Origin of the sequence: Myxococcus sp. RHSTA-1-4, assembly GCF_020037125.1 — a bacterium.
Taxonomy (GTDB): domain Bacteria; phylum Myxococcota; class Myxococcia; order Myxococcales; family Myxococcaceae; genus Myxococcus.
Window position 1 is genome coordinate 227088 of record NZ_JAIQDG010000002.1, and the last position, 55581, is coordinate 282668.

Consider the following 55581-nt stretch of genomic DNA (forward strand, 5'->3'; position numbering starts at 1 on the left):
TGTGGCCCATGTAGCTCTTGAGCGAGGAGATGGGCATCCGCTCGCCGAAGACGAGATTCGTCGCCGTGGTCTCCGCGATGTCCCCGTGCTCCGTCGCCGTGCCGTGGGCATTCACGTACCCGACGGCCGAGGGCGCCACCCCCGCGTCCTCCAGGGCCAGCCGCATGGCCTGGGCCATGGTCTCCGCGTGGGGCTGGGTGATGTGGCGCCCGTCGCTGTTCGTCCCGTAGCCGATGAGCTCGGCGTGAATCCTCGCGCCGCGAGCCCGGGCGTGCTCCAGCTCCTCCAGCACCAGGGTGCAGGCGCCTTCCCCCAGCACCAGTCCGTCCCGCTGCGCGTGGAAGGGCTTCGGCGTCAGCTCCGGCGTCTCGTTGTGCTTCGTGCTGGTGGCGAACAGGGTGTCGAACACGGCGGCCCCGGTGGCGTCGAGCTCCTCGGCGCCTCCCGCGAGCATGGCCACCTGCCGCCCCAGCTTGATGGCCTCGTAGGCGTAGCCGATGCCCTGGCTCCCCGAGGTGCACGCGCTGGAGGTGGTGATGATGCGCCCCGTGACACCGAAGAAGACGCCGATGTTCACCGCGGCCGTGTGGGACATCATCCGCACGTAGGTCGTGGCGGTGATGCCCTCGGTGGTCTTCTCGGTAATCATCCGGCCGAAGTCGCCCATGTTGGCCGGCGTGCCCGCGGACGAGCCGTAGGAGATTCCCATCCTCCCGCTCTTCACCAGCGGGTCGCCCAGGAGCCCGGCGTCGCTGAGCGCGAGCTCGCTGGCGCGCGTCGCCAGCAGGGCCACCCGGCCCATGCCCCGCATCGTCTTGCGGGAGTACGTCTGGGGCGGCAGCTCGAAGGGCGCCGCGGGAGCACCCACCTGGGTATTCAGCCCGTCGTACTGCTTCCACTCCTCCATTACCTGCACGGCATTGCGGCGCGACTTCAGCCGCGCCTCCACCGTCGGCCAGTCATGGCCAAGCGGGCTGAGGGCTCCCATGCCGGTCACCACCACACGCCTCATCCGAACAACCCTCCATTCACCGAGATGACCTGCCGGGTGATGTAGCCGGCGTCCTCGCTCATCAGGAAGCTGACCGCGGCGGCCACCTCCTCGGGCTTGCCCATGCGCTTCGCCGGAATCAGCTTCAGCGCCTCCTCCGCGACTTCTGGCTCCACCATCTCCGTGTCGATGAGCCCGGGGGCCACGCAGTTGACGGTAATGCCCCGGCTGGCCAGCTCCACCGCCAGTGCCTTGGTCGCGCCGATGATGCCGGCCTTCGCCGCGCTGTAGTTCACCTGTCCCCGGTTCCCGGTGATGCCGGACACCGAGGAGAGCGTGACGATGCGCCCCGGCTTGCGCCGCCGGACCAGCGGCATGCAGAGCGGATTGAGCACGTTGTAGAAGGCGTCGAGGTTGGTGTGGATGACCGCGTCCCAATCCTCGGGCGGCATGGCGGGGAAGGCGTTGTCCCGGGCAATGCCCGCGTTGCACACCACGCCGTAATAGCAGCCGTGCGCCTCGACGTCGGCGAGCAGCGCCTGCTCCGTCGCGGCGCGGTCCGCCACGTCGAACCGCAGCACGCGGGCGCTCCGTCCCAGCTCGCGAATCCGTGCGGCCACGGCCTCCGCCTGCTCCACCTGGCCACGGCAGTGCACCACGACGTCGAAGCCGTCGCGCGCCAGGCGCAGCGCGATGGCGCGGCCGATGCCACGGCTCGAGCCCGTCACCAGTACCGTCTTCTCACTCATCCGTGCTCACCTTCATCTCTTCGCCTGGGACTGGCGGCTCGAACACCGTCAGCGCGGCCGTGGCCACCGTGTCGCCGCCAATCCCGATGGTGCAGTCGAACTGGCTCATCCCGGTGTCCGACCAGAACTGCCGATGGACCTCGACGCGCAGCAGTTCTCCGGCCTTGAACGTGGGCCGGCTGCACTCGTATCGGCGGGTGCCGAGCAGGTAGCCCACCTTCAGCGGCTGTCCACGAAGCCGCTGCTGCCAGCCGGCCCAGGCGCCGATGGCCTGCGCCATGAACTCGATTCCCACCCAGCCGCCGACGCCGTCCGTCTCGTGGAAGAGGCAGTCCTCGCGGATGGTTACTTCGGCCACCAGTCCCTCCATGTCGCCCTCCACCGCCCGGTCGAGCAGGCGCATGCGGTCGGTGTGCGGGAGGAGGTCGGCGATGTCGAAGGTGATGGGCGTGCGCATCAGGCGCTCCCCAGGATGAGGGCGGCATTGCTGCCGCCGAAGGCGAACGAATTGCTCAGGACATGGCGGAGGGGACGCCCCAGGGACTGGCCCGGCTTCACCAGCGACAGCGCCGGGAGGGAGGGGTCCGGCTCACCATCCCACCAGTGCGGAGGCAGTACGCCTCGCGGGTTGTCCGTCAGGGTGAGCCAGCAGAGCGCGGCCTCGAGGGCCCCCGCGGCGCCCAGCGTGTGGCCGGTGAGCGGCTTGGTCGAGCTGCACGGCACGCCTTCTCCCAGCAGCGCCTGCACGGCCCGGCTCTCCATGGCGTCATTGTGGGGCGTCGCGGTGCCGTGCAGGTTGACGTAGTCCACGTCGGAGGGGGCAAGGCCCGCGCGCTCCAGCGCGGCCTTCATGGCGGCCAGCGCTCCCCGGCCGCCGGGCTCGGGGGCGGAGAGGTGGTGGGCGTCCGAGGACTCGCCCCAGCCCTCCAGCCGCACCGGCCCCGGCTCCCGTGTCATCAGGAACAGGGCCGCGGCCTCGCCGATGTTGATGCCGCGGCGATTCACGCTCATCGGGTTGCAGCGTGCCTCGCTCACCGAGTCGAGCGAGGTGAAGCCGGCCACGGTGAAGCGGCACAGCGAGTCGGCGCCGCCGGTGATGACCGCGTCGGCCACGCCCGCCCGCAGCAGCCGCGCGGCGCTGGCCAGGGCCTTGGCGCTGGAGGAGCACGCGGTGGAGATGACGTGTGACGGGCCCGACACGCCCAGCACGTGATTCAGCGCCAGGGCCGGTGAGCCCAGCTCCTGCTGCCGGACGTCGAAGTGCGCGGGGAGCTGCCCCGTCGCCACGTGCGCGGCGATGGCGTCCTGGCTCTCACCGATGCCCGACGTGCTGGTGCCCAGGACGATGGCCACGCGCTCCGGGCCGTAGCGCTGGAGGGCGGCGTCGACGGCGGGGCGGAGCTCCTCCAGCGCGGTGAGCAGGAGCGCGTTGTTCCGGCTGCGCAGCGGCACGGGGAGCCCGGACGTGTCGGCGAGCGGCGCGGTGACGTGTCCCACGTGCAGCGTCCGCTCGGCGAAGTCCACGCTCGGGGCCACGCCCGTGGGCCTGTCGCCGAAGAGGGCCTGGGTCACCTCTCGCTTGCCGGTGCCCATGGCGCAGACGAGGCCGAGCTGGTTCAGGAAGACGGGCGGAGTCATGGATGCGCTCACTCCTCGGTGGGCTGCGACTCGATGGTCAGCCGGTAGTGCTCCGCGAGGTTGACCAGCTCCGCGCGCCCCACCCAGCGGGGCTCGCCACCATAACGCACCGACAGCCACTCCCGGCCCGCTTGAAGCAGGGCGCGGCGGCCGGGCTCCTCCTCCAGCGTCCAGCCCGGGGGAAGCGCGGCGCGGACCGCCCCGGCCGGCCAGTAGACGAGCTGGATGTCCCGGAGGACCTGCCGCGACTGGAACTGCGCGGGCAGCCGCGCGTCGCGCTGCTCGTCCAGCGTCGTCCCGTCCCACTGCATCGTGAAGACCCGTTGCCCCAGCGCGAAGCCCGCCAGGCGCAGCGCCGACGCGTCGACCTCCAGCAGGGCCTCCAGGGAGCGGGGCCCGCCCGGGTCGGCCTCGTGGGCGAAGCTCAGGCGCTGCGACAGGCCCACCGAGGCCCCCAGGGCCGCCGGTGGCAGTCCGAGCGGGGGCAGGGACACCTCCGGCGCCGCCGGGCGCGGACGCGCGGCGGCACAGGCGGTGAGCCAGAGCAGGGCGAGGGTGGGAATCAGGCGGCGCACAGTTTCTCGAGCACTCCGAGCCGGCGCTTGCTGTCGGCCACGTAGGGGTTGTTCGTGTCCCAGGCGTAGCCCGCGAGGATGGAGGAAATCATCCGGCGGACCTCCGGGGACGCGTTCGGGTGGAAGATGACGTCCTGGAAGCCGCCGGCATACCAGGACTCGACGAAGGTGCGGAACGTGTCCACGCCGGCCTTGAGCGGCACCGCGTATTCGCGCTCCCAGTCCACGGCCTGGCCGGCGAAGGCGCGGCCGATGCAGGACGCGGCGAGGCTCGCCGACTTGACGGCGATGGTGACGCCCGAGGAGAAGACCGGGTCCAGGAACTCGCCGGCATTGCCCAGCAGCGCGAAGCCCGGGCCCCACAGCGACTTCACGTTCGCGGAGTAGCCGAGGATGGAGCGCGCCGGCGTGTCCCAGACCGCGTCCTTCAGCAGGGTGGACAGCGTCGGGTCCTCCGCGACGATGGCCCGCAGGCGCTCGGTCTCCGTTCCCTGGTACTGCTCGAGGAACTCGGTCTTCGCCACCACGCCCAGCGAGCAGCGGCCGTTGGAGAACGGGATGGTCCAGTACCACACGTGCACGTGCTTGGGGTGCACGGTGACGCGAATCTTCTGGCGGTCGAAGCCGCTGCCTGGCGGAATCCGGTCCTCCACGTGGGTGAAGAGGGCGCCGCGCACCGGGAAGTCGGACGGCGTCTCGAGCTGGAGCAGCCGGGGCAGGACGCGGCCGAAGCCGCTGGCATCCAGCAGGAAGCGGGCGCGGACGCGGTACGTCTCGCCTTCGGGCGAGCGCACCGTCACCTCCGGCTGCGCGCCCGTGGTGTCGACCGCCTCCACCACGTGGCGGTAGCGCACGGTGGCGCCCATGCGCTCCGCGGCGCGGGCCAGCACGTGGTCGAAGTGGGCGCGCTGCACCTGGTAGGTGGTGCCCCAGCCCGGCGAGAACTTCTCCCGGAAGTCGAAGTCCGTGTACTGGTCGCCGCGCCCGAAGGCCGCGCCGTTCTTGAACTGGAAGCCGGCCTCGACGACGTCGCGGAGCATGCCGGCCTCCTCGATGTACTCCATGCTCTGCGGCAGCAGGCTCTCGCCGATGGAGAAGCGGGGGAACTGCTCGCGCTCGAGAATCAACACGTCCCGGCCCTGCTTGCGCAGGAGCCCCGCCGCCACGGAGCCCGAGGGGCCCGCGCCGATGATGAGGATTTCCGTCTGCTCGACTTTCACGACACCACGTCCTTGCCCGGAGGCAGTCTGAAGCAGGGGGTGAGGAGCCAGATGACCACCTCGCCCACCAGCATGGTGAGTCCGAAGGAGCGCAGGGCCGGCGTGGCCGAGAGCCCCAGGAGCCCGAAGGAGAGGAGGGTGCTCACGCCGGCCAGGGCCACCGCGAGCCATGCGGAGCCCTCTCCCGGGTGCTCCAACATGAAGATTCCGTAGTCCACGCCCATCCCCAGCAGGAGCACCAGGCCCAGCACGCTGAAGAGCTGCAGCGGCTCGCCCGTCCAGCCGAAGACGGCCAGGGTGATGAGCGTCCCCAGCACGGAGGGCACCCAGGCCCGCCAGGCCTCGCGCCGGAAACGGGCCACCAGCGTCAGCAGCACCGCGAGGTAGCCCAGGCCCAGCAGTCCACCCATCAGCCGCCGGTAGCGCTCCAGCAGCCGCGAGATTTCCTGTGTCTTGTCCACCCAGCGCACCCCCTCCAGCCCGCGCGCGGCGTCCGCGAGCCGTGGGAGCACCGACGGGTCATTCAGCCCCCGCAGCATGACGACGCTGTAGTGCTTCGTTCCGAGCTGCCCCAGCCACTGCTGCCGGATGGCCTGCGCCGCGGGGCTGGAGAGGAATCGCGCGGGGGTGAGCACGTCCGTGGCGAAGCGGGCCCGGGCGGGCGCCTCTCCGGTGGCGGCGGCGACGGCGGCCACGGCCCGGGCCTCCGCGCGGGCGCTCAGCTCCGCGTCCGCGAGCTGCTGTGCCGCCGTGGGCAGCCAGTCCGACATGGCGCGGTAGCCGGTGAAGACCTTGTCCGCGACGAGCGGCTCCAGCCGGGCCTTCAGCTCCACCTCCCGCGCGAGGACCTGCTCCTCGCTCTCGCCTCCGACGAGGAAGAACTGGGCCGGGCTGGGCAGGCCCAGCAGCCGTCCCAGCTCGCGCTGGTCCGCGATGAGGTTCGCGGGGGCCCCCTGGAGCTGGCGCACGTCATCGCGTGACTGAAGACGCCAGAGTCCTCCCGCGACGGCCACGGCGAGCACCGCCGCCGCCAGCCACCACCGCTTCGTGGAGGAGAAGCGGGGCCAGCGGAGGAGCGACGCGGAGACGCGCGTGGCGAACGCCGTCACCGGCAGGGCGCCGGTGTCCAGGCGGGGGAACCAGCAGACCACCGTGAGGAAGGCGCCCAGGAGCCCCGCGGCGGAGAACACCGCCATCTGCCGGAGCCCCGGGAAGGGCGCCATCCCCAGCGCGAGGTACGCCACCACGCTGGTGAGGAGCGCCAGCGCCATGCCCGGCAGCAGGCCCCGCATCAGCGGCCCTCGCTCCTCGGGAGGCTTCCCCTGGCGAGCGGCGAAGTAGTGGAAGCCATAGTCCTCGGCCACGCCGACGAGGCTCGAGCCGAACACCAGGGTGAGCAGGTGGACGCGCTCGAAGAGCAGGGCCGTGACGCTCAACGCCACGGCGCAGCCGAGCACCAGCGAGACGCCCACCAGCGCGATGGGCCTCAGTGAGCGGAAGGTGAGCCAGACGAGCAGCAGCACGGCCAGGAGGGAGCCGAGCCCGATGGTGGACATCTCCTGGCTGGCCTGCGCGGCGGCGGCCTCCGCGTACAGCGGTACGCCCGCGGCCACCATGCGGCCACCGGGCACCGCCGCCGTCACGGCGGCCCGGGCACGCTCCACGGCGGAGGTGATGCGCGCGTCGGCGCCCAGGGCGAAGGCGGAGACCTGGCTGTGCCAGGTCAACAGCACCCACTCGCGCCCCTCGCCGGACAGCCAGAGCCGCCCGTCATGAGGCCGCGCCTGGCTCTCGGCGGCCCGGGCCGCCCACCAGTCGGGCCACAGGCCCAGCGGGTCCGCGTCCCAGTCGGTCAGCCTGGGGCCGGCGGGCTGGTACAGCTTCATCAGGGCGGTGCCCCCCAGCTCGTCGGCGCTCGCCCGCGAGAGCCAGTCGCGCTGGGCCGGCGTCAGCAGCCTGTCCCGATAGGGGCGGTAGAATTCAACCGCCTTCTCCAGCGCGGAGGCATCCACGACGGAGGGGGCCAGGAGGGCGGTGTCCCTCGACAGCTCCGCCGTGACGACGTCCGCCGCGCGCTGGGCCGACGCCCAGTCCGGAGCGCCCACCAGCATCACCAGCTCCCGCCCCGCGCCATCCGTGAGCCTGCGCGTGGCGGCGTCCACCTCGGGGGCCTGCTCGTCCTCGGGCAGCAGCGCCAGGACGTCCGTGTCCAGGCGCGCCGAGCGCCAGAACAGGACCTGGTGCACGCCCACGGCGAGCACCACCAACGTCCAGAGGATGGCCAGCCTACTTCGCAAGGCGCTTCGCTTCCGTGTCGCTGAGCGGTGGGGCCTTCGCCAGCTTGTCGAACTGAATCACGCTCGAGTCCCCCCGGGTCTCCTCGAGCCGCACGCTGCGCACGAACCGGTCGCCTTCCAGCCGGATGCTCCGGAAGACGCGCGCGAGCCCCGCGTCCGTCGGTGTGAGCGCCAGCTTCCAGCCGTCCGCGCCCACCAGCTCGCCCTCGACGCGGAAGCGCGTGGAGAGCGTGGCCACGTCACCGGAGAGCAGCGCGAACAGCAGCGCGTTCATCGCGGCCAGGGCCGGCTCGCGGCTCGCATCCAGGTGGTAGGCCGCGCCGCCCGCCCCCTGCTCCGCGCTCAGCGACGTGCGGGTCAGCGTGAGCGTGGACGCGAAGGGCACCCGGGTGTCCCAGAGGACGCCCTTCTCCCGGGACAGGACGAAGCCGCCGCGGGAGACGAGCGGCTTCTTGAAGCCGGCCACGGTCTTCTTCTGCTCGAACTCGCCGCGGAGGAGCGGGGCATCCTCCAGCCGGGCGCGGACCCCCGCCACCAGGTCGCTGGCGCCGGCCGTCATTCCCAACAGCATGCCCACGAGGAGGACCAGGCGCTTCATTCGGGCCTCACTCCCAGCCGCTCCCAGAGCACCGGAGGGCAGACGAACTGCAGCTCCCGGGTGGCCAGCGACACGGCGACCTGGATGGTATGGGCCTGATTCAGCCGGTTGCCGGTGGCGGCGTCGCGGATGAGGTAGTCGATGCGCAGGCGGTTCTCCCACTCGGTGATTTCCGCGCGCACCTTCACCTTCTGGCCGAAGACCACCGGCTGCACGTACTTCAGCCGCATGTCCACCACGGGCCACGCGTAGCCGGACGCCCGCATCTGCGGGTAGTCGTAGTCGAACCGCGACAGCAGCGCGCAGCGGGCCAGCTCCAGGTACTTCACGTAGTGGCCATGCCAGACGACCTCCATCAGGTCGAGGTCATGGAAGGCCGGGGTCAGCTCGATTTCATGGCTGAGGTCAGGCTTCATAGAGCTTCCAGTCACGCCCGCGGATGGCCACGAGCAGGCCGTGCAGCTCGCGGTCCAGCGCGCGGTCCTCCTCCACCAGGGGGATTCGCTTCTCGAGGTCCGCCTGCATCGACGCGAGCGTGGGCGCCAGATTCAAGCCTTCGTTGACGCGGCGGCGCAGGGAGATTCCCTGGCGCGCCGCGATGAGCATGGCCGCCACCACCTGCTCGGACAGCTCCAGCACCCGCAGGCAGTCGCGCGCCGCGATGGTGCCCATGCTCACCTTGTCCTGGTTGTGGCACTCCGTGGAGCGGGAGAACACGGACGCCGGCATCGTCTGCTTGAGCGCCTCGGCGGTCCACGCGGAGACGCTGATTTGCAGCGCCTTGAGGCCGTGGTTGATGGCCGCGCGCGGGCCCGTCGCACCGGAGAGGTTGGCCGGCAGCCCATGGTTGAAGCGGGTGTCGACGAGCAACGCCAGCTGCCGGTCCAGCAGGTCCGCCACGTTGGCCACGGCGTTCTTCAGGCCATCCATCGCGAAGGCGATGTGCCCGCCGTAGAAGTGCCCGCCGTGCAGCACGCGCTCGCTGTCGGGGTCGATGAGCGGGTTGTCGTTGGCGCTGTTCAGCTCGTTTTCAATCAGCGTGCGGAAGAAGGGGAGCGCGTCCTCGAGCACGCCAATCACGTGGGGCGCGCAGCGCAGCGAGTAGCGGTCCTGCAGCCGCTGGTCGTTGCGGCTGGGCCGGTCCGCCGAGAGGTCCACCCGCAGGCGCGCCGCCACGCGCTGCTGGCCCACGTGGGGCTTCACCGCGAACAGCGCCTCGTCGAAGTGGTGCGCGTTGCCGGCGCTGGCCACCACGTTGAAGGCGGTGAGCCGCGTGGCCAGACGGCACAGGTACTCGGCGCGCTCCCACGCGAGGCAGGCCAGGGCGGTCATCACGGCCGTCCCGTTCATGATGGCCAGCCCCTCCTTGGGACGCAGGCGCAGGGGCTTGATTCCGAGCTGTGCCAGGACCTCCGCCGCGGCGCGCCGCTCGCCGCGGTACCAGACCTCGCGCTCGCCGCAGAGCACCGCCGCCACGTAGGACAGCGGAGTCAGGTCGCCGCTGGCCCCCACCGAGCCCTCGGCGGGGATGAGCGGAAGGACGTCGTGCCGGAGCAGGAGCTCCAGCTGCGTGAGCAGCCCCAGCCCCACGCCCGAAACGCCCTGGGCCAGCGAGGCCAGCCGCGTCGCCAGCACCGCGCGCGTCTCCTCGGGCGTGAGGAACCGGCCCGCTCCGCAGCCATGGTACGTGTAGAGGTGGTGCGGCAGCTCGGGGATGAGCTCGGGGGGAATCGTGACGGTGCACGAGTCTCCGTAGCCGGTGGTCACCCCATAGATGACGCCATCCTCGGCGAGCAGCCGGTCGAGGAACTCCGCGCCCCGGGTGATTCGCTGTCGGAAGTCCGCGGACGCACCCAGCTCGGCGCCGCGCTCGCGGCGCGCCAGGGCGCCTACGTCCTCGATGGTGAGCCGGCTTCCGTCGAAGCAGACCGCACGCTCACTCTTGATGCCCGGCGGAGACATTTGCCTGTGCCTGATCCCAGAAGGGGAAGAAGTTGAACCAGTCGAACGGCGAGCGCCTCAGCAGCGCGGTCAGCCGGTCGGCATACTGACGGGCGTACCCGGTCAGGGCCGCCACGCGCTTCCCCCGCGGAAGCTCGACGCGCTCGGCCAGACACTCGAAGTGGATGGTGTAGCCGGGGCCCTCGTGGATGCACCCCAGCAGGAACAGCGGACACTTGAACAGCCCCGCCAGCACGTACGGGCCCACGGGGAAGGGGGCGGCGTGGCCCAGGAAGTCCACGCTCACCGTCTGGCTGGAGTGCACGGGGACGCGGTCCCCGGCAATCACCACGAACTCTCCGGCGGAGACGCGCTCCTGCAACGCCACCGCCGTCGCCGGCCCCATGTCCGTGACTTCCAGCAGCCGGAAGTCGCTGTCCGGGTTGAGCCGCTTGAGCAGGCGGTTGAACTGCTCGGCGTGCCGGGTGTGCACGAGGATGGTGAGCTTCACCTCCCCGCGCCGCTCGGCCATGGCGCGGCACAGCTCCAGGCAGCCCAGGTGCGCGGTGACGATGATGCCGCCCCTGCCGGACTTCGCCGCCTCGTAGAACTGCTCCCGTCCCTCGGTGCGGACCTGCTCGAAGCGGTAGCGCCCGCTGACGGCCAGGAGCTTGTCGAGCATCGTCTCCGCGAACGTCATCATGTGGCGCAGGCTGTCGCGCCGTCCCGGGCGCCGGCCCAGCACCCCGGTGGTCTGCTCCACCCGTGCCAGGTACTGGAGCGAGGCGTCACGGACCAGCGGGCGGGCCAGCCAGTGCACGAAGACGACGGGGTACAGGCAGAGACGGAACGGCCAGCGGCCCAGCAGCCGGTGAATCCAGTAGAGCAGCCAGATGCCGAGGACGAAGGTGCTCTCGCCCACCTCCGCCCAGTGCCGCGCCTTCATGCCGCCACCTTGCGCCAGAGCAGCAGCGGCAGCCGCGCCAGCATCCCGAAGAAGAGGCGGGCGTGCATGCCGGAGATGCGCACGTTGTCCCAGAGCACGTCGAAGTGGGAGACGCCGTCGGTGGGGTAGCGCACCCGGGTGGGCTGGTTGACGATGCCCATCCCCCGCCAGAACAGGCGCACCACCACCTCCACGTCGAAGTCCATCCGCTTGCCAATCCGCACCGAGTCGATGAGCGCGAGGGTGGGCGCGAGCGGATAGACGCGGAAGCCGCACATCGAGTCGCGGATGGCGAAGGACAGCGTGTTGATCCACACCCAGATGTGCGTCGCGTAGCGGCCGTACAGCCGGCCCTTGGGCACCGACTCGTCGTAGATGGGGGTGCCGCAGATGAGCTTCTCGGGAGCCCCGGCCGCCAGCTCCAGGAACCGGGGGATGTCGCCGGTGTCGTGCTGTCCGTCGGCGTCAATCTGCAGCGCGTGGCTGAAGCCCGCCGCCCGCGCCGCGCGGAAGCCGGCCATCATCGCGCCGCCCTTGCCCTCGTTCTGGGGGAGGCGGACGAGCTGGATGCCGGCGCTGTCCTTCGCGGCCAGCGCGTCCAGCACCCCGGCGCAGCCCGGCTCGCTGCCGTCATCCACCAGCACGCAGGGCAGCCCGTGGGAGCGCACGGCGTTCACCACCGCGCCCACGGCCTCGCCGTGGTTGTAGACCGGAATCACCGCGCAGACCTTCATCCGTGGACCCCGCCGAACACGATGCGGCCGCTCGCGTGGGCGCCGGCCTCGGAGGTGAGCTTGAATTGGAGGCTCGCCTTCGCCTCCGTCCAGGTGAGCTCCAGCGTCAGGTGCGTGTCGGGCAGGATGAGCTGCTGGAACTTCACCGCCTCCATCCGGAGGAAGTCGGGCGGCAGGGGGAAGAGCTCGCGGCCGAGCCGGATGACCCACTCCAGCTGCGTCACCCCGGGCAGGATGGGCCTTCCAGGGAAGTGGCCCTTGAAGTAGGGCGAGCTCGCGGGGGCCTCCAGGGCCAGCAGGGCGCGCTCGGTGGTGCGCTCGAGCACGCGCAGCGGCGGCCTGCGGGAGTCGAAGAGGGTGGCCAGCGCTGCTTCGGTCGTCTTGCCTTGGCTGTTGACGGGCATCGCCTCCAGATACCGGAACCGGCGCGGGAGCACACCCGGTTCGAACCGCCGGGAGAGCTGCTCGCGGAGGGCCTGATTCAGGGCGCGCTTTCCCCCGCCGGCGAGCAGCGCCTGGCCGGCGTCCTCCGGCACGGCCACCACCGCCAGCGTCAGCCGTGGGCCGTCCGCGAGCGGCAGCACCCGGGCCTCGCGAAGCAGCCCGCCCTCGAGCAGCGTCCGCTCCATGGCGCTCAGGGACACGCGCTTCTCCTCGAGCTTCAGGAGGCGGTCCTTCCGCCCCAGCAGCTCGAAGCCCTCCGGCAGGAGCCGGACGCGGTCCTCGGTCTGGAACCAGCCGCCCTCGGGCAGCCCCACATGTGGTGAGCGGACGGCCAGCGCCTCGTCCTCGGTGCGCACCTCGACGCCGGGCATCACCCGCCAGGCCAGCGCGTCGTCCTGCGTGCGCTGGCGCCAGGCGACCCCGCCGGTCTCCGAGCTGCCGTACACTTCGACGGGCGCCTGGCCGAGCAGGGCGCGGCAGTCGTGCAGCGCCTCGGTGGACAACGGCCCTCCCGACGAGAACACCGCGCGCAGGTTGCCGCGGACGCCCGCCCAGTCCAGGGACTCCGGAAGACGCTTGAGGTGGGCGGGGCTGGCAATCAGCGCGGCGGGTCCCTCCTTCAGCGCGGCCTGGATGTCCTCCGGGTAGGGCAGGCTCCTCGCCAGGAACGGCCGGCCCGCCGTCAGCGGCCAGAGCACCCGGAACAGCAGCCCGTAGATGTGCTGGTGCGACACGGTGGCGATGACGCGGGCGTCGCCGAGCCGCGTGTCGAAGAGGCCGGCCAGCGTCGCGGCCTCGCGGGTCATCTGCGCCAGTTGCTTGGGAATGGCGGTGGGCTCGCCGCTGGAGCCCGAGGTGTAGACCACCAGCGCCCGCGCCTCCGATTCGAGCGGCCGCCATCCGCCCCTGGCGCCTTCCCCGGGCGACAGCGGCGCGTACTGCGCGGGGACCTTCCCGGCGAAACCATCCACCTCGCCGCGCAGCCGCTCCAGCGTCGCGGGCTGGGCGTCGGAGGACAGATAGACGCACCGGCCCGCGTGCCACGCGCCGAGCAGCGCGGCGGCGAACTCGAAGGTGTCCTCCAGGAAGAGGGCCTGGCGCAGGCCCGGCTGACGCTCGAAGGCCGCGCGCCAGCCGGCGGCCCGCGCCTCGAAGGCGGCGAAGTCCAGGGACTGGCCGTCCCGCACCGCCACCGGATGCGCGGCGGGCCTTCCCCGCGTCAGGAGCTGCTCGAGTCCGATGCGCTCAACCATGGGCGTGGCTCGCCCTCACACGTCGACGCACCACCCACTCCCCCGCGAAGAGCAGGCCCATCAACCCGTAGGAGAGGAGCCCGTTGTACAGCGCCCACGTGGCGTCGCTGGCCCACAGCGCCGTGGCCAGGGCCATGCCGCCGTTGAACACGAAGAACCCACACCACACCTGTGTCACCCGGCGCGTGTAGGCCACCCCCGACGGGGGCAGCTCCGGCTCGCGCAGCCGTGCCAGGCGCTCGATGACGCTGGGCGGCCAGGCGAGGCTGGTGGCGAAGACCGTGAGCAACATCGTGTTCACCAGGACGGGGTAGAGCTTCAGCGGCAGGGCGTGGTTGCCGAGCATGCTGGCCGCCGCGAGGACGAGCGCGCCGGCGGCGGCGGCCAGCCAGACCCGCTCGCGCGTGGCCACGGCCCGCACCACGGCCATGCCCGCCAGGGGCAGTGCCATCCAGCGGGGCTCGAACCGGCCCAGCCCGTAGTAGACCAGCAGCGGGTAGGCGAGGCTCAGCAGGCCGAGCAGCGCCGGACGCAGCCGCTTCACGCCGCCACGGAGTCGTCGAGGAGACCGTGCAGGGCGTCGACGACGTCCTGGATGGTGCGGACGGACTTGAAGACCTCGGGCGGCAGGCGCTTGCCCGTCACCGGCTTCAGCTTCACGAGCAGGTCGACGGCGTCGATGCTGTCGATGTCGAGGTCGTCACGGAGCCGGGCCTCGGGGGTGATTCGCGAGGGCTCGATGTCGAAGGTCTCCTGCAGGAGCTTGCTCAGGTTCTCGAATAGCTGGTTCTTGGTCATGTTCATTCCCCCTCGGGTGGATGGTGTTCAGGACTTGCGGTGGGCGCTCACGAAGCCCGCGAGGGCACGCACGCTGGCGAAATGGCGGCGGTTCTCCTTCGAATCGCTCGCGAGGACGACGCCGTAGGTCTTCTGCAGCGCCAGGCCCAGCTCCAGGGCGTCGATGGAGTCGAGCCCGAGCCCCTCGACGAACAGCGGGGCGGCCGGGTCGATGTCGTCCGGTTGGATGTCCTCGAGGTTCAGCGTCTCGATGACCAGCTTCTTGATTTCCTGCTCAAGCGCCTGCATGGCGTTGCGTCTCCGTGGAAAAGTAGTCGTGCAAATGCGTGGTGAGCTGACGGGCGGCGAGCGCCTCGGTGCCGGCTTCGCGCAGCAGCGGCGCCACGGGGATGTCGTCGCGGACCACGATGGTGAAGTTCATGGGCGCTGGCGGCACCCGCCACCAGGGCGTCCCCTTGGTGAGGCCGATCGGCTCGCAGCGGATGGTGACAGGGGTGATGTCGCACGGCCCGCGCACCGCGATGTTGGCGGCGCCGCGCTGCAGCTTCATCGGGCCGTTCACCGGCGTGCGGGTGCCCTCGGGGAAGATGATGAGGTTGTTGCCCGCCTTCACCGAGCGGATGCAGTCCTGGACGAGCCCTGGACCGGAGTCGTTGCAGAGGTAGCCGGTGGCCTCGATGGGGCCGCGGGTGAAGGGGTTGTTGGCCAGACTCGCCTTGACCACGCAGTCGGCGTTGGGCACCAGCGAGATGAGGAAGACGACGTCGATCAACGTCGGGTGGTTGGCGAGGATGAGCAGCCCGGGCCGGGCCAGCTTCTCCACGCCCTCGACGCGGTACGTCAGCACGCCGAGGATGCGCATCCACTCGACGAAGACGCGGAACGTGTGGTGCACCGCGAGGCGCGCCAGCCGCGTGCGCCGGGCCCTGTCCCTGACGAAGAGCTGCAGCAGGGGGAAGTAGAGCAGCCGGAGCCCGAGCCCGCCCAGCCCGAACGTAGAGAAGGCAATCCCGGTGGCCAGTATCCGCCACCCGCGCTCGAGCTTCCTAAGCATGGTGCTGCCACCGCCAGAGCCGGGGACCGACGTGGTGCTCGAAGCGCTCCGCGCCGCTGACGAGGAAGCGCAGCACGGCGAATTCCTCGGGCAGCGCGTCCTCCGCCGGGGTGTCCGGCGCGCCCGTCGAGGCATGACACGTGAGGCTGTAGCCGGAAGCGCCGTCGGAGGCCCTGAGGCGGCAGGCCCAGGCGTGAGGCACCGTTGCCGGCGCGGGGAAGTGCTGGAAGGGCGGGGGGAGGGGCTCGTCGTAGACGACCACCATCACCTCCGGTGCCCCCTCCGACAGCAGACCGCACGCCTCGACGAAGGCGGCCTCGACCGTCTCCGCGCCCGCCGCCACGGCGCTGTAGGCCGAGGTGTCGCCCCGGGCGATGGAGTACAGCGCGCCGATGGCGTTGTGCACGGACATGCTGAAGGACGTGGGGGACAGCGGCGTGGACCGGGCCAGCTGGTCCAACAGGTCCACCGAGCGGCCGACGTCCCCGTAGCGCGAGGCGAAAACGACAGGGCACGGCGGAGCACTCCCCTGGCACCGGTATGCCGCCTGCAGCGCGATCCGCCCCAGGCGGTCCACGCGGCGGCGCATCATCGCCGGCATCTCGGTCAGGGGCGGGGTGCCCTCGGCCGGAAGCGGATGGGGTCGCGAGAGCCAGGCCTTCCAGGCGTCTGGCCCGTCAAGCCCGGGAGCCCACGCGGCCCAGTGGTGGACAGAAAAAACCATCGTGATGTCGAGGGAATGCGGACGATGCCAGCGGTCCCTCTACCAAAGCATCCTATACGAGACAATTGGCTCCCCATGCGGAGTCGCAGGGTGTGCGCCTGGGCGGGCGCCCCTGGGGAGCGAGGCCGCGCTTTCGCCGGGCGCGGATGGCCGGTGGAGAGGTCTGTCGGGGAGATCCGGTAGCGCGGGTTCTGCGGGGAGGTGGACAGGGGTGAGTGCCGCCCCCTCCCCGGACGTGGGCCGTCCCGCGGCGGGGGCGGGGTCCGGCCGGGCGGACGTGGCGCTCCCAGGATGTCAGGGGGCTTGTTCTTCTCGCAATGCCCCGAGTCCCTTCGGCCCCGTGGGAGAGGGAGGCAGGCGGCCCTGGGGGAGAGGTGAGGGGCCGCGTGTTGCTCGGCTGAGGAGGGGGCGGGGGAGCGGGCGGAGGCGCACCCCCACCATCGCCATGGGGGGCACCCCTGTCTCCGGCCCCGCCTCGCGCGCGCCTTGCTCCAGGCCTCGGCACGTCTTCATGTCGAGCCCAGCAACTGCCCTTGGTAGAACCCGTGGTGCGCGTCGCGCGCGTAGCCGTCTCGAAGCACTTCGAAGGTCGCGCGCTCGGCCTCCAGCTCCTGGTGGCCCCAGTGCAGGACGCCATTTACCAGCAGGTATCCTTCGCCCAGGACCTCGAGCGCCCCATTCACACCCAGCGTGATGGGCGCGAAGCCGTACGAGAGCGACCAGACGTGGGTGGCATCGCGTGCCAGGTCTTGCCCGGAGAGAATCTCGAACGTCTCCACATCAGCACCGCCGAGGCGGTTCATGCCGTGGTAGACCGCTTCGCCGTCGGTGGCGCACCCTCCGCCCAGCGTTCGAAAGGCGGCGGGGGCGATGGCGGCAAGCGTCTGGCTGAAGAAGAAGACACGTTGCGCGTCGCGCGCGTACCCATCCGAGAGCACCTCGAAGGTGCGAACGTCGGCGTCTCGCAGCGGATGACGGCCGGAGTAGACGCGCTGCGCGTCCCTCGCGAACCCCTGGCCCAGGGGCTCGAAGCTGGGCGCGTCGGCCTCCAGCACATGACAGTCGCTGAAATAAAGCACCTGGCTGCCGTCCGTGCCGAAGTGCGCGCCGAGCGCCCGGAGCCGGGCCGGGGAGAGCGCGTTCAAGCGCTGCCGTTGTTCGTCGGAGACGTATCCCCGTGGCTGCTGGAAGGATGACGCGCCCAGGTAGAGGCGGAGACGGTCCTTGCCGTACCCGCCATGCGGTTGCTTGGAGGAGTGTTCGTAGCGATCGACGTAGTCACCCGGCAGGACCTCGAAGCTGACGACGTCAACGCCGGTGATGAGCTGGTTCCGGCAGAACAGCCGGGTGCCATCGGTTGCGTACACGTCGCTCAGGACGCGCACGTCCTCGGCGCTCAGGCCCTCGAGGTCCAGCCCCTGTCAGAAGACGCGCCGCCCATCGGTGGCGTGAAAGCGGCCGATGGCGCGAAAGCGCGCGGCGTCGGCTTCGGGCAGTGCGCCACCCCGGGGTTCATACGAAGGCATCTTGAGACTCTCGGTGGCCAGTTCGTAGAAGTATGCGCGTTTCGCATCGCGGGCGAAGCCGTGGCCGAGTGACTGAAATGACGCGGGGTCGGCGCCTGCGATGACCTTGCCGTGGAAGTACACCAACACTTCGTCGGCGGCGTACCCATGCCCCAAGCTGCGCAAGGCACCCAAGGGCCGCACTTCGGCCCTGGCATATCCGCCCCCGAGGAGTGCGAACGTCGACGGCACCACGCCGTGCAACTCACCGTGGAACCAGATGCGCCGGTCATCGGTGAACGCCCCGTCACCGAGAGATCTGAATCGTGCGCTATCCACTCCTGGCAGCGCAGCGCCGCCGAGGAACACGGTCCTCGCGTCGCGCGAGAATGCCGCGGAGAACGCCGTGAACGACGCGGGGTCGGCCCCCGGCAGCACTTCGTACCTCGACCAGTCGGATCGGCGCCTTCGACAGGCTGCGAGCAATAAAAGACGGTGTGCCCATCGTGGCCGTAGCGCCCATCGAGGGCCACGAAATCTCCAACCCTCCCGGTTTCGAGGACGTTGGGCTCGCCTTGAATGAACCAGAACACCCGGTCCCGGTCGCGCGCGAAGTAGGGCTCCAGGGCTCCGGGGGAGGGCGTGAGCACCCGGAAGGTCGCGGCGTCGATGTCGTCGAGGCGGGTGGTGCCAGCGTAGATGTACCGGCCGTCGGTGACCAACCCCGGCGCGAGCAGACGGGCCTGCTTGACGTCGAATCCCTCGACGCCCTCTCCCTCGAAGAGCAGTTCGTCGCCGCGCACCGCGTACTGCTTGTCGAGGAGTTGAAACCGCGAGACCTGGGTGCAGATGACCTGGAGCTCTGGGCGAGACACGTACACGAGGTCGCCGTCGGTGGAGTAGGGACCGGCGAGCACGCGGAAGCGCTCCACGTTCGCGGGCTGCACCGGGAGGGGCTCGGTCCGGTGATAGAGCCGCCTCGCATCGCGCGAGAGGCCCGTGGCCGGGTCGACGACGACGAAGGTCGTGGCATCGGCGCCTTCAATGCGGTTCTGGCCGAAGAACGACCCCCGGGCATCACGGCCGTAGGCGGCACCGAAAAGCCTGTCGCTCCCAGCCAGGAAGACAAATGACGAGGCATCGGCACCGACGATGGGGGCGGTCCTCAGATACACATGCCTGCCGTCGCTGGCATACGGGCCCCAAGTGCCTTGAAGTCCGCGGCATCGGCCAGAAGGGCGGTGCACCGATAGAAGATGCGCGTGGTGGAGTTCATGGTCGATTGCGGCCTCCGGAGCAGGCTGGCTCCTTTCACAGGGCCTGCGCCAGTACCCCTGTACATGGTCATCCGCTGGGGAGGCATCCGATGCTGCGGTCGGCCGACTTGTTTCAACACCCTCTCAGGCCCGCAGGCTGACGGACCTGCTCCATCGTTTCAAGACACCTTGGAAGGGAATGTCAGGCTGATTGCTCTAAAAAGGGGGCGGTGCCGCCCCAGTACCGTGCGCTGGCCCGGCTGCTGGAGCCGTACCTCCCTGAGGAGGGTGGCGACTGGCCGCCCATGACCCGCGCATACATGCACGGCTGGCTTCGCCGGCTCTGCGAGTGAGCATGGCCTGACTGGGGTTGTCCTCTGATTCCTCCCGCGTCGCTCGCGGGCCGCGGGGAAAGAGGCCATCGACGTGCCGGGCCGCCCCGTCCCGCTCATTCATGACGCAGCAGGGAGTCGCCCAAGGCAAGTCGCTGCCCGGCGGTGCCTGGGCCATGGCGGTCCATCGAAAAAGGCGCGGCCGGGGCGGCCCTCGATGAAGGCCATCGCGTTGCACGTACCCTGAGGGACGTCCCGCCGCGTTGAAAGCCGCCCGCGAGCCAGGGCGCTCGCCCCTCGCAGTCCTCCATCGAGGACCCGGGCACCTGCCTCTCTGAGGCCAGACGACGCGACGGCCCGGTGACACGGCCAGGCGCTCGCGCTGCCGCGACGCGCATGGAGGCGCGACGCGCGTTGAGAGGGCGCCCCTTTCTCGAGGTGCATGCCCCGGCACCATTCCATGGGAGACGAGTGTATCGGGCGATGCAGCACCGGTGACCAACGCGGGTCCGCCAGTCCTCTCGGCCTCGACGTGCGCCGCCGCGGGAGTGGACGTGCCGGTGCCTTCAGGCTCGGAGTCCTCCGTCCTCGCCGCCCCAGAAGGAGGCGTGTCGGAGCCTCGGGAGGGTGAGTCCTCCTCCGCCGCCAACGCCCTCCAGAGGGCCCGGCCCGCGGCGTTGACGTCCTCTTCGACCAGCGACGCCTCCTCGCCACGGGCCAGCGCGCGAACCAGCTCCGCCAGCGCTCCCCAGATGAGGCCCTCGCCCACCCGGACGCTGCCCGGCGCCAGCGCCCCCTCGCGCTCACCGAGGGCCAGCACCTCGCGCACCAGCGCCCGCGCCTCGCTCCCGAAGGACTGCGGCTCGAGCGAGTCCTCGTGCCAGTGCATGAAGGCGAAGTGGAAGCACTCCGGCCTCCTCGTCGCGAACCAGGCCAGCTGCTGCCAGAAGTCCTCGAAGTCCTCGCGGAAGCCCCTGCCCTCCCGCGAGCTCGGCTCCACCTCGAAGACGATGCGCGCGATGCGGCACAGCTCGCTATCGGCCCACTGGCGCACCCGGTGGGCGAAGGCGCCCTTGCTACCGTAGCGCCGGTAGAAGCTGCCCACCGACAGGTTCGCGGCCCTCGCCATCTCCTCGGCCCGCACGTTGCCGTAGCCCCGCCGCGCCATCACCGCCGCCGAGTCCCGCATGCTCATGAGGTACAACTGCTCCGCCGTCCACATACCCCTACCCCTCCCTCCCCTGGGGCGACGCTCCGCTGAAAGGAGCGCTCCTCCCGCAGCATGATGTCTACCCCAGGGGTCAGACATGGCAGGGAGGCTGGAGCCTGCCATCGGCGAGGGCCTGGCGGGTCACGCGGAACGGAGGCTCCATTCCACGCATGGCGGTCCAGGGCAGGGGACAAGGCGGTGAGGCCGGGCCCATGGGGAGTGAGTGTCTGGTGGGCCTCGTGGAACGGGCGCTCCATTCCGCGCATGGGCGGCCCGGGGCAGTTGACAAGGAGGAGAGGTAGGCAGAGGAGCGGTGCGGGTTTCGCGGGCCACGCGGAACGGAGGCTCCATTCCACACATGGCGGCCCAGGGCAGGTGACGAGGCGGAGAGGCCGGGCCCATGCGTGGTGCGCGCGTAGCGGGCCACGCGGAACGGAGGCTCCATTCCACACATGGCGGCCCAGGGCAGGTGACAAGGCGGAGAAGGCCGGGCCCATGCGTGGTGGGCGCCTGACGGGCCACGCGGAATGGAGAGGTTCCATTCCGGACCTGGGCGGCTCGGGCTGACGTGCCGGGCGGTGAGTCCGGGCCCATGAGCGGTGAGAGCATGACCGGCCACGCGGAATGGAAGTTCCATTTCGGGCCTGGGCGGCTCGGGGGCTGACAGTCCGGGCCGGGGGGGCAGGGCCCATGAGCGGTGAGAGCATGACCGGCCACGCGGAATGGAAGTTCCATTCCGGGCCTGGACGGCTCGGGGGCATGCCGGGGAGGCGGGGCCGATGAATGGAGAGCGCCCGGAAGGCCGTTCGGAACGGACGCTCCATTCCAGACCTGCGCGGCGGGGGGACATGGCGGGAAAGCGGAGGCTGGGTCCTCGCGCGCCCTCAGGCGCCGGGCACTCCGAGCATGTCGGAGATGCCGTTCCTGCGACTGCGCGGCCGAAGTGGCTTCGCGGCAGGACTCATCCGCGTCCTGAATCAGGCGGCCGAGAGCCCACGAGGCGCCGTGGACTCGAGCGCCGTGGCGAGCCGGAGCGCGGCGTCGCGGACCTCCCGCCGCCAGGCGATGCGCCAGGGCCGCCGGAGGGGGCCTGACGTGAGCCGCTTCGCGACGAGGTCCCCCTTGCCGAGGTGGGGGCTGGCAATCCACTCGGAGAGCACGGCGACCCCCATGCCCGCGCGCGCCACGTCGAGGATGGCTTCCGTGAGCGGAAGCTGCTCGAAGCGCAGCCGTGGCCGCTCGCGGCCGAACACGCGTGTCATGAACCACTGCGCCTCCGCGGGTGGGGTCTGCCCCGTCAGGAGCGTGTTGGCTCGGAGGTCCTCACGCGTCAGTGCCTCGCGTGACGCCAGCGGATGCGACGCCGACATGATGAAGGCGACCTCGTCGGAGAAGATCTGCCGCTCCTCCAGACGGGCACGTGGGACGGACGACGACGTGACGAGTGCGACGTCGATGTCTCCCGCCGCCAGCGCGGGGACCGGGGCCCGGGTGTGCTCCACCACCAGGGAGAGCTCCAGCCCGGGCAGGCTCCTGCGCAAGCTCACGAGCGCGGACGGGAGCCAGTGGTAGGCGGTGTAGCACTCGCACACGAGCCGGATGCGGATGGGCGGGACGGCCGGCGCGCGCACCCGGTGCTCCAGGTCACCCAGCTCAACGAGGAGGCGCGCCGCGCCGGAGACGAGCTGCTGTCCCGCCTCGGTGGGCACGAGCCCGCGAGGCGTGCGGTCGAAGAGTCGCGCGCCAAGCTTGTCCTCCGCCGCCAGCAACGCGCGGCTCACCGCCGGCTGCGTGAGGTGCAATACGGCCGCGGCCCGCGCGGTGGTGCCGGCGGAGGCCAGGGCGAGCACCACCCGCAGGTCGCGGACGTCCAGGCGGGGGTTCGGTGGGGAGGCGATGTCTTCCATGCATCGAGCCTATGCCAACAATGCGTTGGATGCATGGGCCCCGAATGCGCACTGTTGCGCCCGTTCCCATGGCGGGAACGAGAACGCACCCCTGGAGTCAATCCATGCAGCTCTATTTCTCGCCCCTGTCCTGCTCGATGGCGACCCGCATCTGCCTGTATGAGGCCGGCGTGGAGGCGACGTACATCGAGGTCGACCCGAAGACGAAGCGTACGCACGAAGGCCAGGACTTCCGGGAGGTCCATCCGCTCGGCCTCGTCCCGGCACTCCGCACCCAGGACGGCGACGTCCTCACGGAGAACGCCGCCATCCTGCAGTACGTGGCCGACTCCCACCCTCGGGCGAACCTCGCTCCGGCCGACAGCCGTGGCCGCTCGCGGCTGCATCAGTGGCTGTGCTTCATCGGCACGGAGCTGCACAAGGCGCTCTTCATGCCGCTGCTCGACGCGAAGGCTCCCGAGGGCGCGAGGGCCTACGCGCTGGAGAAGGGGACGTCGCGTCTCGACTACCTGGAGAAGCACCTGACCGGCCGCGAGTTCCTGCTCGACCGCTTCAGCGTCGCCGATGCGTACCTGGTCACGGTGCTGAACTGGTGCATGGTGACGCCCGTCGACTTGAAGAAGTGGCCGGCGATCAGCGCCTATCACGCGCGCCTGAGGACGCGGCCGAGCATCGCGAAGGCCTTCGCGGAGGAGCGGGTGCTCTACGAGGCGGAGGTGAAGCGGCACAAGCTCAGCGCATGAGCGCGGCGGTGGGGGAGGGCGCGGCGTCCGCTACCGGGGCTCCGGCACCTTCGTCGACGTGGGGAGGCGCTCGAGCACCTCGTCGATGACGCCGTACTGCCGGGCCTCCTCGGCGCTCAGGTAGTAGTCGCGCTCGGTGTCCCTGGCGATGCGCTCGACGGTGTGTCCGGTGTGCTTCTGGATGATGCCGTTGACGTGGCCCTTGAGGCGCAGGATTTCGCGCGCCTGGATTTCGATGTCCGTGGCCTGACCCCGCGCGCCGCCGTGGGGCTGGTGCATCATGATGCGCGCGTTCGGCAGGGCGTAGCGCCGTCCCTTCGCCCCCGACAACAGGAGCACCGCGCTCATGCTGGCCGCCTGCCCCACGCAGATGGTGGACACCGGCGCGCGCACGTACTGCATGGTGTCGTAGATGGCCAGCCCCGCCGTGACGACGCCGCCCGGCGAGTTGATGTAGAGGTTGATGGGCTTCTCCGGGTCCTCGCTCTCCAGGAAGAGCAGCTGGGCGACGATGATGTTCGCCACATCGTCGTTGACCTCCGTGCCCAGCATGATGATGCGGTCCTTGAGAAGCCGGCTGTACAGGTCGTACGTCCGCTCGCCGCGGTGCGTCTGCTCGATGACGTAGGGGATGTTCATCGCACTGCCTCGGTCAGGTGAGGGGAAGGACTCACTTCGTCATGCCGCGCGGCGGAGCACGTGCCAGCGGGCCGCCGTGTGTGGCCGCCGGCCAACCGTCACTCGCTGCCGGCTCCGTGCGGCCCTGCGCGAGCGCGTACGGCCGCCGGCCAGCGCCGCATCGAGGTACGACGCGAGGGCATCGAGGGCGCGGTGCGAGTCAGCCGTGCCGTGGGCCATCGCGCACACGGGTGCACTCCAGTGCGTGAGGACCAGCCGGACCTTCTCACCCCGGGGCACGAGCTCGAGGGTGACCTCCGAGTGGGGCGTCGTCGCGTCGCTCCAGGTGAAGGAGAGCACGCGAGGCGGCTCGCACCGGGTCACCACGCCCTGCACGATGCGCCCCGAGGGCCGCTGCTCGGTGCCCTCCGTGCGGAGGGGCTCCAACTCGACGCGGCCTCCCTCGCGCAGTTCGAGCCGAGAGACGCCGAGCCACTCGGCCAGCAACTCCGGTTCGGTCAGGTAGCGCCAGACGTACTCCTGTGAGCCAGGGAGCAGGCGCTCGAGGCGCACGCGGCGCGAGTCGGGAGGCGGAGCGGAGGGGCTCAAGTGGGTCTCCGTTTCTTCTTTTCGGGGTTGGCTACCAGTCGCTTTTCGAGCACATCGAGGCGCTCGCTCCAGAAGCCCCGGATGCGGTGGACCCAGTCTTCGAGTTCCTCGAGGCCGGTGGGGTCGAGCGCGTAGATGCGCCGCTGGGCCTCGGCGCGCACCTGGACCAGGTGCGCCTCCTTCAGGACCTTCAGGTGCTGGGAGATGGCGGGCGCGCTGATGTCGAAGCACTCGCCCAGTTCTCCGGCCGAGCGCTCGCCCTCGGCGAGCAACTCCACGATGCGCCGGCGCGTGGGGTCGGAGAGGGCAATGAAGGTGAGCACCCCTGCTATTTAAGTCCGGACCTAATTAAGCGCAATCTTAAATGACTCGGCGTTCCAGCCCAGGAGGCCAGCCACTGGATGAGGGGGAGGGATGGCGGGGTAGTAGCACCCGCCTCTGTACACGTAGCCGGTCTCGTCGCAGTCCTTCGCGTCCACTGCAAGCTTGAGCCAGCAGCCGCCATTGATGGGCGTGTGCGCCCTGCTGGGACACCGACCGTTCGCATCTGGTCGTTTCTGCCCGGGGAGGGGTTTCTGCGGCAGCTCGTTCGTAGCGGCCGAGCCCGACCCTGCCGCACCCAGTCCGACCACCACCATCCACGGCAACAGGGCGCGCTGGAGCGGGTAGGGCACCAAACGCGAAGTGGCCGATTGGACGCCAACGGACGGCGACCTTTTCCCACGGAGGTGAGGCCCATTCACTTGCGGGCCAGCATGCGGACGGACCTGCTCCATCGTTTCGGACACCTTGGAAGGGAATGCCAGGCTCATCGGGCTATGGGGTGTTGCCGTCAGATTGCTCCGCAGGACTTGAGGTGGGAGGGCGTGCCGGTGGGAAGGCAGCCGTGTAACACACTCCCTTGTAGACGATGTCACCATCGGGACATTCCTTCGCGTCCACAGCCAGTCTCTTCCAACATCCACCATTGATGGGAACCAGCGACCGGGGGCACCGGCCAATGGCATCCTGCCGGATTTGTCCGGGGACAAGCCTGGGGGGCTGGTCTTCGCTAATGGTCGACCAGACGGACGGGACCCGTGTGGAAGACACCGGGGCTGTCAGCGCCGTATCTCCGACGGCCACGGTGCCGCCATCCTTCGTGTCGTCGGTTGCTGAAGCGTGCTCCTTCTCGGCTTCCTCATTGGGATGCGCGCTCAACATCCATCCGATTCCAAGCGCCAACGCCCCCCCCAGGCCGGCTGCCGTGAGCCAGGAGCGCCTGGGGTGCGGAGTCTCTCGATGCACGGCGTGCGGTAGGGCCGCCTGGGTGGCCACGGGTCGAGGTGCCTCCCGGACGAAGAGGGGCACATCCGCCTCCGGCCCCACCTCTCGCGCGGCCTGCTCCAGCGCCTCGGCCAGTTCGCGGGCAGTGCCGCGTGCCTCGGGGCTCGCGGAGAGCATCCGGGACGTCAGCTCACTCAGCGCCTCGTGGCAGCGGGAGTTGAGCGCTCGAGGAGAGGGGGCTGCGGCTCCCTCCCCGTGCTTGAAACGGGCCGACGGGTCCATCGGGTCCAGGCCGTAAGGGTACTCGTCGGTCACCAGCCGGAAGGCGGTGACGCCAAGCGCGAAGACATCATCCGCGGGCCCGGGGGCGTACGGCACGGCGGAGTCCCGGAAGGGGAGCTTCACGGAGCGCCAGGCCTCGGGCGAGCGATAGGGCGGAGTGCCGGGAGGGAGGGGATGCCACGTCAGCGTGGCGGCACCGATGTAGTGCCCGGAGCCGAAGTCGGTCAGGAAAACCCGGCCATCCGCATCGCTGACGAGGACGTTGTCACCTTTGACGTCCCGGTGCACGCCGCCCGCGGCATGGGTCGCCGCCAAAGCCCCCGCGAGGCTGGCGAGGACGTGGAGCACCTGCCGCGAGGTGGGCCGTTGCTCCAGCGCCCAGTCATACAGCGACGCGCCTTCCACCAGTTCCATCGTGAGGTACGGGTAGCTGGGGCCCTCTGGCTGCTGCCAGACGCCATGGTCCACGAGGCGGGGGACGTTGGGGTGGCGGATGCGAGAGAGGAGCTCCACCTCCCGAGCGAAGCGGTCATCCCGGGGGTGCAGGGCCACCTTGAGTGCAACGGGGCGCGAGCCCGCCTCCGCCCCGACGGCCCGGTAGACGGCGCCGTAGGCGCCCAGGCCGCGGCGCTCCACCACGCACCATGAGCCCACCCTCGTACCCCGGGGAAGGCGCGCTGGATTCAGGTGGCGAGTCTGCATGAGGTGCCTCACGGGGAAATGCGCGGTCCGCTCCGCGCCCCGGGAGACTACTCGGAGAGTAGTCCGGTGTCAGCCCAATCCCCTGGGTGGACGTGTCGCCTTGGTGGGCGTTTTCACAGCCGCCCTCCCCAACCGTCTGAAGACAGACCGTGGAACGCGGGCTCCCGCACGGACGGGCCATGTCGAATCAGGAACTCCTCCTCTTCCTCGTGCTCATTCAAGTCATGCAACGACTTCGACAGCCGCCTCCGTCTTCCGGGCCTCGCGTGCCCCCCTCGGGCCCCAAGCCTCCCGTCCCCGCGCCACCTCCGGCGCGCCCGCGTCCCACCGGAGCGATGCTCCCCCCCATGACGGCCGCGCAGTCGCTGTGGCCCACTCCCAGGGGGGCCGCGTCCGCCTGGCCACTTCCGCGTCCACCTCCCGTGCCGCCGCCAACCGTCGTCGTGTGCGAAGCCGGGACTGACTCCGTGGGCCGCGTGCGCGTCAGTCCCAGCGGCCCGAGCTCCATCCACATCGAGGACCTCGTCGTCCAGCAGCCCCATCGTGGCCAGGGGCTCGGAGCGCGGTTGCTTGCCGCGGCGTTCGAGCTGGGCCGGCGCTGGGGGCGGGGGAGGGCGTGGCTCGAGGCGGATGACACGGGCTCGGGCCGTCTCATCGAGTGGTATCGGCGGCTCGGATTCCAGCCCGCCGGCAGGGGACCTCATGGCCGTCCCCTCCTGGAGGCCCGCGCCGCGCGTGCGCTGCCCGTCATCCGGCGGGAGCTCGAAACCCAGGCTGGGGGGAGGCCCAGCTACACCCTCCGCGCCGTCCCCGTGACACCGGCGACGCGGACCCACCCATGAGAGGCAACATGCAGCGCAATACCGACCGTTCGTCCACCCGCGAGGGCGCCGTGGTGCAGTACTCGGAGCGCGAGGGCACGTTTGGCTACGTCTATGCCATCGGCAAGCTCCGGGCCGTCTTCCCCAGCAAGGACCTCGAGAAGGAGTACCAGCAGCTCCTCACCCCGGATGACGCGCGCGCCGCCACCGAGGAGCAGCGGCTCTACAACGTGCTCAGCCGGCCCGAGAACGTGTTCCTCGCGCGGGAGATGGCCTGGATTTTCGAAATCCAGGACGTCGCCACCTACGTCCTCCAGCCGCGCTCGTCCGTCGAGCTCCAGTCCATGGTGGAGGCCATCAAGCCCGATGACCCGACGCAGCTCGAATACGACGTCATCATCGGCACCCAGGAGCCCATCTCCGGAGTGAACGTCGACCTGCCGGCGGTCATCGTCAACCGGCTGTATCACTTCACCGCGAAGGGCTTCTCCGAGAGCATCCCCCTCCCGACGGGCATCTCGCAGATGCCCACCGGCACGGCCAAGGACCAGGCCACGGCCTCGTTCCGCGCGCTGGTGCTCGCCATCTTCCAGGACATGCTGCAGCTCGCCGACAACACGGGCGATGCCGAGAAGCACCGGGCCCTCAACTACGTGAGCCTCAACTATCCGGACATCTATGCGCTCAAGTGGCAGCCGTCCGGTCCGGGCAGCTCGGGCCTCAACGACCTGCTGAACTTCACCGGTGTCGAGGTGCGGCACTCTCCGCTGAGCAACGCGCGGACCATCATGGACGTCATCTTCAACTACACGAGCACCACGGGCGTGGTCTCCCGCTACTACACCACCGTCGACGTCACCGGTCAGTTCCCCTTCCTGGTGACGCGGCTCCAGCCCTACTTCGAGCGCTGACGCCAGGCGCCGTCCCGGAGGGACCGATGTTTCCAGAGATGAATGCACGCCGGAGCCTGGGGCGGGCGGCGAGCCACGGGTTTGCTCCAGGTTCCGGGCGGGGCCGGCCGCTTCCGCCGCCCCTGCTGCGGCTGGCCTCGCGGTTCTTCGGCGAGGACCTCTCCGACGTGAGGCTCTTCGTGGGGCCGGAGCCCGGACGGCTGGGGGCCCTGGCCTTCACGCTGGGCTCCCGAATCCACATCGCTCCCGAGGAGGACCGGCCGTTCTCTCCCCGGTGGTTGCGCCTGCTCGGGCACGAGCTCACGCACGTGGTGCAGCAGCGGCGGGGCAGGGCCCGCAACCCGCATGGCCGTGGCGTGGTCGTGCTGAAGGACCCGGCGCTCGAGAGCGAAGCGGACCGGATGGGAGATGCATTCGCCGCCGAGGCCTCGCGCCTGGCCCGGCGGCCCTGAGTCAATCGAGCCGGTCTCCCGGCCGTTCCAGCGACGCGGTGAAACACAGCCGGTGCGAAGGGCCGACGAGGCGCCTTCGCACCGGCTGTCCTGTTCAGGGCGAGCGCGGCGCCAGGGGCAGCTTCACCGCCGGGTCCCCCAGGAGGACATAGCCACCCAGGTCGTGCCGCAGCATCCACAGGTGCGCGCGCTGAAGCGCATCCACCTGCGAGGGCCGTCCCGCGCCGCGGGCCTCCTCCTCCACGTCGTACAGCGTGGTCAGCTCCTGGTTCGCCTGCTGGTACCCGCGCAGCAGCCAGCCCAGGCCCACGCCGGCGCGGCGCCCCCGCGCGAGCTGCTGCAACGGCTCCACGAAGCGGGAGACCTTGCCGCGCCGGTTGTCGCGGTCCTGGAAGCCATACGTCCAGGCCAGGTCCACGTGGCCGAAGACGGCCAGCGGCCCGCTCGGGTTGGCCAGCACGGCCTGGGGGAGCGCCGCGACGAAGGGCCGCTCTCCCTCGCGGGGCAGCGACGCGGTGATGGCGTCGAGCCGCCCGCTGAACTGGCCTCCCGCCTGGAGCTGCCGCAGCCAGTGCTGGAAGGCGCTCCGCGACGGAGTGCCCGCGCCGAAGCAGGCGAAGAAGAACCAGATGCCGCCGGGCAGGAAGGGCCGGCTGGCCAGGTCCGTGGCCTGCAGGTGCTGCCCCTCGCCCAGGCACATCGCGCCCTGGAGCGCGAGCTGCTCGTCGGTGTTGCGCCAGCCCGCGCGCGGGCTGCCGAGCCCGTGGCTCATGGTGAAGAGGAGCGACGGGTGCGGCCGCGCGGCCTCCTCGAGCAGCGCGTCCACGCCTGGCTCCCCGGGGGCGCCCAGCTCCAGCAGGTCCTTCAAGGGGAACCGGCCCATTTCCTGCGCCTGCCGCGCCTGGGTGAAGCCCGGCTCCACCAGGGCCCGGTAGCCCGTGGAGGTGGCCGCGGTGCCGTCATGGACGGTGAAGAAGAGGCCGCGGGCCCGCTCCTCGACGGAGGGCTTGCGCTCCCAGAGGAGCACCTTGTCCACGTAGGCCTCGTAGTCCTGCTCGCGCCGGAAGGCCAGCCGCCCGACGTAGGCGCTGCTCGCCGCGCACTGCTGCAGCTCGAACGGCACCTGGTCGAAGTCTCCCAGGAAGAGCAGGTAGCGCGGCCGGTCCGCCACCGGCACGGACTCGTCGTCGAGCACGGTCCGCACCCAGCGGGAGCAGTGCTCCAGGCGCTGCGGGCTCGACGCCAGCTCCGGCTTCACCCGGTAGACGCGGACGGGGTTCTCCTCCTGCTGCTCCTGCCGGAGCAGGCGCAGGGGCGCGACGAGCGCGAGCAGCCGCTCTCCCTCGGGCCCCTCGGGGACGACGAGGCCCCAGCGCTGGGCGGGCAGTGAGTTGGGGTCCTCCCCGTCGTCCCAGAGGTGGGTCTCCTCCCGGGCTTCCGGCGACTCGGGGGGCGGGGCCCGCGCGGCGGCCTCCGCGGGCAGTCCCTGGGGCGCCACGGGCTGGTGGGAATCCGCGTGGGCGAGCAACAACTCGAGGTTCTCAGCTGTCATGAGGGCTCCTGGCCTTGTGGCCTCGGCCGGGGGGGCCGGGCTCATGGGAGGACGCCCTCGCGCGGGGCGTTGTGACGGGGGCCACCGCGGGCGCCTCCGTGCACACGGCCGCGTCAATGCGGCGTTTCGGACGGAGTCCGGTCGTGCGCCCGCTCGCAGGCGGCGGAGGCTTCTCGCGCCTGCTCAGGGGGGTCGTCCAGGAGGAACGCTCGCTCGTGCGCGGTGAGGCACGCCGAGCTGGCCTCGCGCAGCCGCTGCTGGAGGGCCTCAATGGAAACGGGCTCGCGCGGGCGCCAGAGGCGGGCCGTTCCATCCTCGGAGCCGGTGAGCAGGCGCAATTCGTCCTCGAACGGGGTGAACGCGGCCGACGTCACGCTGGCGTCGTGCGCGGAGAGGACGAGGTACGGCGCGGCCGTGTCGCTGGCCTTCCACAGGCGGGCGCGTGCATCCGCGCAGGTGGTGACGAAGTGGCTTCCATCCGGGCTCCACGCGCTCCACAACACCGGGGCCACATGCGTGGCGATGGCTTCGACCACGCCGCCGCCGCCCTCGACGCGCCAGATGCGCGCCGTGCCGTCCTGGGAGGAGGTGAGCACCCGCGCCGGGTCTCTCGGATGGAAGGCCGCCGAGAGGACCCAGTCGTCGTGTCCCTGGAGCGTGGCGAGCAGTCTCCCCTCGGCGCTCCAGATGCGCGCCGTGCCGTCCAACGATGCGGTGAGCACCTGGCGGCCATCCGCGCTGAAGGCCACGGAGCGGACCTCGTCGCCGTGGCCCGCGAGCTGGACGGCGCGCAGGGGCGGTTTCACACTCACGAGGCCCGTCAGCCCGGCGCCCGAGGCGAACGCCACCCACCGCCCATTCGGGCTGAACGCCGCGTCGGAGACGGGCTCCGGCTGGTGCACCAGGACGCGGCTGGCCCTGCTGCTTCCGTCCGAGGGCCACAGGCGCACCGTCCCGTCCTGGGAGGCCGTGAGCAGCCACCTCCCATCCGGACTGAAGGAGACCGAATAGACGGCATCCTCATGCCCCTCCAGCGTGCGCAGGAGTCTGCGGTCGCTCGACCAGACGCGGACCTTGTGGTCCTCGGAGGCGGTGGCCATCCGCCTCCCATCGGGGCTGAAGGCGACGGACCAGATGATGGCTCCAGGCTCCTGCAGCGGGAGCGAGTCCCGCGGCGTGTCCAGCCTCCACACCCGCGCCGTCTTGTCGACGGAGCCCGTGACGGCGCGTGTCCCATCCGGACTGAAGGCGCCCCACAGGATGCTGGAGCGGTGCCCCCGCAGGACTCGCGGGGGCGCGGCCTCGTGCGTCGTGGACCACACCCGCGCCGTGGTGTCCGCGGAGACGGTGAGAATCCACTCTCCGGGCGGGCCGCTGAAGGTGGCCAGCCGCACGGCCTCCGGGTGCCGGCCCAGCTCCCGGAAGTGCTCCGGGTCATCCACCCTCCAGAGCCGGGCGGTGCCGTCCACGGAGGCCGTCACCACCGACTGGCCGTCCGGACTGAACCGCGCGGTGGTGAGCTCGCCCCGGTGGCCGGCCAGCACCACGGGAGCCTCCCGTCCCTCCACCGGCCAGACGCGGGCGACGCCGCTCCGGCTGGCGGTCAGCACGTGGGTGCCGTCCGGGTCGAACATGGCGGAGGTGAGGGCGTCGGGATGTCTCAGCTCCCGGGGATGCTCCAGCTTGTTGAAGGACCACAGGCGTGCCGTGCCATCCTGCGACGCGGTGACCAGCTCCTCCCCATCCGGGCTGAAGGCCACGGTGTGGACGGGGCCCTTGTGCTCCAGGACGCGCGGCTCCGCCTCGCTTTCGAGCGACCACACCCGCGCCCTTCCGTCCTGCGAGGCCGTGGCCACCCACCGGCGGTCCGGGCTGAAGGCGCCCCACTGGACCGCGCCGTGGTGCCGGAACACCCGCAGCAGCTTCCCATCGGAGAGCTGCCACAGCCGCGCCGTGCCGTCCTCGGAGGAGGTGAGCAGGTTCGCCCCGTCCGGAGGGCTGAAGGTGGCATGGTGCACCGGCCCCCCGTGTCCCTTCAGCACGCGCGGTGCTCCCTTCCCGTCCAGGCTCCAGAGCCGCGCCGTGCCGTCGTACGAGGTCGTCGCCACGTACCGCCCGTCCGGGCTCACCTCGACGTGGACCACGGCCTCGTCATGGCCGCGCAGCACGGCCTGACTCAAGGGTTGCTGGAGCACCTCGGTTGCATCCAGGTTCCAGCCCCGCAGGGCCTCGGGCTCCTCGACCTCGCGCAGGATGAGCAGGGCCAGGGTGGGGTTCACGTGCAGCAGCATCCGGGCGACGCCCTGCCGGACGAGGTCCCTGGCGCGCAGGGCATGCCGCTGGGCCTCCCGCCGCTCGTGCTGCTCCCGCGCCCCCAGTCCCGCCATCATCACCGCGACCGAGCTGGCCGCCACGAGCAGCCCCACCATGCGCCGGCGGAAGGCGCGCTGCTGGGACCCGGCGCGGGCCACGCTGGCCTCCAGCAGCCGGAGGACGTCCTCGCCCGGCGGCTCGCTGTAGCGCTCCAGGATGCCCTGCGCGTAACCCAGCCTGCTGCCGGAGAGCAGGTAGGGCGCTCCTCCATCCGCGTCCTCGCGGTGCGCCAGCCACGCCTGGGCCCAGGTCTGGAGCTCCCGGAAGGCCTGCACGCGCTCGCGGTCCGCGCGGGCCCACTCCAGCAGGACGGGCCAGGTGCGGATGAGCGACTCATGCGAGATTCGCAGCCACGCCTCTCCCGCCTCGTCTTCCTGCCGGGTCAGCAGCCGGGCGGTGAGCAGCGCGGCGAGGACCCGCTCGAAGGAGTCGCGGGCCTCCCCCGGCGCGGGGTGGAGCTGCTGGAGCCGCACCCGCATCCGGGTCCCCATGGAAGGGCCGGGCTGGAGGTCCACCAGCTCGACCAGCAGCCTCCGCGCCTGCCGCTGCTCCCCGGTGGACAGCGCCGCGTAGAGCTGGTCCGCCGCCCGCGACAGCGCCCCGGCCACGCCGCCGATGTCCGCGTACGCGCGGTGGGTGAGCTGGTGGCCCTCGCGTTCCTCCCAGAGCTGGTCCAGCGCGTACTGCAGGAGGGGCAGCGCGCCGGGCTCCTGGCCCACGTCCTGGAGGAGCCGGTCCACCAGCCCGGGTTCGAACGTCAGCCCCACCTTGAGCGCCGGGCGCTCGATGGCCGCGCGGAGCCCCTCTCCCTGGAGCCCGGTGACGAACAGGCGGTGGGCGTCGGAGTACATCACCGTGTCCAGCCGCGTCCCCGCCGCGTCCACCACCAGCTCCCCGCAGCGCCCGAGGTAGTCCACGCGAATCGTGGCGAGGACGACGACCTGCCGCTCCGCGTCGCGTGAGAGCTCCCACAAGGCGGCGGCGAAGGCCCGGCGTGCCTCGGGCTCCGTCAGGTGGGTGAAGGCCTCCTCGAACGGGTCCACCAGCAGGAGCTGGCGGCGCGTCGCGGGAGCCTGGCGGAGCGGCTGGAGCGCCTCGGCGTACCCCGGATGCGGGGTGAGCACGTGGACGTCCCAGGTGTCCGCGGGGAGCGCGGGCAGCAGGCCCGCGAGGGCGAGCGAGGACTTGCCGGTGCCCGCGGCGCCGGCCAGCACCTGGAACCGGGGCCGCTTTCCCTCCACCGACTCGTGGACGCGCTGGAGGAGCTCCTCCCGGAGCGGCTCCCGGCCGAAGAAGAACCGGTGGTCCTCCTTCTGGAAGGGGAGCAGGCCGCGGTAGGGGCGCAGCGCCACCGGCCGCGTATCGCTGCCATGCGCCGCGCGGGCATAGAGCTGCAGCGAGGCCTGGTCCAGCGACGCGCTGTCGAGCGCCAGCCGCCGGCGTGCGTGGCCCACCGCCTCCTCCAGGGAGCAGGGCCCGGCCAGCAGGGACTCGTAGAGGCTGCCGGTGAGCACCACGGACCCGGGAATGGACAGGGGCAGGCGCGAGGCCACCACGGCCTGGATGCCGGCGCGGTGGAGCGCCTGGGCCACGCTGCCCAGGTGGTTGCCCGCCATGCCCGCGCCGCTCCGGCACGCGGCGAGCACCACCAGCCGCAGTGTCCCCGCGTGCGGCGCCAGGAGCTGGCGCAGGGCGGCGCCGTCGACCAGCTCCGGCTCGCCTCCGCCCCACGAGGTGTCCCAGAGGAGTCCCTGCGTCTGCCCTCGCTGCCCTCCGTGGCACAGCAGGTGGAGGATGGCGGCGGGCTCGCCGGGGCGCGCCAGCGCTTCCCCCAGCGCCCCGAGCGAGACGTTCGCGACGACGTCCCGCTCGGAGTCGAAGGGAAACGCGCCGTGCTCGCACGCCTGGCTCAGCGCGGACAGGTGGGCCTTGTGTGGGACCTGTCCTCCCGCGGCGGACCAGGCGTAGAGGATGCGTCCACCGCGCGCGGTTCCGGAGGGAGGCTCGCTCCGCGCGGAGGGCCACTCGTAGCGGATGAGGACTCCGGGGAGCTCGGCCAGCGTCCTGCCGGAGCTGCCCAGCGTCAGCAGCTCCCAGGGCAGCGCGTACAGCTCGGCCGCGGCGAAGCGGAAGGTGAGGTGGACCGGGCGCTCCTGCTCCACGGCGGCGAGGATGTCGCGCGCCTGCGCGTCCCACCCCACCTGCTCCAGGAAGCTCCGGAGCCTGTCCCCCAGGCGCTGCACCACACTCCGGTCCGGCTCGAGGCGCTCCAGCTCCGCCAGGTCCGCCAGCAGCTCCGGCTCCCACGAGAGCGCCGCGCTCGCATAGCTCCCATGGCCCCGGCGCAGCAGGTACTCCTGGGGCACCGGCTGGAAGTGGAAGGCGTCCTCCGACTCCTCGCCGCGCACCAGCTCGAGGAGCAGCTCGATGGGGGCGTTCATGGGACGTCAGTCGATGATGAAGTTGACGCTGAGGCTGGGACGGACGCGGGTGTACCCGCCCACCGGCAGGTGGATGCCGCCTCCGAGCGCGAGGTTCAGCACCCGCCCTCCCACGGACGGCGTGTAGGTCAGGAACGCCTCCGCGCCGGTGCCCTCCAGGGACTTGAAGTCGGAGGTGAGCCCCGCCGCGAAGCCGACCCGGCCCAGCCGCACCAGCCTGGCCGAGGGGCCGAAGCGCAGGGAGAAGTCCGTGTCGGGCGATGCGGCCAGGGTCACCATCCACGAGGGGCTGGAGCCTCCCGGAGGTGGCACCTCATGGGGCGCATTGGCATAGGAGAAGCTCGCGTCCTCCAGCGCCGCCCTCGCCAGCTCCCGGGGCTTTCCTTCCCCCTTCGGGGAGATTTCGATGAGCTCCACGCGGTCCGTCATCAGCGAGCCATCCACCTGCCGCAGCACCGTGCCGCGCACCCGGAAGCGCTGCGTCAGCGTGAGGCGCTCATCCCCCTGGAGCCAGATGTTCGGGTCGGTGAGGCGGACGCGGCCATCCGCATCGGCATACTCGTAGGCGATGGGCGTCTGGCCGAGGTCGGGTGCGCACTCCCCGGGCCGTGACGCGGGCTCCACCACCTGGGCCTTCGCTGTCCCGTTCCGGGCCTGCTGCTGGAGCTCGAAGAGGGCGTTGGACAGGCTCTGCACTCGCAGGCCGTGCGATTTCCGGAACGCCTCGAAGTCCTCGTCCTTCTTCGTGAGCTGCGCCCTGTATTGCTGCTCCAACTGGGCCCGCGTCTCCAGCCGCGCACGCGCCAGGTCCAGCTCGGGGTCGGGCGCTTCAATCTCCTTCTCCTTCGCACTCAGCTCACCCGATAGCTGGCGTTGATACACCTGCTCCTCGTGCGCCCCAGCGGAGCGCAGGAAGGCCTGGCCAAGAGCCACTCCGGCCGCGAGTGAGACGAGCGCGACGGCGATGAGGCGCGGCATTCCTGAATCCCTGGGAATTGAACTCATTCCTCCAGGACGTGGTGGCGGCGCGGATGTGAATCGCGTTTCAGCCTCCGATTCGTGACTCGGGGCTCCGCCGCCGCCCGCCTGCCGACGTGCGAGCCATTTTGGCTGTGATTGTTTTTGCTCGTTTGCAATCGCATTCACAACAGCGAGGGGAAAAGCGTCCCCATGCAGCCTCTCTCAGGCTCGGGACCCTTGAAACACGCCACCCAATCTCCTCCTTTCTGGCACCTGTGGCAGAGCCACCAGGACCATCTGCACCATCAAAGCCTCCGTCTCATGGCTGGTAATGCAGCCGACGCGGAGGATGCGTTGCATGCCGCGATGCTCCGCGCCTTCCAGGGCTATTCGGCGCAGGCCGGGACGCTCGTCAGCGAGAAGGCCTGGCTGAGCCGGGTGCTCCACAACGTGTGCATGGACTTCCACCGCGACCGCCGGCGCTACACCGACACGCCGGAAGAGCCGGCGCCCCCCGCCGCGTCGGCGGTGCCCTCCCAGGTGGAAGAGCCTCCGGACACGGTGTTGCTCGAGCGCGAGCGGGCCCGGGAGATTCGCGCCCGCATCCGCGAGCTGCCCGCCAACCTGCGCCTCCCCTTCGAGATGCGCTTCCTCCAGGACATGTCCTACGAGGACATCGCGAGACAGCTTCAGCTCACCAACTGCAACGCGCGCAAGCGGGTCCAGTTCGCCTCCAGCCTGCTTCGCGAGGCGCTCGCGGACATGCTCCACGCGCGCTGAGCCGCGCACGCTCACCCCCGCCCTGGCATTCACAGCCATGCCGGCTGGTGCGTCCTGCGAACATGATACGAACCCGAATCTTCAGGGTGCGCCGGGAGCGCGACGACGCCCTGCTCGAGGCGATGCTGCTGGCGGCCCAGGTGCGGGAGCCCATCGCCGACGACGCGCTGCGCGTGTTACTGGCCCCGCTGCTCGACGAGCCGGAGCTCCAGGGTGAGCGGCCCGAGGTGCTCCTGGAGCGGCTCCGGCACTGCGCCCGGCGGCTGTCCCAGGCGAGCGACGAGGACATCTTCTCCTCGCTGCGGGGGCGCCTGCCGGACCCGCGCAACCGGCTGCTCGCCTACGGCCTGGCGATGAAGGCCGCCTCGTCCGACGACAAACAGCTGGACCTCGCGGCGCGGTTCCTGGCCCGGCTCCAGGTCGAGCTGGGCGTGACGTCCTCACAGGTGAAGGAGATGGTGCTCCAGCTCGCGGGTGGGGCGTCTCCCTTCAAGGCGGCGGCGGAGCCGCCCGCGCACCTGCACCAGCGGGTGCTGGAGATGGTGCTGCTGGCGGTGGGGCTGGAGGCCACCCTCACGGAGGCGGAGGTGGCGGCGCTGGCTGGCTCCCAGGAGGACGAGGTCCGCTTCCGGGAGCTGGTGGACCAGCAGCTTCGCCGGCTGGCCTTCGGGAGCGAGGCGGAGCTGCCCGCGCTGTCGGTGCCCCGGCAGCTCGAGGCGCTCGCCCTGGCCCCCGCGTCCGCCACCCACCGGCGCGAGGCCTGGCTGCTGGCGGCCCGCTTCTCCCTGGCCATCGGCCGCGACCTGACGCTGGAGCTGTTGCTGGACCTCATGGGGGAGCTGCTCGGCGTGGACGACGAGTTCGCGGACCCGAGCCCCTCCGGGGCCTGAGCGTCACCGGCGGCCCGGATTCACGCGGGCCGCGCCGCGCCGTCCCTCCCGCGGAGGGGACTCGCCAACCATCCCCCTCCCAGGAGCGTCATCCATGAGCGGCAGTGGCTTCATCGAGGGCATCGACGTGTCGAAGTGGCAGGGCGCGGTGAACTGGCAGCGGGTCCGCGCCGCCGGCAAGCAGTTCGCCTTCGCGCGGGTGAGCGACGGGACGCGCGTCATCGACCCCTGCTTCGACACCCACTGGGCGGAGCTGGGCCGGCTGGGGTTCTACCGCGGCGTCTACCAGATGTTCCGCGCCAGCCAGGACCCCCAGGCGCAGGCGGACCTGCTGGTCCAGAAGGTGGGCACCCTGGGGCCCGGGGACCTGCCTCCGGTGCTGGACCTGGAGCTGTCCGACGGCCAGCCCAACGATGTCGTCATCGAGCGGGCCCTCCTCTGGCTGAAGACGGTGGAGGAGCACCTGGGCCACGCGCCCATCGTCTACACCGCCCACTACTTCTGGAAGCAGCTCGGCTTTCCCGAGGGCTTCGAGAGCCACCCGCTCTGGGTGGCGAACTACGACGTGTCCAGCCCGCGCCTGCCCCCGTCGTGGCAGCGGTGGGCGTTCTGGCAGTACTCGCAGTCCGGCCACGTGCCCGGCATCTCCGGGAACGTGGACATGGACCGCTTCAGCGGCACGCTGGAGGACCTGAGGCAGCTCGCCCGGGGCGCTCCGCCGGCCGCGAGGTGAGGGCAGGGGAGGGACTTCACGGCTTCACGTCCAGGGGGGATGCCGCGTCTCGCAAGGGACGTGGCATGGGGCCACGTCCTCCACCCACCGCCCTCATGAACGATGCCCCCGAGACACTCCCTCCCACGCCGTCCGGCTCCGAGTCCCCGCTCCCCGCGGAGCCGCCAGAGGCTCCTGCCCCCGTGGCACCCGCCGCCGAGCCGGGGCCGCCCACGCCCGAGCCCCCGAGTCCCGCCACCGCTCCGCCCCCCTCGCTGGAGGCACGGCTTCAGCAGCGGCTGAGCCAGCCGCTCGACGCGGGCCTGCAACAGGAGCTGGCCCGGCTGCTCCACCTGCGCGTGGCGGGGGCCTCCGTGCTGGAGCCCGCCGCGCTCGAAAACCTCCAGGTGGCCCTGCACGCGCTGCTGGCGGATGAGCCCAACCTCCACCTGGCGCGCGACCTGCGCAGGCGGCTCGAGTCCCGGCTGGCGGACCGGCTGCACCCGCTGCGCCTGGGGGCCATCCTGCGGACGGACTCCCCGTCCATCCAGGTCATGCTCGGCCTGATGGGCGCGCTGGTGCTCATCGTGGCGCTGGGCCTGGCGGGCGAGCTGCTGCGGTCGCGCATGGAGGGCTTCAAGCTCTTCGGGCACATCGACTTCCACCTCATGCTGGCGTCCCTGCTGACGGGCAAGCTCGGCGCGGTGACGAGCCTCCTCGTGCGCATCCGCGGCTTCGAGCAGCCGGACACCGCGGCGCCGGCCTCGCGGGTGATGCAGGGCTTCAGCCGGCCGCTGGTGGGCGCGGCCTTCGCGGTGTTCGGCCTGCTGGTGTTCAAGTCGCAGCTGCTGCCCATCAAGCTGCCCACGGGCACGCCGATGGAGGAGTACAGCTTCTTCCTGGCGATGAGCTTCATGCTGGGCTTCAGCGAGCGGCTCGGCCAGGACATGGCGGCCCAGCTCGAGGCGCGGCTGGACTCGGGTGGCAAAGACGTTCACACGTCGCCGCCTTCCCCCGTCTCCTCGGGGAGCGGTGAGCCCGCCAAGAGCTGACTGCTCCGAACCCTGGTGACTCCACCAGGCTCAACCACCATCCCCATCAGGAGAAGAAGAGATGACGACCCCTACCGCTGTGAACGGGCAGATCACCGACGCCGTCACGCAGGCCAACGTGAAGGTGCTGGGCGATGCGCCGGCGCTGGCGCTCGGCCACATCTACCAGACGATGGCGCACTCCACGGGCCTGTCGTTCCAGAACGCGGTGACGGCGCAGCAGCAGCTGAACATGGCCGCGCAGGCCGCCACGGTGCAGGGCGTGAACCTGCTGTACTCGCTGGTGACGGCGGCGGACGGCGTGGCCACGTCCAAGGTGAACATGAGCGACCTGCCCACCGCCCTCGTCTCGCTGATGTCCGCGGTGAAGGCCGGCAAGTAGTCCGCCCGCCGGAGGCAGGAGCCGCCGCGGCATGCAGGCGCCGCGGCGGTTCCTGTCACCGGCTGAAGGAGAGGAACCATGGCAGATACGACCGAGATGAACTCGCAGGTGACGGACGCGGTGAGCCAGGACGGACTGCTCGTGGCGGGCAGCGCGCCCGCCCACGCCGCGGGCCACGGCTACGAAGTCATGGCCCACTCCACTGGCCTGTCCTTCCAGAACACCATCAACGCCCAGCAGCAGGGCGTCGTGCAGGGCAACGTGGAGGCGGTGCTCCTCACCCAGCACCTGCTCGGCCTCGTCTCCGCGCAGGTCGGGGCCGCGGCCTCCATCGCCGGCCAGGACGCGTCGCCGCTGCTCCGGCGCCAGCCGCGGCGGCAGGCCAGGCGGCACGGCCGGCGTCACCCGGGCCGCCCGTGAGACCCGGCCCCGGGGCAGGCCATGCCTGACGAGCGTCCCGCTTCGACGCCTCCGGAGCCCGCGGCGGAGCCCTCGAATGAGGAAGCGCGCTCCCCCGAGGACGAGCGGATCCGCCTCGCGGCCTATGACGTCCTCCTCCAGTCCACGGCGAAGGTCGTGGAGGACACGAGCGAGCAACTGCGCCAGCTCGCGTCCCTCAGCACCGCCGCCAGCGGTGTGGCCCTGCGGATGATGCTGACCGGCGACAAGCCCGGGGATTCCGCTCGAGCCATGGCCGAGGCCCAGCGCTCGCTGCAGGAGGCCATGGACGTCTTCCAGCGCATCGGCCGCGTGTCCATCCAGCTCATGGAGCGCTTCCAGCCCGTACCCTCATCACCCCCGGCCCCGCCCTCGGAGCCCGCGCCTGACGACGAGCCAGGCCGGAAGCCGTAGGCGGGGCGGGGGTGCCCGCGCTTGCGGCGCACGGCGCTCCCAATTCCTGACATGCGGTGTTCACGAAGGCGCGGCTCGGCCGTCCTTTCAGGTAGCGAGGCTTCCGAGCCGCCCATGCCGGGCGGCGGGCCTCGCCTTCCAGGAGCAACGAATGGCAACCCCCACGGCTGTGAATGACCAGATTACCGACGCCGTCACGCAGGCCAACGTGAAGGTGCTGGCGGATGCGCCCGCGCTGTCGCTCGCTCACGTGTTCCAGACCATGGCCCAGTCCACGGGCCTGTCGTTCCAGAACGCCGTGACGGCGCAGCAGCAGCTGAACGTGGCCGCGCAGGCCGCCACCGTCCAGGGCGTCAGCCTGCTGTACACCGTCGACACGGCGGCGGACGCGGTGGCCACGTCCAAGGTCGGCATGAGCGACCTGCCCACCGCCATCGCCTCGCTGAACGCGGCCGTCGCGGCCGGCCGGTAGTCTCCGCGGTGTCGCACTCCCGCCCCGTCATGGCCTTTCGGGGCCGTGGCGGGGCGGTGTTGTTTCAGGCCTGGCGAGGCCGCATTCACAGCCAGTGCCTCTTGCGCGTCCTATTCACGGCCAGCGGGATTTCAAACAGCAGGCTGGCCAAAGACAGACGGGCTCCAATCGTGGCGCTCCGTCTTGAACCACCACCCAGGAGAGACAGATGACGACCCCCACGGCCGTGAATGACCAGATTACCGACGCCGTCACGCAGGCCAACGTGAAGGTGCTGGCGGATGCCCCGGCCATGTCGCTCGGCCACGTGTACCAGACCATGGCCCAGTCCACGGGCCTGGCGTTCCAGAACGCGGTGACGGCGCAGCAGCAGCTGAACATGGCCGCGCAGGCCGCCACCGTCCAGGGCGTCAGCCTCCTGTACACCGTCGACACGGCGGCGGACGCGGTGGCCACGTCCAAGATCGGCATGAGCGACCTGCCCACCGCCATCGCCTCGCTGACGGCGTCGCTCGCCGGCAGCAAGCCGACCTCGTTCTAGCAGTCAGGCCGTGGTGGCCCTCGGCCACCACGAATGGAGGGGCAGGTGTCCCTCCCAGGAGCCGGATCGCCGGAGGACCCCCCCGCCGGCGGTCCGGCCTCCTGCCTGAATGCGGCTCGCGAAACCAGGTGCTCGTCCCAGCCGGAGACCTCCCGTGGCAGACCCGAACTCAGTCAATCCCCAGATTACCGACGCCGTCACCCAGACCACCGTGAAGGTGCTGGCAGAGTCACCGTCCACGGCGCTGGGCATGGTGTATCAACTCCTCTCGCAGTCGGTGGGCCTGGCCATGCAGAACTCGACCAGCCACCAGCACTCGATGCAGCAGGTCACCACCGCCACGACGACTGCCGCCGTCCAGCAGATCCTCTACGCGGGCTCACGCTTCCAGGCGGCCCTTCCTCCGCCGCCGCCCGCGCCGCCGCCGCCCGCGCCTCCGCCGGCCAACCCGTCTCCGGGCCTGCCCCCCCTGTCGCCCGGCTCCATCCTGGGCGGCCTCCCGGCGGCGCCCGGGTCCAACCCCGGCACGGACCCCTCGGGCTCCGGATCCCGCCCGAGCGGCACGCAGGCGGCGCCCGGCTCCAGTCCGGGCACGGACCCCTCGGCGCCCGGCTCCAGTCCGGGCACGGACCCCTCGGGGACCGGCTCCCGCCCGAGCGGCACGAACCGGTCCGACCCGTCCTCCGACCCGCCGTCTGGCTCGACGCCGGCGGCGCCCCAGCCCCCCTCGTCGACGCCCCCGGCGAACCCGGCGCCGGGCGCGAAGCCGAGCACCCGGTAACCGCGGAATGACCTTCCAGGATGAGGAGCCAACCCAGCCATGCCTGCTCTGACCACTGTCAACCCGCAGATCGTGGACGCCGTCCAACGCAGCAATGAGTCCGTGCTCAAGGACGCGCGAACCACCGGTTCCAGCGTCGCCTACCAGCACGTGGCGCAGTCCACCGCCATCGCCATCCAGGACGCCGCCGAGTACCTGCGCAGCATCGCCGCCATCAGCACGGCCACCAACGGCGTGGCGCTGGGGATGATTCTCGCCGGCCAGAACGCGGAGAAGGCGGCCCAGGCCATCGACAAGGCCAAGACCGCGCTGGAAGGGGCCGTCGAGGCCTTCCAGAGCGTGGGCCAGACGGCGTCCACCATCCTCCAGGGCTTCCCCTCCAAGTAAGGAAGTGAGTGGCCACCATGGCGGACGAGTTCACGGTCAACAGTCAAATCACCGACGCCGTCACCCAGACCAACGTCAAGGTGCTCGCGGAGTCTCCGGCGGCGGCCGTCGGAGTCGTCTATCAGCTCCTGTCGCAGTCCGTTGGTCTGTCCATGCAGAACGCCTCCAGCCAGCAGCACGCCATGCAGCAGCTCAGCACGGCCACCGTCACCGTGGCCGTGAAGATGATTCTGGCGGCGGCGGGCGGTGGCGGCGGCGGGGCCCCATAGCGCGGGCGGTGGGCCTCGGGCCCACGGTTCGTGGAGACCTGGCGTGTGCGGGCCGCGAGTCGCGGTCCGCACACGCCTTTGTCGTTTGTCCCCTCGGAGGGGAGGGGACGGACTACTCGGGCATGGCGCGCACCCGGACATAGCGGCCCGGGGCGGGCTCGAGGTACGCGGAAGGGGGGCGCGGCGCGGTGGGCTCCCCCGCGTGGGGGGCCAGCCAGGCGTCCCAGTCCGTCCACCACGAGCCCGGGTGGGCCCTGGCGCCCTCGCACCAGGCGTCGAAGGACGCCGGGCCTCCGGGCTCCTCGTGGGACTGATAGCCGTAGCGCCCGGGCGGCGGATGGATGATGCCGGCGACGTGGCCGGAGCCGGCCAGCACGAAGCGCACCGGGCCGCTCACGTGACGCGTGACCTGGTACACGGAGCGCGCCGGGGCGATGTGGTCCTCCCGGGCCGCCAGCACGTAGAGGGGCACGTGGATGCGGCGCAGGTCCAGCGGGACGCCGCCGAAGGACAGGGCGCCCGGCAGCACCAGCTGGTTGCGCAGGTAGAGGCTCCGCAGGTACGTGGCATGGGCCCGGGCGGCCATCCGCGTGGGGTCGGAGTTCCAGTACAGGAAGTCCAGCGGTGGCGGCTCTCGGCCCAGCAGCCAGGAGTCCACCGCGAAGGACCAGAAGAGGTCCCCCGCGCGCAGGAGGTTGAAGGTGCTCATCAGCGCCGGGCCCTCCAGGTAGCCCCGCTGGCGCATTCGCGCCTCCAGGTGCTCGAGCTGCCGCGCGTCCACGAACAGCCCCAGGTCCCCGGGCTCGCTGAAGTCCACCTGGGTGGCCAGCAGGGTGGCGCGGTGGATGCGCTGCTCGCCGCGCGCGGCCTGGTACGCCAGCGCCGCGGCGAGCAGCGTGCCTCCGCTGCAGTAGCCCAGGGCCAACACCTCGCGCTCGCCGGTGGCCCGCTCCACCGCGTCCAGCGCCGGCACCAGTCCCTGGAGCAGGTAGTCCTCCAGGTCCACCTCCGCGCAGCGCTCGTCCGGGTTGACCCACGAGAGGAGGAAGACGGTGTAGCCGCGCTCCACCGCCCAGCGGACGAAGGAGTTCTCCGGGCGCAGGTCGAGCACGTAGTACTTGTTGATCCACGGCGGGATGATGACGAGGGGACGCCGGTACACGCTCGGGGTGGTGGGCGTGTATTGAATCAACTGGAAGAGCGGCGCCTCGTGGACGACGTGGCCGGGCGTGGCGGCCAGGTCCACGCCCAGCTGGAAGGCGCCGGGCGCCACCATGCGGGGCACGAGCTGCCCGCCTCCGCGCTCCACGTCCTCGCGCAGCCGCTCCATGCCGCGCACGAGGTTGGCGCCGCGCGTGAGCAGGGTGGTGCGCAGCACCTCGGGGTTGAGCAGGGGATGGTTGGCGGGGGCCAGGGCCTCGGTGAGCTGCCGGGCGAAGAAGCGGGCCTGCCGGGCGGTGTGGGGCTCCAGGCCGGGCGCGCGCTCCACCACCTGCTGCAGCCACTCGGCACCGGCGTGGTGCGTGTGGCGCAGCAGGTCGAGCCACGGATTGTCGTTCCAGGCGGGAGCCCGGTAGCGGCGGTCTCCCCGGGGCGGCTGGGCGGGAGGCTCCCGCCACAGGGCCAGGAGCCGAGCCTCGAGCTCGCGCCCCGCTTCCTCCAGGCGGCCGGGCTCGGCGGACAGCCGCCGCAGCGCTTCGATGAAGGACTCGCGCAGGCCGTCCATGGCCCCGGGGGACGCCTGGGCACCCAGCGCCCTCCAGCGCGCCAGCGCCTCGCTCCCGAGCCGCAGCGCGCGGCCCAGGTTCTCCGCCAGCTCCTCGTGTGGCTGCATGGGCGGCTCCCGAGGCTCAGGCCATGTGCTGCCCACCGTTGATGGTGAGCGTGGAGCCGGTGATGAAGCCGGCCTCGTCCGAGGCCAGGAAGAGCACGGCCCGAGCGACCTCCACGGGCTGCCCCAGCCGGCCCACGGGAATGCGGGCGATGATTTCCTTCAGGACCTCCGGCTTGACCTTCCGGACCATGTCCGTGTCGACGTAGCCGGGTGCGACGAGGTTGACGGTGATGCCCCGCGAGGCGCCCTCGCGCGCCAGGGCCATGGTGAAGCCGTGCAGGCCCGCCTTGGCCGCCGCATAGGCAGTCTGGCCCACCTGCCCGGTCTGCCCGTTGATGGAGCCGAGGTTGATGATGCGGCCGAAGCCCCGCTCGCGCATGCCCGGCACGACGAGGCGGCACAGGTTGAAGCAGGCGGTGAGGTGCGTCTGGGTGACCTCGTACCACTGCTCGGGAGCCATGCGGTGGAGCATGGCGTCGCGGGTGACGCCGGCGTTGTTGACGAGCACCTCGACGGGGCCGAGCTGCTCGGACACCTGCAGCACCCCGGCCGTGCAGGCGATGGAGCTCCTGCCGTCGAGCTGGACGGAGGGGATGCCGGTGAGCTCCGTGAAGTCGCGCGCGGCGGCCTCATCGGACAGGTAGGTGGCGGCGACGCGGTAGCCCGCCTGATGCAGCGCCAGGGAAATGGCGGCGCCAATGCCGCGGGTGCCGCCGGTGACGAGTGCGACGCGTCCACTCATGGTCATGACTCCAGGAAGGGGTGGGGTGAGCCCCTGAGGGACGCCGCAGCGGGGCGGCCGTGAAGGCGGACGCAGGCCTTTCACAGGCGGCGCGCCGGGAGCGTCCTGGAGTGGAACCTCGATTCACCTCACGGGAGCCCCTGCATGAATAGCGAGCAGCTGACGTCGAACGAACTCCGGGATGACCTGCAGGTCGTCCTCGTCCTCCAGGGAGGAGGCTCGCTGGGTGCCTACCACCTGGGCGTGTACGAGGCGCTGGCGGAGCGGAACCTGCACCCCGACTGGGTGTCCGGCATCTCCATCGGTGCCTTCACCGCGGCCGTGCTGGCTGGCAACGCGCCCGAGCGCCGGGTGGAGCGCCTCAAGGAGTTCTGGCGCGAGGTCTCCTGGCCGGGCGAGTGGGGCAACTGGCTGCCGCCGCAGTGGCGCCGGGTGGCCAACATGGCCAGCCACGCCACGTCCCTGCTGCTGGGGCAGCCCCACTTCTTCGCCCCCCGCTGGGTGTCCCCCCAGATGGCGCCTCCGGGCACCGAGGACGCGCTGAGCTTCTACACCACCACCCCGATGCGCTCGACGCTGAAGCGGCTGGTGGACTTCGAGTACCTCAACAAGCGCGCGACGCGGCTGAGCCTGGGCGCCGCCCGGCTGAAGGACGGGGAGCTCGTCTTCTTCGACAACACCCGGGAGCGCCTCGGCCCCGAGCACGTGCTCGCCAGCGGCTCCCTGCCGCCGGCCTTCCCGCCCACCCGCGTCAACGGCGAGCTGTACTGGGATGGCGGGTGCGTCTCCAACACGCCCCTCAACGCCATCTTCGAGCAGCGGCTGGAGAAGCGCACGCTCATCTTCATGATCGACCTGTTCGACAAGTCGGGGCCGGAGCCCCGCAACATGGACGACGTGTTCTGGCGGGCCAAGAGCATTCAGTACGCCAGCCGCACCTCGCACCACCTGAAGAACCTCGCCCGCACCCACAACCTGAGCCAGCGGCTGGAGCGGGAGCGGAGCGTCGCGCAGGCCTTCTCCGGCGGCCCCAAGCATGAGCCGCCTCCGCGCACGGACATCATCCACCTGGTGTACCGGCGCGACGCGGACCAGATTGCCGACAGTGACGCGGAGTTCTCGAGGTGGTCCATCGAGGAGCGCCGTCAGCACGGCTACCGGGACATGAAGCGCGTGCTGGAGCTGGCGCCCTGGAAGGCCACGCGCGGAGGCGACTCGGGGGCGGAGTTCTTCTCCAGCTCCGGCGCGCGTCCGCAGGACAGCGACATGCTGGTCCACACCGCGGAGAGCGGCGGCGCGGAGATTGCCACCGCGCTGCACCTGTGAGCCACCCCGCCGCACCCGACCCAAGGAGAAGCAGACATGCCGAATGACAACGAGAGCCCGCGCCCGAGCGCGCAGCCGTGGTCCCCGCCGGACCCGGGGAAGCTGATGAACCTGATGCTGGAGGTGCCGGAGACGGTGCTGCTGGTGTACCAGCAGCTCGTGGCCGGAGCGCCCACGGCGCCGCTGACGGGGGCCTCCAAGATGCCCTGGGAGATGTGGAGCCAGGAGGGGGCGCGTCCGGACGGGCCCGTCAGGGGAACGCCCGCCGAGTCCCCGGGCTCGGCGGACCGGAGCGAGCCGCCGCACCCGCTCACCCTCTGGCTGCACATCGACGTGGCCGACTTCTGGCGGCGGTCGCTGCGGCCCTTCCGCAACGGGAACTGAGGCGCCCATGGCTCCCAACGACAAGGCCGCGCCGCGGACGTTCCAGGGCTTCACCTCCCTGGTGGACCCGCAGGCCTGGTGCTCTCTCTTCAGGCCCGCGTTCGAGTTCCAGCTCGGGCTGGCCCACTCCGTCTGGGGGAGGCACGCCGAGGCCGAGAGCGACGCGGAGGTCCGCGAGCGGCTGGACGGGGTCCTCGAGGGGCTGCTCGACGTGGCGGAGGCGCGGGGAACGCCGGAGGAGCTGGTTGCCCGGCGGCGGCTGCTGAGCGCCTATGCCGACATCCTCACCACCTACTCGGGCCTCCTGCGGGAGATCGCCGAGCGGATGGGCGAAGCGCCGCGGCCTTCCGTGCAGCGGGATTTCTGAGCCGCGGTTGCGTCGCGCCGAAGCGAGCCTCCGGGTCGAGAGACTCGGAGGCTCTTCGTGTTCCCGGAGTGCCGCCGCTCGAAGGGCTCGTCGATGAGCCAGGGAGAGCGCGCCTGGTAGAGGTGGGGTTCGAGCTCCCGGGCCAACGCTCGGTCATGGGGCGGGGCTGCCAGCGCGAACCGCGGGACTCGAGGTCGCCGGGCGCGGTCGTGCCAGGACGGGTGTGTAGCATTTGCCGTTGTACACGAAGGAGTCTTCGTCACAGTCCTTCGGGTCCTCACCGGACTTGAGCCAGCATCCGCCATTGATGGGGACCTGTGCCTTGCTACGGCATCGGCCGTTGGCATCTGGCCGTCTCTGGCCAGGGAATGGCTTCGGTGGCACCTCCAGGGCGATGGTCGACCACGCGGAGGGTTCTCGGGGGGGAGACACAGGGGCCGTGAGCGCCGAGTCTCCGACGGCCACGATGCCGCCATCCTTCGCATTGTCGGACACCGAAGCGTGCGCCTTTCCAACTTCTTCTCCGGGATGCGCGCTCAACACCCATCCGAATCCAAGCGCCAGCGCCCAGCCCAGGCCGGCTGCCGTGAGCCAGGAGCGCCTGGTGCGCGGAGTCTCTCGAGGCACGACGTGCGGTAGGGCGGCCTGGGTGGCCACGGGCCGAGGTGCCTCCCGGACGAAGAGGGGTACATCCGCCTCCGGTCCCACCTCTCGCACGGCTCGCTCCAGCGCTTCGGCCAGCTCGCGGGCAGTGCCGCGTGCCTCGGGGCTCGCGGAGAGCATCCGGGACGTCAACTCACTCAGCGCCTCGTGGCAGCGGGAGTTGAGCGCTCGCGGAGACGGGGACGCGGCTCCCTCCCCGTGTTTGAAACGGGCCGACGGGTCCAAGGGGTCCAAGCCGAAAGGGTACTCGTCGGTGAGCAGCCGGAAGGCGGTGACGCCGAGGGCGAAGACATCATCCGCGGGCCCTGGAGCGTAGGGGACGGCGGAGTCCCGGAAGGGGAGCTTCACGGAGCGCCAGGCCTCGGGCGAGCGATAGGGCGGCGTGCCGGGAGGGAGGGGATGCCACGTCAGCGTTGCGGCACCGATGTAGTGACCGGAGCCGAAGTCGGTCAGGAAGACGTGGTCATCCGCTGCGCGCACGAGGGCGTTGTCACCCTTGACGTCCCTGTGCACGCCGCCCGCGGAATGGGTCGCCGCCAAAGCTCCCGCGAGGCTGGCGAGGACGTGGAGCACCTGCCGCGAGGTGGGCCGTTGCTCCAGCGCCCAGTCATACAGCGACGCGCCTTCCACCAGCTCCATGGCGAGGTACGGATAGGAGAGGCCCGCGGGCTGTCGCCATTCTCCATGGTCCACGAGGCGGGGAACGTTGGGGTGGCGGATGCGAGAGAGGAGCTCCACCTCCCGAGCGAAGCGGTCATCCCGGGGATGCAGGGCTACCTTGAGTGCAACGGGGCCCGATGCCGGCTCCGCCCCGACGGCCCGGTAGACGGCGCCGTAGGCGCCCAGACCGCGACGCTCCACCACGCACCATGAGCCGACCCTCGTACCCAGGGGAAGGCGCGCCGGATTCAGGTGGCCAGGCTGCACGGGGGGCTCGCGATGAGGAAGGTGCTCCGATTCACAGCCAGGAGACTACTCCTGGAGTTGGGGGCAAATGGCAAGACTCCCTGGTGGGGCATTATTCAGGTGCGAATGTCTGGAGCGTACGAGATCCGGTGGCGTGCGAAGTCCCTGGACTTCCGAGCTCGTCCCCATTTCAGGCCCCCCGGGCCGCCCATGCCCGGAATGGAGCGTCCATTCCACGTGGCCCGCCAGGTCCCCCCGCCGCTCCTGGTTCCTGCCTCCCCGCCACGTCGGCCCCCTCCCGGGCCGCCCATGCCCGGAATGGAGCGTCCATTCCGCGTGGCCCGCCAGGTCCCCCGCCGCTCCTGGTTCCTGCCTCCCCGCCATGTCGGCCCGCTCCCGGGCCTCGAATGCCCGGAATGGAGCGTCCATTCCGCGTGACCTGCCCGGTCCTCGCCGCTCGCAGGACTCTGCCTACCCGCCATGTCAGACCCCAGGGCTATACAGGCCGCATTGAAAGGAACGTTCCTTTCAGGCGAGCGCCGCCTGGGGGCGGGGAGGGGAAGGGGTATGTGGACGGCGGAGCAGCTGTACCTCATGAGCATGCGGGACTCGGCGGCGGTGATGGCGCGGCGGGGCTACGGCAACGTACGGGCCGAGGAGATGGCGAGGGCCGCGAACCTGTCGGTGGGCAGCTTCTACCGGCGCTACGGCAGCAAGGGCGCCTTCGCCCACCGGGTGCGCCAGTGGGCCGATAGCGAGCTGTGCCGCATCGCGCGCATCGTCTTCGAGGTGGAGCCGAGCTCGCGGGAGGGCAGGGGCTTCCGCGAGGACTTCGAGGACTTCTGGCAGCAGCTGGCCTGGTTCGCGACGAGGAGGCCGGAGTGCTTCCACTTCGCCTTCATGCACTGGCACGAGGACTCGCTCGAGCCGCAGTCCTTCGGGAGCGAGGCGCGGGCGCTGGTGCGCGAGGTGCTGGCCCTCGGTGAGCGCGAGGGGGCGCTGGCGCCGGGCAGCGTCCGGGTGGGTGAGGGGCTCATCTGGGGAGCGCTGGGGGAGCTGGTGCTCGCGCTGGCCCGAAGAGAAGAGGCGTCGCTGGTCGAGGAGGACGTCAACGCCGCGGGACGGGCCCTGTGGAAGGCGCTGGCAGCGGAGACGGAAACCCCGCGCCGAGGCGATGGCACGCCTTCTCGAGGGGCGACACCGGAAGGCGATGGACCCTCGGACCCTGGCACTCCCCCGCATGGTGTGGTGGCCAGGGACGATTCAGGTGCCCGGAGTGATGGCCCGTCTCCTTCGGGGATGGCGTCGACGGATGGGCCTGGACCCTTGGCCACTGGCGTGCCCCAGCCTGGGATGGCGGCCGGCCACGGAGGATGCAGGTGCCCGGGACGTTTGCGCGACCCTGTCTGGTGCGGTGGCCACGGAGGATTCAGGTGCCTGGGGCGTTGGCTCTTCTCCGGGGCCGGCACGGGCAGAAGATGCTGCCTCGGCCCAGACATCGCCGGGCTGTGCCTTGAACCGCGCTGTCCATTACCGCGTCGTGCATCAGGCTCCATCCTCCTTGGCCCGTGCGCGTACCTCCGTCGCGAACAACTCCGCCGCCGGCGTGCGTGGCGCCCCCTTGCGCCACAGCAGTGCCGCCAGCTCGGACCGGGGCGCGGGAGACAGCCGCTTCACCACCAGCCGCTCGGCGTCGGACAGCCGCGGCTCCGGCAGCACGGTGACGGCGAGTCCCGCGCGCACGATGGCGAGCACCGTGGCCACCGCGTTCGACTCGAGTGCGACACGGGGCGCGAGCCGCATCGCCGCGAACCATGCGTCCACGCGCGAGCGCACCCGTAGCCCACGTGACAGGAGGGCGAACGGCTCGTCCACGAGCTGCCGCGTGCCCACGGACTCCGCTCCCGCCAGCGGGTGTCCCCGCGCGACGACGAGCGCAAGCCGGCTGTCGAAGACCGGCTCCGCGTCCAGGTCCGCCAGCCGCGCGGGCGCGTATCCCAGGCCCACGTCCAGCTTGCCGTCCGCGAGCCGCCGCTCCAGCCGCCGCACCACCGCCTCCTCCGCGCTCAACGCGAGCCCCGGGTGTCTGCGCAGCACGGCGGCCAGCGCGGGCACCACGATGCCTCGCATGCTCGGAGGATAGCCCACGCGCAGCGCACCCGTGGTGAGCCCCCGCAGCGAGCCCACCGCCGCCAGGCCCGCGTTCACGTCCTCCAGCGCACGCGACGCGTACGTGCGGAACAGCTTCCCCGCCTGGGTCAGCCGCACGCCGCTCCGGGCACGCTCGAAGAGCGGCGCGCCCAGCTCCTCCTCGAGCTGGCGGATCTGCTGCGACAGCGTGGGCTGCGAGACGTGCACGCGCTTCGCGGCGCGCCCGAAGTGCAGCGTGTCGGCGACGGCGGAGAAGTAGCGGAGGTGGCGGAGCTCCATGTCAGCACCATAGATGATGCCTATCGGGTCCATGGAAACAAACGAATGTACGAATCGAGACCCGCGGGTACATCTTCCTCGCCACGGAGGAGAGGGACCCATGAAGGCATCAGACCTGTTCGTCAAAGCGCTCGAGGCCGAGGGGGTGCGTGTCGTCTACGGACTGCCGGGCGAGGAGAATCTGGACCTGCTGGAGTCCATGCGCGCCGCCGGCATGCGCCTGGTCGTCACCCGGCACGAGCAGGCCGCGGGCTTCATGGCCGCCACGCAGGGCCGGCTCACCGGGCGGGCGGGCGTGTGCCTCGCGACGCTGGGCCCCGGGGCGACCAACCTCGTCACTGCCGCCGCGTACGCCCAGCTCGGCGCCATGCCCATGGTGATGCTGACCGGCCAGAAGCCCATCAAGGTCAGCAAGCAGGGCCACTTCCAGATTGTCGACGTCGTCGGGATGATGCGGCCCCTCACCAAGGCCACGCGCACGCTCGTCTCGGCGGAGCACGTCCCCTCGGCGGTGCGCGAGGCGTTCCGCCGCGCGGAAGAGGAGCGCCCCGGCGCCACGCACCTGGAGCTGCCCGAGGACGTGGCCCGTGAGTCCACCGACGCCGTCCCCCTGCCGCCGGGCGTCCTCCGCCGGCCCGTGGCCGACGAGGCCTCCATCGCGCAGGCGGTGGAGACCATCGCCTCCGCCCGCCGCCCGCTGCTGATGATTGGCGCGGGGGCCAACCGCAAGCTCACCTCGGAGATGCTCCGCGTCTTCGTGGACCGGGTGGGCATGCCCTTCTTCAGCACTCAGATGGGCAAGGGCGTGGTGGACGAGACGCATCCGCTCTGGATGGGCACCGCCGCGCTCTCCGACGGGGACTTCGTCCACCGGGCCATCGAGGCCTCGGACTGCATCGTCAACGTGGGCCATGACGTCATCGAGAAGCCGCCATTCGTCATGCGCGACGGCCGCCGCACGGTGGTCCACCTGAACTTCTCCTCGGCGGAGGTGGACCCCGTCTACTTCCCGCAGGTGCAGGTGACGGGCGACATCGCGAACGCGGTGTGGCGCATCGCGGAGGGGGTGGGCCCTCGCTCCCACTGGGACTTCGCTCCCCTCGAGCGCGCCCGTGCGGGGCTCGACGTCCAGCTCGCGAGCGGCGCGGCCGATGACCGCTTCCCCATCTACCCCGCGCGGCTCGTGGCGGAGGTGCGCCGCGCGATGCCGGACGACGGCGTGGTCTGCCTGGACAACGGCATGTACAAGCTCTGGTTCGCCCGGTACTACCGCTGCCGCCGGCCCAACACGCTGCTGCTCGACAACGCGCTCGCCACCATGGGCGCGGGGCTGCCGTCCGCCATCGCCGCGAAGCTGGTGCACCCGCGCCGCAAGGTGCTCGCGGTCTGCGGTGACGGCGGGTTCATGATGAACTCGCAGGAGCTGGAGACGGCGGTGCGCCTGAAGCTCGACCTGACGGTGGTCGTGGTGCGCGACGACGGCTACGGGATGATTCGCTGGAAGCAGGGGGAGATGGGCCTGCCTGACTTCGGCATGACGCTGGGCAACCCCGACTTCGTCCGCTACGCCGAGGCGTATGGCGCGCGGGGCCACCGCCCGGGGAGCGCCACCGAGTTCGGCGCCACGCTCGCCCGCTGCCTGGAGTCGGGCGGCGTGCACGTCATCGACCTGCCCATCGACTACTCGGACAACGCGCGGGCGCTCGGCGCGGGCGCCGAGGCGGAGCAGTGAACACGACACGGAAAGTGGGGAACGCCATGCTGGCTGAACGCTACCCGTACTACCTGGCCAACCGGCCCCGGCAGCCCAACGCGGAGCTGCCGGTGACGGACAAATACTCAGGGGAGGCCGTCACGCGCGTGGCCGTCGCCGACGCCGCCGCCGTGGAGGAGGCCATCGCCGCCGCGGTGCGGGCGGCGGGGCCCATGCGGAAGCTGGCGCCGTACGCGCGGCAGGAGGTGCTGGAGCACTGCGTGCGCCGCTTCCGCGAGCGGGCCGAGGAGCTCGCGCTGGCCCTGTGCATCGAGGCCGGCAAGCCCATCCGCGATGCCCGGGGTGAGGTCACCCGGCTGATTGAGACGTTCAAGGCGGCGGCCGAGGAGGCCGTGCGCGGCGGGGGCGAGGTCCTCAACCTGGAGGTGTCGAAGCGCACGGCGGGCTACCGGGGCTTCACCCAGCGCGTGCCGGTGGGGCCGGTCTCGTTCATCACCCCGTTCAACTTCCCGCTCAACCTGGTGGCGCACAAGGTGGCGCCCGCCATCGCCGCGGGCTGCCCCTTCGTCCTCAAGCCGTCGGACCGCACGCCCGTGAGCGCGCTGCTGATGGCGGAGGTGCTCGCCGAGACGGACCTCCCCGAGGGCGCCTTCTCCGTCCTCCCCACGCGGCTGGAGGACGTGGCGCCGTTCATCGAGGACGACCGGCTGAAGCTGCTGTCCTTCACCGGCTCGGAGAAGGTGGGGTGGGACCTCAAGGCGCGCTCTGGCCGGAAGAAGGTGGTGCTGGAGCTGGGCGGCAACGCGGCGTGCGTGGTGGACCGGGAGCCGGGCGCGGAGCTCGACTTCGTGGCGGACCGCATCGCGCATGGGGCCTTCTTCCAGGCGGGGCAGAGCTGCATCTCGGTGCAGCGGGTGCTGGTGCACGAGGAGCTGTACGGCGCGCTGCGCGAGCGGCTCGCCGCTCGGGCCCGGGCGCTGCGGGCGGGGAACCCCCGGGATGAGAGCACCACGCTGGGGCCCATGATTGACGAGCCCGCCGCTCGCCGGCTGGAGGGGTGGATTCAGCAGGCCGTGAAGCGTGGGGCGCGGGTGCTGGCCGGGGGAGGGCGGCGCGGCGCGCTTCTGGAGGCCACCGTGCTGGAGGGCGTGCCCGCCGACGAGCCGCTGTGCGCGGAGGAGGCGTTCGGGCCGGTGGTGCTGCTCCAGTCCTTCCGCACGTTCGACGAGGCGCTCCGCGTGGTGAACGACGCGCGCTACGGCCTGCAGGCGGGCCTCTTCACGCGGGATTGGTCGCGGGCGATGCAGGCGTGGGACGAGCTGGAGGTGGGAGGCGTCGTCGTGGGGGACGTGCCGAGCTTCCGCGTGGACACCATGCCCTACGGCGGCGTGAAGGGCTCGGGCCTGGGCCGCGAGGGCGTGAAGTACGCCATGGAGGACATGACCGAGCTGCGCCTGCTCGTGATGCGTCAGGGCTGAACCTCACCCACGGAATCCTGTCATCCGGCAACCATCTCGGCGCTCAGTGCCCGCCTCTTCAAAGCGCGAAGGGGCGGTGTTCTCTTGCTCGGCTCCCCATGGACAAGGCCTGTCCGGCCATCAGGAGCACTCATGCGTGTTGCCTTGCAGTCCTTCTCGGTGGTCTCAGTCTTCCTCGTAGGGCTGCTGACGGGCGGCCCCGCCGCCGCCGGTGATTCACTGCGCGAGCGAATCGATAACTTCGTTCGCGCGGAGCAGAAGCGGCAGAATGTGCCCGGTCTCGCCGTGGCCGTCGTGAGTCACGGCAAGGTCGTGCTGGCGAAGGGGTACGGCTTCGCCAACCTGGAGCATCGGGTTCCCGTGACGACGGACACCCTCTTCCAGTCCGCCTCCCTGGGTAAGCAGTTCACCGCGATGGTGGTGATGCTCCAGGTGGAGGCGGGCCGGATTTCGCTGTCCGACAGCATCACGAAGTACTTCCCCGACGCGCCCGCGTCGTGGGCCCCCATCACGATTCGCCACCTGCTGACGCACACCTCCGGCATCCGGGACCTGCAAGGGCTCATCGACGAGCGCAAGGACTACACGGACGAGGAGTTCGCGCGGCTCATCTACGCGCTGCCCCTGGATTTCCCCGCCGGCCTGCGGTGGAGCTACAGCAACTCCGGCTATGTCCTCCTGGGCCTCCTGGTGAACCGCGTCGCGGGGACCTCCTAC

56 protein-coding genes and 2 pseudogenes (2 of these 58 running past the window's edge) are annotated in these 55581 nt (G+C 71.1%); 23 read left to right on the forward strand and 35 right to left on the reverse strand.

The window, feature by feature from the left end:
* The 21 genes and pseudogenes from K8638_RS04405 to K8638_RS45100 form a co-directional block, all read right to left on the reverse strand.
* Window positions 1–988, reverse strand: partial view of a beta-ketoacyl-ACP synthase gene (locus tag K8638_RS04405; RefSeq protein ID WP_255662384.1) — the 5' portion only. The gene continues 227 nt to the left of window position 1, outside the view; only the first 988 of its 1215 coding nucleotides appear in the window; the start codon lies at window positions 986–988; the stop codon falls past the left edge of the window.
* A 20-nt stretch (window positions 989–1008) separates the two neighbouring features.
* Window positions 1009–1740 carry a 3-oxoacyl-ACP reductase FabG gene (fabG, locus tag K8638_RS04410; protein ID WP_223753133.1) on the reverse strand — a complete coding sequence of 244 codons (732 nt, stop codon included), beginning with the start codon at window positions 1738–1740 and terminating at the stop codon, window positions 1009–1011.
* Window positions 1733–2197 (reverse strand): hotdog family protein, encoded by a 465-nt coding sequence (locus K8638_RS04415; protein ID WP_223753134.1) that lies wholly within the window; start codon window positions 2195–2197, stop codon window positions 1733–1735. The genes fabG and K8638_RS04415 overlap by 8 nt, the downstream gene beginning before the upstream one ends.
* Window positions 2197–3378 (reverse strand): beta-ketoacyl-ACP synthase, encoded by a 1182-nt coding sequence (locus K8638_RS04420; RefSeq protein WP_223753135.1) that lies wholly within the window; start codon window positions 3376–3378, stop codon window positions 2197–2199. The genes K8638_RS04415 and K8638_RS04420 overlap by 1 nt, the downstream gene beginning before the upstream one ends.
* Window positions 3379–3386: 8 nt before the next feature.
* The gene (locus tag K8638_RS04425; RefSeq protein WP_223753136.1) at window positions 3387–3953 is read right to left on the reverse strand and encodes a DUF3261 domain-containing protein; all 567 of its coding nucleotides are present in this window, start codon (window positions 3951–3953) and stop codon (window positions 3387–3389) included.
* Window positions 3941–5173 (reverse strand): NAD(P)/FAD-dependent oxidoreductase, encoded by a 1233-nt coding sequence (locus K8638_RS04430; RefSeq protein ID WP_223753137.1) that lies wholly within the window; start codon window positions 5171–5173, stop codon window positions 3941–3943. Before K8638_RS04430 ends, K8638_RS04425 begins: the two co-directional genes overlap by 13 nt.
* The gene (locus K8638_RS04435) at window positions 5170–7470 is read right to left on the reverse strand and encodes an MMPL family transporter (protein WP_223753138.1); all 2301 of its coding nucleotides are present in this window, start codon (window positions 7468–7470) and stop codon (window positions 5170–5172) included. Before K8638_RS04435 ends, K8638_RS04430 begins: the two co-directional genes overlap by 4 nt.
* Complete coding sequence (locus K8638_RS04440) at window positions 7460–8068, reverse strand: outer membrane lipoprotein carrier protein LolA (RefSeq protein WP_223753139.1); 609 nt, start codon at window positions 8066–8068, stop codon at window positions 7460–7462. The genes K8638_RS04435 and K8638_RS04440 overlap by 11 nt, the downstream gene beginning before the upstream one ends.
* Window positions 8065–8484: a thioesterase family protein gene (locus tag K8638_RS04445; protein WP_223753140.1), complete on the reverse strand. Its 420-nt coding sequence runs from the start codon at window positions 8482–8484 to the stop codon at window positions 8065–8067. Before K8638_RS04445 ends, K8638_RS04440 begins: the two co-directional genes overlap by 4 nt.
* Window positions 8474–10030 carry a histidine ammonia-lyase gene (gene hutH, locus K8638_RS04450; protein ID WP_223753141.1) on the reverse strand — a complete coding sequence of 519 codons (1557 nt, stop codon included), beginning with the start codon at window positions 10028–10030 and terminating at the stop codon, window positions 8474–8476. The genes K8638_RS04445 and hutH overlap by 11 nt, the downstream gene beginning before the upstream one ends.
* Window positions 10005–10955, reverse strand: coding sequence for an acyltransferase (locus K8638_RS04455; protein ID WP_223753142.1), 951 nt, complete (start codon window positions 10953–10955; stop codon window positions 10005–10007). Before K8638_RS04455 ends, hutH begins: the two co-directional genes overlap by 26 nt.
* Complete coding sequence (locus K8638_RS04460; protein ID WP_370643909.1) at window positions 10952–11674, reverse strand: glycosyltransferase family 2 protein; 723 nt, start codon at window positions 11672–11674, stop codon at window positions 10952–10954. The genes K8638_RS04455 and K8638_RS04460 overlap by 4 nt, the downstream gene beginning before the upstream one ends.
* An 11-nt stretch (window positions 11675–11685) precedes the next feature.
* The gene (locus K8638_RS04465; RefSeq protein ID WP_223753144.1) at window positions 11686–13386 is read right to left on the reverse strand and encodes an AMP-binding protein; all 1701 of its coding nucleotides are present in this window, start codon (window positions 13384–13386) and stop codon (window positions 11686–11688) included.
* Entirely contained in the window at window positions 13379–13930 is a 552-nt protein-coding gene (locus K8638_RS04470) for a hypothetical protein (RefSeq protein WP_223753145.1), read from the reverse strand. The genes K8638_RS04465 and K8638_RS04470 overlap by 8 nt, the downstream gene beginning before the upstream one ends.
* Window positions 13927–14184: an acyl carrier protein gene (locus tag K8638_RS04475; protein ID WP_223753146.1), complete on the reverse strand. Its 258-nt coding sequence runs from the start codon at window positions 14182–14184 to the stop codon at window positions 13927–13929. The genes K8638_RS04470 and K8638_RS04475 overlap by 4 nt, the downstream gene beginning before the upstream one ends.
* Before the next feature lie 27 nt (window positions 14185–14211).
* Complete coding sequence (locus tag K8638_RS04480; RefSeq protein ID WP_223753147.1) at window positions 14212–14472, reverse strand: phosphopantetheine-binding protein; 261 nt, start codon at window positions 14470–14472, stop codon at window positions 14212–14214.
* A complete protein-coding gene (locus K8638_RS04485) occupies window positions 14459–15238 on the reverse strand; it encodes a 1-acyl-sn-glycerol-3-phosphate acyltransferase (protein ID WP_223753148.1) in 780 nt (259 codons plus the stop codon). Before K8638_RS04485 ends, K8638_RS04480 begins: the two co-directional genes overlap by 14 nt.
* Window positions 15231–15962 (reverse strand): beta-ketoacyl synthase chain length factor, encoded by a 732-nt coding sequence (locus tag K8638_RS04490; RefSeq protein WP_223753149.1) that lies wholly within the window; start codon window positions 15960–15962, stop codon window positions 15231–15233. Before K8638_RS04490 ends, K8638_RS04485 begins: the two co-directional genes overlap by 8 nt.
* Window positions 15963–16471: 509 nt before the next feature.
* A complete protein-coding gene (locus K8638_RS04495; protein ID WP_223753408.1) occupies window positions 16472–17377 on the reverse strand; it encodes a DKNYY domain-containing protein in 906 nt (301 codons plus the stop codon).
* Between the two features lie 6 nt (window positions 17378–17383).
* Window positions 17384–17905, reverse strand: a complete 522-nt coding sequence (locus K8638_RS04500; protein WP_223753150.1) for a DKNYY domain-containing protein — start codon at window positions 17903–17905, stop codon at window positions 17384–17386.
* Window positions 17906–18333: 428 nt separating this feature from the next.
* Window positions 18334–18714: pseudogene (locus K8638_RS45100) on the reverse strand (DKNYY domain-containing protein); the annotation flags it as partial.
* 949 nt (window positions 18715–19663) lie between these two features.
* Between K8638_RS45100 and K8638_RS44485 the strand changes: the two are divergent.
* Window positions 19664–20140, forward strand: coding sequence for a hypothetical protein (locus tag K8638_RS44485; RefSeq protein ID WP_223753415.1), 477 nt, complete (start codon window positions 19664–19666; stop codon window positions 20138–20140).
* Window positions 20141–20169: 29 nt separating this feature from the next.
* Here the strand turns inward: K8638_RS44485 and K8638_RS45105 are convergent.
* Both K8638_RS45105 and K8638_RS04520 read right to left on the reverse strand, forming a co-directional pair.
* Window positions 20170–20388, reverse strand: a pseudogene (locus K8638_RS45105) (hypothetical protein); the annotation flags it as partial.
* 854 nt (window positions 20389–21242) lie between these two features.
* Window positions 21243–22172 (reverse strand): LysR family transcriptional regulator, encoded by a 930-nt coding sequence (locus K8638_RS04520; protein ID WP_223753151.1) that lies wholly within the window; start codon window positions 22170–22172, stop codon window positions 21243–21245.
* A 104-nt stretch (window positions 22173–22276) separates the two neighbouring features.
* Between K8638_RS04520 and K8638_RS04525 the strand changes: the two genes are divergently transcribed.
* Entirely contained in the window at window positions 22277–22915 is a 639-nt protein-coding gene (locus K8638_RS04525; protein ID WP_223753152.1) for a glutathione binding-like protein, read from the forward strand.
* A gap of 30 nt (window positions 22916–22945) precedes the next feature.
* Here the strand turns inward: K8638_RS04525 and clpP are convergent, their stop codons facing one another.
* The 4 genes from clpP to K8638_RS04545 all read right to left on the reverse strand — a co-directional run bounded on the left by clpP (window position 22946) and on the right by K8638_RS04545 (window position 26392).
* A complete protein-coding gene (gene clpP, locus K8638_RS04530) occupies window positions 22946–23554 on the reverse strand; it encodes an ATP-dependent Clp endopeptidase proteolytic subunit ClpP (RefSeq protein ID WP_223753153.1) in 609 nt (202 codons plus the stop codon).
* A 39-nt stretch (window positions 23555–23593) separates the two neighbouring features.
* Window positions 23594–24142: an SRPBCC domain-containing protein gene (locus K8638_RS04535; RefSeq protein ID WP_223753154.1), complete on the reverse strand. Its 549-nt coding sequence runs from the start codon at window positions 24140–24142 to the stop codon at window positions 23594–23596.
* Complete coding sequence (locus tag K8638_RS04540; protein ID WP_223753155.1) at window positions 24139–24465, reverse strand: metalloregulator ArsR/SmtB family transcription factor; 327 nt, start codon at window positions 24463–24465, stop codon at window positions 24139–24141. Before K8638_RS04540 ends, K8638_RS04535 begins: the two co-directional genes overlap by 4 nt.
* A gap of 493 nt (window positions 24466–24958) precedes the next feature.
* Window positions 24959–26392 carry a serine/threonine-protein kinase gene (locus K8638_RS04545; RefSeq protein WP_223753156.1) on the reverse strand — a complete coding sequence of 478 codons (1434 nt, stop codon included), beginning with the start codon at window positions 26390–26392 and terminating at the stop codon, window positions 24959–24961.
* 347 nt (window positions 26393–26739) lie between these two features.
* Between K8638_RS04545 and K8638_RS04550 the strand changes: the two genes are divergently transcribed.
* Genes K8638_RS04550 through K8638_RS04560 form a run of 3 tightly spaced genes read left to right on the forward strand, consistent with a single transcriptional unit; the run spans window position 26740 to window position 28576 of the window.
* Window positions 26740–27234 (forward strand): N-acetyltransferase, encoded by a 495-nt coding sequence (locus K8638_RS04550; RefSeq protein ID WP_223753157.1) that lies wholly within the window; start codon window positions 26740–26742, stop codon window positions 27232–27234.
* Window positions 27235–27242: 8 nt separating this feature from the next.
* Window positions 27243–28124, forward strand: a complete 882-nt coding sequence (locus K8638_RS04555) for a hypothetical protein (RefSeq protein WP_223753158.1) — start codon at window positions 27243–27245, stop codon at window positions 28122–28124.
* Window positions 28125–28150: 26 nt separating this feature from the next.
* On the forward strand, window positions 28151–28576 hold the full coding sequence (locus tag K8638_RS04560; RefSeq protein ID WP_223753159.1) for a DUF4157 domain-containing protein: 426 nt from the start codon (window positions 28151–28153) through the stop codon (window positions 28574–28576).
* 94 nt (window positions 28577–28670) lie between these two features.
* Here the strand turns inward: K8638_RS04560 and K8638_RS04565 are convergent, their stop codons facing one another.
* From K8638_RS04565 to K8638_RS04575, 3 genes are all read right to left on the reverse strand, one after another.
* Complete coding sequence (locus K8638_RS04565; protein ID WP_223753160.1) at window positions 28671–30128, reverse strand: hypothetical protein; 1458 nt, start codon at window positions 30126–30128, stop codon at window positions 28671–28673.
* A 113-nt stretch (window positions 30129–30241) separates the two neighbouring features.
* On the reverse strand, window positions 30242–34942 hold the full coding sequence (locus K8638_RS04570) for a CHAT domain-containing protein (RefSeq protein WP_223753161.1): 4701 nt from the start codon (window positions 34940–34942) through the stop codon (window positions 30242–30244).
* A gap of 6 nt (window positions 34943–34948) precedes the next feature.
* A complete protein-coding gene (locus tag K8638_RS04575; protein ID WP_223753162.1) occupies window positions 34949–35920 on the reverse strand; it encodes a hypothetical protein in 972 nt (323 codons plus the stop codon).
* Window positions 35921–36112: 192 nt separating this feature from the next.
* Between K8638_RS04575 and K8638_RS04580 the strand changes: the two genes are divergently transcribed.
* From K8638_RS04580 to K8638_RS04635, 12 genes are all read left to right on the forward strand, one after another.
* Window positions 36113–36682, forward strand: a complete 570-nt coding sequence (locus tag K8638_RS04580; protein ID WP_223753163.1) for an RNA polymerase sigma factor — start codon at window positions 36113–36115, stop codon at window positions 36680–36682.
* A gap of 62 nt (window positions 36683–36744) precedes the next feature.
* Window positions 36745–37572 carry a hypothetical protein gene (locus K8638_RS04585; protein ID WP_223753164.1) on the forward strand — a complete coding sequence of 276 codons (828 nt, stop codon included), beginning with the start codon at window positions 36745–36747 and terminating at the stop codon, window positions 37570–37572.
* Between the two features lie 94 nt (window positions 37573–37666).
* Window positions 37667–38305, forward strand: a complete 639-nt coding sequence (locus K8638_RS04590) for a glycoside hydrolase family 25 protein (RefSeq protein ID WP_223753165.1) — start codon at window positions 37667–37669, stop codon at window positions 38303–38305.
* A 182-nt stretch (window positions 38306–38487) separates the two neighbouring features.
* On the forward strand, window positions 38488–39336 hold the full coding sequence (locus tag K8638_RS04595) for a hypothetical protein (protein WP_223753166.1): 849 nt from the start codon (window positions 38488–38490) through the stop codon (window positions 39334–39336).
* Between the two features lie 61 nt (window positions 39337–39397).
* Window positions 39398–39718 (forward strand): RebB family R body protein, encoded by a 321-nt coding sequence (locus K8638_RS04600; RefSeq protein WP_223753167.1) that lies wholly within the window; start codon window positions 39398–39400, stop codon window positions 39716–39718.
* Window positions 39719–39796: 78 nt separating this feature from the next.
* Window positions 39797–40138, forward strand: coding sequence for a RebB family R body protein (locus K8638_RS04605; protein ID WP_223753168.1), 342 nt, complete (start codon window positions 39797–39799; stop codon window positions 40136–40138).
* Between the two features lie 21 nt (window positions 40139–40159).
* A complete protein-coding gene (locus K8638_RS04610; RefSeq protein ID WP_223753169.1) occupies window positions 40160–40570 on the forward strand; it encodes a hypothetical protein in 411 nt (136 codons plus the stop codon).
* A gap of 151 nt (window positions 40571–40721) precedes the next feature.
* Window positions 40722–41042, forward strand: a complete 321-nt coding sequence (locus K8638_RS04615) for a RebB family R body protein (protein ID WP_223753170.1) — start codon at window positions 40722–40724, stop codon at window positions 41040–41042.
* A 208-nt stretch (window positions 41043–41250) separates the two neighbouring features.
* Window positions 41251–41583 carry a RebB family R body protein gene (locus tag K8638_RS04620; protein WP_223753171.1) on the forward strand — a complete coding sequence of 111 codons (333 nt, stop codon included), beginning with the start codon at window positions 41251–41253 and terminating at the stop codon, window positions 41581–41583.
* A gap of 154 nt (window positions 41584–41737) precedes the next feature.
* Entirely contained in the window at window positions 41738–42364 is a 627-nt protein-coding gene (locus K8638_RS04625) for a RebB family R body protein (protein WP_223753172.1), read from the forward strand.
* Window positions 42365–42403: 39 nt separating this feature from the next.
* Complete coding sequence (locus K8638_RS04630) at window positions 42404–42751, forward strand: hypothetical protein (RefSeq protein ID WP_223753173.1); 348 nt, start codon at window positions 42404–42406, stop codon at window positions 42749–42751.
* Between the two features lie 17 nt (window positions 42752–42768).
* On the forward strand, window positions 42769–43020 hold the full coding sequence (locus K8638_RS04635; protein WP_223753174.1) for a RebB family R body protein: 252 nt from the start codon (window positions 42769–42771) through the stop codon (window positions 43018–43020).
* A 112-nt stretch (window positions 43021–43132) separates the two neighbouring features.
* Here the strand turns inward: K8638_RS04635 and K8638_RS04640 are convergent, their stop codons facing one another.
* Together K8638_RS04640 and phbB are read right to left on the reverse strand one after the other, a co-directional pair.
* Entirely contained in the window at window positions 43133–44854 is a 1722-nt protein-coding gene (locus tag K8638_RS04640) for an alpha/beta hydrolase (protein WP_223753175.1), read from the reverse strand.
* Window positions 44855–44870: 16 nt separating this feature from the next.
* Entirely contained in the window at window positions 44871–45596 is a 726-nt protein-coding gene (gene phbB / locus K8638_RS04645) for an acetoacetyl-CoA reductase (RefSeq protein ID WP_223753176.1), read from the reverse strand.
* Between the two features lie 144 nt (window positions 45597–45740).
* Between phbB and K8638_RS04650 the strand changes: the two genes are divergently transcribed.
* The 3 genes from K8638_RS04650 to K8638_RS04660 are packed head-to-tail and all read left to right on the forward strand — an operon-like array spanning window position 45741 to window position 47673.
* Window positions 45741–46922 (forward strand): patatin-like phospholipase family protein, encoded by a 1182-nt coding sequence (locus K8638_RS04650; protein ID WP_223753177.1) that lies wholly within the window; start codon window positions 45741–45743, stop codon window positions 46920–46922.
* 36 nt (window positions 46923–46958) lie between these two features.
* Window positions 46959–47306, forward strand: coding sequence for a hypothetical protein (locus K8638_RS04655; protein WP_223753178.1), 348 nt, complete (start codon window positions 46959–46961; stop codon window positions 47304–47306).
* A gap of 7 nt (window positions 47307–47313) precedes the next feature.
* On the forward strand, window positions 47314–47673 hold the full coding sequence (locus K8638_RS04660) for a hypothetical protein (RefSeq protein WP_223753179.1): 360 nt from the start codon (window positions 47314–47316) through the stop codon (window positions 47671–47673).
* Window positions 47674–47826: 153 nt separating this feature from the next.
* Here K8638_RS04660 and K8638_RS04665 read toward each other — a convergent pair whose 3' ends face one another.
* From K8638_RS04665 to K8638_RS04680, 3 genes are all read right to left on the reverse strand, one after another.
* The gene (locus tag K8638_RS04665) at window positions 47827–49197 is read right to left on the reverse strand and encodes a serine/threonine-protein kinase (RefSeq protein ID WP_223753180.1); all 1371 of its coding nucleotides are present in this window, start codon (window positions 49195–49197) and stop codon (window positions 47827–47829) included.
* Between the two features lie 749 nt (window positions 49198–49946).
* Complete coding sequence (locus K8638_RS04675) at window positions 49947–50279, reverse strand: hypothetical protein (RefSeq protein WP_223753416.1); 333 nt, start codon at window positions 50277–50279, stop codon at window positions 49947–49949.
* A gap of 508 nt (window positions 50280–50787) precedes the next feature.
* Window positions 50788–51672, reverse strand: coding sequence for a LysR substrate-binding domain-containing protein (locus tag K8638_RS04680; protein WP_223753181.1), 885 nt, complete (start codon window positions 51670–51672; stop codon window positions 50788–50790).
* Window positions 51673–51772: 100 nt separating this feature from the next.
* Here K8638_RS04680 and K8638_RS04685 point away from each other — a divergent pair, with 100 nt between their 5' ends.
* The 3 genes from K8638_RS04685 to K8638_RS04695 all read left to right on the forward strand — a co-directional run.
* Window positions 51773–53404, forward strand: a complete 1632-nt coding sequence (locus tag K8638_RS04685) for an acetolactate synthase large subunit (protein ID WP_223753182.1) — start codon at window positions 51773–51775, stop codon at window positions 53402–53404.
* A gap of 26 nt (window positions 53405–53430) precedes the next feature.
* Entirely contained in the window at window positions 53431–54864 is a 1434-nt protein-coding gene (locus tag K8638_RS04690; RefSeq protein ID WP_223753183.1) for an aldehyde dehydrogenase family protein, read from the forward strand.
* 132 nt (window positions 54865–54996) lie between these two features.
* Window positions 54997–55581 carry the start of a serine hydrolase gene (locus K8638_RS04695; RefSeq protein WP_223753184.1) on the forward strand. 822 nt of this gene lie beyond the right edge of the window, so 585 of the gene's 1407 nt are visible here — the first part of the coding sequence; it begins with the start codon at window positions 54997–54999; its stop codon lies beyond the right edge, outside the window.

Coding starts and splice junctions, on each gene's coding strand:
- fabG (WP_223753133.1), bottom strand. CDS start 1,740: ATGAGTGAGAAGACGGTACTGGTGACGGGCTCGAGCCGTGGCATCGGC.
- K8638_RS04415 (WP_223753134.1), bottom strand. CDS start 2,197: ATGCGCACGCCCATCACCTTCGACATCGCCGACCTCCTCCCGCACACC.
- K8638_RS04420 (WP_223753135.1), bottom strand. CDS start 3,378: ATGACTCCGCCCGTCTTCCTGAACCAGCTCGGCCTCGTCTGCGCCATG.
- K8638_RS04440 (WP_223753139.1), bottom strand. CDS start 8,068: ATGAAGCGCCTGGTCCTCCTCGTGGGCATGCTGTTGGGAATGACGGCC.
- K8638_RS04445 (WP_223753140.1), bottom strand. CDS start 8,484: ATGAAGCCTGACCTCAGCCATGAAATCGAGCTGACCCCGGCCTTCCAT.
- hutH (WP_223753141.1), bottom strand. CDS start 10,030: ATGTCTCCGCCGGGCATCAAGAGTGAGCGTGCGGTCTGCTTCGACGGA.
- K8638_RS04455 (WP_223753142.1), bottom strand. CDS start 10,955: ATGAAGGCGCGGCACTGGGCGGAGGTGGGCGAGAGCACCTTCGTCCTC.
- K8638_RS04465 (WP_223753144.1), bottom strand. CDS start 13,386: ATGGTTGAGCGCATCGGACTCGAGCAGCTCCTGACGCGGGGAAGGCCC.
- K8638_RS04475 (WP_223753146.1), bottom strand. CDS start 14,184: ATGACCAAGAACCAGCTATTCGAGAACCTGAGCAAGCTCCTGCAGGAG.
- K8638_RS04480 (WP_223753147.1), bottom strand. CDS start 14,472: ATGCAGGCGCTTGAGCAGGAAATCAAGAAGCTGGTCATCGAGACGCTG.
- K8638_RS04485 (WP_223753148.1), bottom strand. CDS start 15,238: ATGCTTAGGAAGCTCGAGCGCGGGTGGCGGATACTGGCCACCGGGATT.
- K8638_RS04490 (WP_223753149.1), bottom strand. CDS start 15,962: ATGGTTTTTTCTGTCCACCACTGGGCCGCGTGGGCTCCCGGGCTTGAC.
- K8638_RS04520 (WP_223753151.1), bottom strand. CDS start 22,172: ATGGAAGACATCGCCTCCCCACCGAACCCCCGCCTGGACGTCCGCGAC.
- K8638_RS04525 (WP_223753152.1), top strand. CDS start 22,277: ATGCAGCTCTATTTCTCGCCCCTGTCCTGCTCGATGGCGACCCGCATC.
- clpP (WP_223753153.1), bottom strand. CDS start 23,554: ATGAACATCCCCTACGTCATCGAGCAGACGCACCGCGGCGAGCGGACG.
- K8638_RS04545 (WP_223753156.1), bottom strand. CDS start 26,392: ATGCAGACTCGCCACCTGAATCCAGCGCGCCTTCCCCGGGGTACGAGG.
- K8638_RS04550 (WP_223753157.1), top strand. CDS start 26,740: ATGACGGCCGCGCAGTCGCTGTGGCCCACTCCCAGGGGGGCCGCGTCC.
- K8638_RS04555 (WP_223753158.1), top strand. CDS start 27,243: ATGCAGCGCAATACCGACCGTTCGTCCACCCGCGAGGGCGCCGTGGTG.
- K8638_RS04560 (WP_223753159.1), top strand. CDS start 28,151: ATGTTTCCAGAGATGAATGCACGCCGGAGCCTGGGGCGGGCGGCGAGC.
- K8638_RS04565 (WP_223753160.1), bottom strand. CDS start 30,128: ATGACAGCTGAGAACCTCGAGTTGTTGCTCGCCCACGCGGATTCCCAC.
- K8638_RS04570 (WP_223753161.1), bottom strand. CDS start 34,942: ATGAACGCCCCCATCGAGCTGCTCCTCGAGCTGGTGCGCGGCGAGGAG.
- K8638_RS04575 (WP_223753162.1), bottom strand. CDS start 35,920: ATGCCGCGCCTCATCGCCGTCGCGCTCGTCTCACTCGCGGCCGGAGTG.
- K8638_RS04580 (WP_223753163.1), top strand. CDS start 36,113: ATGCAGCCTCTCTCAGGCTCGGGACCCTTGAAACACGCCACCCAATCT.
- K8638_RS04585 (WP_223753164.1), top strand. CDS start 36,745: ATGATACGAACCCGAATCTTCAGGGTGCGCCGGGAGCGCGACGACGCC.
- K8638_RS04590 (WP_223753165.1), top strand. CDS start 37,667: ATGAGCGGCAGTGGCTTCATCGAGGGCATCGACGTGTCGAAGTGGCAG.
- K8638_RS04600 (WP_223753167.1), top strand. CDS start 39,398: ATGACGACCCCTACCGCTGTGAACGGGCAGATCACCGACGCCGTCACG.
- K8638_RS04605 (WP_223753168.1), top strand. CDS start 39,797: ATGGCAGATACGACCGAGATGAACTCGCAGGTGACGGACGCGGTGAGC.
- K8638_RS04610 (WP_223753169.1), top strand. CDS start 40,160: ATGCCTGACGAGCGTCCCGCTTCGACGCCTCCGGAGCCCGCGGCGGAG.
- K8638_RS04615 (WP_223753170.1), top strand. CDS start 40,722: ATGGCAACCCCCACGGCTGTGAATGACCAGATTACCGACGCCGTCACG.
- K8638_RS04620 (WP_223753171.1), top strand. CDS start 41,251: ATGACGACCCCCACGGCCGTGAATGACCAGATTACCGACGCCGTCACG.
- K8638_RS04630 (WP_223753173.1), top strand. CDS start 42,404: ATGCCTGCTCTGACCACTGTCAACCCGCAGATCGTGGACGCCGTCCAA.
- K8638_RS04635 (WP_223753174.1), top strand. CDS start 42,769: ATGGCGGACGAGTTCACGGTCAACAGTCAAATCACCGACGCCGTCACC.
- K8638_RS04640 (WP_223753175.1), bottom strand. CDS start 44,854: ATGCAGCCACACGAGGAGCTGGCGGAGAACCTGGGCCGCGCGCTGCGG.
- phbB (WP_223753176.1), bottom strand. CDS start 45,596: ATGAGTGGACGCGTCGCACTCGTCACCGGCGGCACCCGCGGCATTGGC.
- K8638_RS04650 (WP_223753177.1), top strand. CDS start 45,741: ATGAATAGCGAGCAGCTGACGTCGAACGAACTCCGGGATGACCTGCAG.
- K8638_RS04655 (WP_223753178.1), top strand. CDS start 46,959: ATGCCGAATGACAACGAGAGCCCGCGCCCGAGCGCGCAGCCGTGGTCC.
- K8638_RS04660 (WP_223753179.1), top strand. CDS start 47,314: ATGGCTCCCAACGACAAGGCCGCGCCGCGGACGTTCCAGGGCTTCACC.
- K8638_RS04675 (WP_223753416.1), bottom strand. CDS start 50,279: ATGAGCCCCTCACCCACCCGGACGCTGCCCGGCGCCAGCGCCCCCTCG.
- K8638_RS04680 (WP_223753181.1), bottom strand. CDS start 51,672: ATGGAGCTCCGCCACCTCCGCTACTTCTCCGCCGTCGCCGACACGCTG.
- K8638_RS04685 (WP_223753182.1), top strand. CDS start 51,773: ATGAAGGCATCAGACCTGTTCGTCAAAGCGCTCGAGGCCGAGGGGGTG.
- K8638_RS04690 (WP_223753183.1), top strand. CDS start 53,431: ATGCTGGCTGAACGCTACCCGTACTACCTGGCCAACCGGCCCCGGCAG.